Raw genomic sequence first — 57,671 nt, 5'->3', positions numbered from 1 at the left:
AATTATAAAGATGTACCGACAGCAAAAATGATTTCTCAGATTGCTATGAAAAGTTATTTAAAAAGCATAAGTAAGAGAAAGTTTGAAATTGCATTATATGATAACATGTACGAAAATTTTGTGCTCCCATATGAAGTTTATAAAGAAAAACAGAAAATAAATGATTTAGATTTAAAGGAATATATTGAAGATTTTAATAGGGCAAAGAAGATAGATAAAAAAGGGTGGAATAATGAGTATTACTTAATTTATCATCAAAAACTAGATTATGTTGTTCCAATGGCTTTTCAAAGTAATGTTGCATTACTGACAGACATTGAAGGGGGTATTATTAATAATATATATAATGATTCTCCCGATTATAGAATTAAATCTATTCATATATGTGTGTTTCCACTAGAGTCTTCAAGTGTTATTATGATTTTTATTGATTCAAGAGATAGCAAGAGATACAGAGCATTTTATAAGCAATTTAGAAAATTGTCTGATAAAGATAAATTAGCTGCAATAAATTTTATTATATTTAACTATTCCGAAGATGTATTTATTAACAAAGAGGTTAATGATGATATATTGAAACATAATGGATTAATCGATGCAAGTAGAAAATCATTTGATATATTAACAAATAATCCTAATGTTGATACTGCATTAGTTGGAAGCGATGTGGATTTTTCAAAGATGAATGAAATTCCCAATTTACTCTTGGAAGAGTTTAAAATTCGTTAAAAATACCTTTGTAGCTGTATTTCTAAAGTTATTAAGCTGAAAGATGTATTGACACAACATATTGCAAGTTTATGATTTGTGAACAATTGCACTTAAACTATAGGGTGCGTTTCTGGAACAAGTAGAAACGCTTATTTCACTATTGGAGCAGTTTAGTTGAACAAGGGATTTTCTTCTACAAAAATAAACCAAGAGGAACATTGCCTCTTGGTTAAAATGGGAATGTTTCAAACTTTGGAACTTCCATAGTTTCTCCACCGTAAAGTGTATCCTTCGTTTTAGCATCCAGTACAACAAATTTAGTGTAGTGCTTTTTTCCTTTAGTATGTGCATACCCTAAGAAATAAACCTGCCGGTCAGGATGAATTGCTGGAGAGTAAAGAGACATTTCTTCTTTTTCTCGCCCAACATTCTTATAAAAATTATGTTCTTCATTAATTACATTTTTAAAGGTCGTTTTTTTTCGGATTTCATATGTGGCATTTTTAGGTTCTTGATACACTTTAGAATTCAGGGTTTTATAAAACTCATTAGCATTAGGAAATTCATCGTTTGTATTTACTTGATATTCAATTGGGATTTTTTCAGCTGCCAAAATAACTTGTCCGAAAGATAAGCAATATAGAATAGTTATTAATATACCTAAAAAAGATTGCTTTTTCATTATTTTTACCTCCTGAAACTAGTTCAATTTTAGTTTTTAAAATTCCCTTAGAGGTCTTTTCCTATTCTATTTACAAAAAATTACTTGTTGAACTAACGGGCAGTATAGTGGAACAACGGTTGTTAATTATCCTATTATTTGAAATAATAATAACAGGATAATTAACAGGTATGTAAAATTTAATTGATTGTTAATATGATGCTTTTAAATACATGGAAAAAGTGGGATATTATATGAATATTCGTTATTTGATTTACATTGTTATTGCAATTTTATTTGGTATATTTGATTTTTATTTCGAGAGCTATCTAACAGGTGCACTTGGGTTTAGCGGGTTTCGTAGATACTTAACTTATGGAGTATGGTTAGTGCTACTTATTCCAATTTCCCTATTTGAAGTAAAAAATTCTAAGTCTAAAATAAAAACCGCTATTGTGTGTAGTATTACTTGGATTTTCTCCATTGTTTCATACTACCTATGGATGGCTGTACACCGAGCTTTTATATCAATTACACATTTACACATTTCTAATATAGATTCAGACACTTATTTCTGGGAAAATTGGAAAAGTTTCCTTCAGCATAATGTTTTTAAGCGTGGCATAGTTGAGTGGGGTGGAGTTGCAATAATAGGTGGATTTATTATTGGATTATTAATTAGCTATATTTATCTTCGCCTTGACAATTTAAGAAAGTCAAAAAAAGAAAATGGGAATTTTTAGAATAAAGTGGATAAATTGCATTTCGCTTCATATAGCTAACGGTGAGCTAAACTTCAAGAAGGAGATTAGCTTTTTCTTGTTGAAGTAATTGGCAGCAGAATGGAAGAAGCATAGTGAATTTTAAGTTATGAATAAGTATTTAAGGAGGAGAACAATGAAAAAACGAATTCATATAATGGGAGCTTCAGGGTCTGGAACTTCAACACTTGGCTCTTCATTATCAATAGTTTTACCTCATATATACCTTGATACCGATGATTATTTTTGGACAACTAAATTCACTAAGCAAAGTGAAGTACCTGAACGAAGAAGTATGCTTGAAAAAGATTTATCACTTTATGAGAATTATATTCTTTCTGGTGCAGTGTGTGGTTGGGGTGATAACTTTAAAAGTTATTTTGACCTTGTAATATTCTTATGGATTCCGCAAGATATAAGGCTTGAAAGGTTACAACAGAGGGAATTTCAACGTTATGGAAATGAAATATTAGCTGGTGGTAGTAAATATGAACAATCGAAAACATTTTTAGAGTGGGCATCTTTATATGATAGTGCGGGATTAGAAGTTAGAAGTAAATCTTTACACGAACATTGGATGGCAGACTTACCTTGTCCAATATTAAAAATTGAAGGTGATTATACAGTCAATGAAAGAGTTGATATTGTCTTAGATTATCTAAATGCTAATTGAACTAAAGTGGATTTTCCTTGAATAAGGAATTGCTGTCCTTGTTCAACTAACGGGTGCCTATCTTGAAGAAGGATAAGTCCCTTTTTTGTTGAAGTTATTAAGCTAACGAAGCAGGATTGTAGAACAGTTAATATTAGCCTTTATTCCGCAATCGAATCATATTGTGGAATAATATATGTTAACCTCAACCAAATTTGTGAGGAGTTTTTGTGAAAGGGGCGACATTTTGCAGAACAAAAAATTAAGGATTGCTTGGATAATACCTAATGTATTCTTTTATCTAATGTTTATAGGTGCATTGATTTTTGTCGCTGTTAATGCAAAAGATATTAATGAAATTGGCATGATGTCACTTTGGATTTTTATTTTATTTCTGCTTTTTGTAGGGTCTGTATTAGGAAGTATCCGAATCTGGTATTGGATTGAGAATGGAAAAATGTAATAATTCTTGTTAAATTTACTTTGTGAACTAATGTACTTAAAGTATCGGGTGCGCTCCTGCAATAAGACAGGGGCATTCTTTCTATGCTAATAAAAAGGAAATTAATGTTAAACTATAGGAGCATTATAGTGGAGAAGAGATTTTTTAAGATAAAATTTGAGATTGAAAAAATTATACAAAAAAGGGATGGGAGAAATGATAAAGGGTTTATATGAATCACATTTACCTGTGAAAAATTTAGAAATTTCAATTGGATTTTACCGAAAATTAGGTTTAGAATTCGCTTGGCGTGACGAAGACACCGTATTCTTATGGATAGGGGAAGGAAAAAGTTGGTTAGGATTGTGGGAAGGGAAGGAGTACCAAACTACATACCACCCTTCTTTGAGGCATACTGCTTTTCGAGTTACATATGAGGATTTACAAGATTCCTTAGAATGGCTTGAGTCCATCCAAGTTGAACCTGTTCCTTTTGGAAGAAGAACATCGATAGAGCCTTTTGTAAGACCAAATCAAGGAAATGCTTCGGTTTACTTTAATGACCCAGATGGAAATAGTTTAGAATTGATGTGTTATATTGAAGTTCCTAATGAATTAAAACATATTACGGAAAAGTTGTCATTTAAGGACTGGGAAAATTTAGTTGGAATAACTTGAGATTGTGAAGAAATGAACTTAAACTAAAGGGTAGTGATTGCTGAACAAGAGGCAGTCGCTTTTTCGCTAACGTGGCAGTTTAGTGCAACAAAATAATTGAGGGAGAAATGTTTTTATGGAGGATAATCAAGAAGAAGTAAATAGTGGATTTGAAATAGAAGTAAACGCACCTTACTCATTAAATTATTTAATATATGTTCAAAACATATTTCTGAACAGTAGAAATCAAGATAGAGAAACCCCTTTATTTCCATATGTTGATAGTTCAAAGTGGGGGCTTTTAAATGGAGAATTTGAACAGACATATAGAGAAGTTTGGGAAGAAACATTAAATAACAACTATCTTAGTGGTATGTATGTCCATAATGGAATATTAGATTTTGATAAAGCTTTATTTCAAAAATTGTTTGAGAATAATGAAATAGGTGTATTCGGATATTTAGAAAGTGTTAAGTCCTTTTTAGCTTGGTGGGATGGGATTTATGGAAAGATAGCTATTGAAGGTATATTTGATGAAGATAGAATGAATAAGATTTATAAGGAATTATCGAAATCAATCAATGCAGATAAAAGACTAAAAATTGGTTTGATTTATGATAGACCTATTTTAACTGGACAATCTGAAAGTTCTTGGTATGCAATTCTAACTATTCAAGATGTTTTTGCTTTTAGGTATAAAAAAAGACCAGAGTTAATATCAAAGTTATTAAATTGTTGTAAGGTTAATTAGAGCTAATTGTTATTTAAGTAACGGGTGCGTTAGTTTAACAAGCAAATATTACAAAAATGGAATCTCCACAAATTTGGAAGTTCCATTTTTATAAGTCAATGAATATTCATTAATTATCAATCTTCTCTATTCCTATTTCCTCTAACTTTTTCCATAAACTTTCGAGTGACTTAGTTTTGTTGTAATAAAACTCTCTGCCTCTAACTCTCCAGAACTTCCAACCTGCCCGTTCTAAGTCATATTGACGTTGCATATCCTCTTCCCATTTTTCAGGACCGTGCCACTTCTCACCATCACATTCTACAGCAAGACGGTCTCTGATTCCTTCAATAACTAAATCAATACGGTAATTTCCTACTTTAACTTGAGGTTGAACTTTATATCCTTTTGCTACAATCATACGTAATACTTCAATCTCAAATGGAGAGTCACATTTTTCTTCCAAGTTTTCAACTATTTCATTTACTCTTGCTGGATTTTTACAATAGCTTAATAACTGGTATCGATAACAGTCTTTCTTCAATTCATCTAACTCTACTGAATGATACAGTCTCATTTGATTTTTTGCTCTACTTGCAGCTACATTAAAGGATTGTTGTTGGTCTTTCTTTGTCATAGCAACAAATCTTCTGTTCCCAGAAACCACCATTGATAAGAATATAATATCTCTTTCGTCTCCTTGGAGGCTGTATGCATTTCCGCAAATTATTTTTCTTTTCACAAATTCACTTTCGGATATTCTCTCACGTATTTTATTCTCAATAAGAGCTGCTTGTTTATTTCCTTGTAATGCTATCACACCTATTGATTGTTTTTCATACAATGGGTCTGCAATTATCATTTCAATGTCTTCAACGATTTTATCAGCTTCTGGAACATTTACAATAGAACTTCCTTCCGTGGCATAACCATCTTCAACTTTAATCGCAACTACTGGAGGCTCTATTTTTTCATCTTCAAATGGAAGTCTTAAAGGAACCATTTGCCCTCCATAGCTAAGGTCATTCGAAAACTGTATGATTTCAGGTACACATCTAAAATGTTCTTTTAACATTAATCTACCACTTTTAGGGAAGATTTGGTCTGCGATTTCGTAAAGAGATATTTTATGGTCAAACAACCGCTTGTTTGGTACTCCTTCTAGATAACGTTGTATCAATTCTTCAATTTCAGAGTCTTTTGTTCCAATTCCATAAGGACTTATTTGTTCATCATCACCTACAACTACAATCTTTTCACCTCGTAATAGCACAGGAACTGACATAATATCGCATTGACTACTTTCATCAAAAATAATGACATCAAACTTATCGTTATAAATCGGGAAGTTCTCAATCACTTGATTGACTGGCATAATCCAAACAGGAATTGCTGATTGAGCATTTTCCATTTCTTTACGCGCATCTGCTAAATATCGCTTGTTATTACCTGTCCCTTTACCATAACGCTTTATAAAGTTTTTCCAAGCTACAAGGGCTCTCTTTTGTGATTCAGTTATTCGGTTAATTTGATTTAACCAAGTAGAATTTGACACTATTGAAATAATTAATTTTTTTTGATAATCTTGTTCAGCTTTGATGTTGTTTTCTATTCGTTCTGCTTCAACATCTTGATTTTCTGTCATCCAATCATATAAAGATTTTAGTTCCCAAGACTTATGAACTTCTTGAGGAATCGGTACTTCTTTAGAGAGTAAATCAACCACCATAGCTGCTGATTTAGGAGCAGTTCCCTCAAGTTGTGTTAACAAATCAAAGTATTTTGTTACTTTTTCTTTCTTATTCATTAAATAAGTCAATTCTTCAAGTACGGATGCCCATCTAGATTCATCTTTCTCATTTAATATATTAAGAAATGATTGTACAATAGGGTGTATTTCTTTTTCTTTTAATAGTTGCATTAATGTGTCTCTATATAAATTGTACTCTCTTTCCCACTCTTGGTAGTTAAGAACATCATATAGGTAATTAGTTGTTGATTTAAGCTCTACATAAAAATTGTAACTTAGCCAGTTTGAATTGTTCAGTAATAGACGTTTTGAGGTTTGGATGAAACCTTCTACTAAAGCTCCTAAGCGCATTGTTTTCTCATAGGACTCAATTGCTTTGTCAAGCGTACTAAAAAGACGTTTATCCTCGATATCGATTGGACTTCCACTAATTTCATCAACATTAGCGTTCCAAGTGCGAACTGCTTCCGCTTTTTTCTTTTTTAAAAGAAGATGTTGTTGCAGTATTTCAATTTCTTCATACGTTCTAATTGGCTGACCATTTATAATTGGTGCTTCCCATAAATATTTCGCATTCTTTCCCTTGGTTAAGGCAAATATAGCATTTGGTTTCTTGTTGGCTCTTAGGCGTTCCCCATAAATATAAATATCTGATTCTAATTCAAAGTCTGGTTTGTTGGGGAGCGTAATGTCGTGATTAATAATGGTTTTGTGAATAGATACCATTTCTTTATTCTTTTCTTTAATTCCACTAAAGAAAGAGGTCCATCGTTCTTTTCGAGAATCACCAGCTAGGTAGTCATCAAGTATTTTCTGTAGCGCAGTTCCTTCTTTAAAGCAATCCTTGTATTCCAAGATTCTTGAAAGCTCTATGTTTATCTTTTCAGCATATGCCTTATCATGAGGAAATTGAATTTTATTAGTATGAAAAATAGCTTTATCATATTTATGTTTTAAATCTTTACCGTTTGAAAGCCACTTTTTCATTTCTTCCGGGCTTTTTAATAAATGGATATCTGGAAGAACTGTACCCTTTAAATAAAGGTCCTTTTCTTCTAATGAGCCTCTAAGTTCCCAAAGAGTCTTAAATTCTTCTTCTGATAAAGGGAATTCAGAATTCAATCCCACTTTATCTAAAATCCAATGATAATCTAGTGATTCATCAGTCAACATTTGGGCAGTATTTGCTTTGTTGATGGAATTACCTTTGTACTCAATTTCTGTTTTTTCACTTTTGCTATATTCCAATAACTGATGTTTAAATTTCGCCTCTTTTCTTCGACTACTATCTAATTCGTCTTTATTTCTTGCAATCTCTGCTTCTAACTTTTCAATAGATGTATTTCCAAGTTTATCTGAAATTGTACGTATAGATTTTTCAATTTCTCTTAGAGAATCTCTTCCTCCACCTAGGACGGGTACACATAAATCACGTATTTCTTCAGGAATTTTTTCTTTAAGAACTTTTAAAGGATTTTCCTTTTGGCTTGTAATAAGAATTTTCTTTCCGTGCGCTAGTAAATGAGAAACAATATTGGCAATCGTATGAGTTTTACCTGTCCCTGGAGGTCCTTGTACTGTCAAACCAAAGTTACTTGACAGCCTTCTGGCAATTTCCTTTTGTTCTTCATTAGCAGCAAGAGGGAAATATAAGTCTGTAGCTACTTTATCCCATTTATTGTTATTCACACTTTCATCTATTTGCACTTCATTTCCAACAATAGACTCAACTGTTGCTGGTGCCTCATATCCCTCTTCTTGCATAGACTCAATGATTTGTTCTAAATCTTTTTGTAAAACCTGATTGTCTTTTCGTCTTAGAATAATTACATATTCATTTAAGTGACCTATAGCATCCTTTGAAGGATGAATAGGTTCACCTTTTATAGCGGCACGACCACTTGCATCAATTACTTGCATAAATTGGGTAGATAAGTCATGCACATCTTCTTCAAATACATCTCTATATCGTGCTATTCTGCCTATATTCTGAATCTCTTCCATATTTGGAAGTGGGATGCCACTAAGTATATTCAGTTCAAGTTTGTATCCTTGATTAGTTGGTTTAACAACTATAATACCTTTATCAGTATCAAGTTCAATATCCATTTTTGTCGTAAATAGAGGGTGTAATATAGAATCAACTTCTTGCTTCCACGTAAAGATTGTTTTTCCTAGTAGTAATTCAAGTCCTTCACCTTCAACTTGAAAATCTTGATTAATTCTGAAAAATAGTTCATACAAAGTTTGGACCTTTTTCATCCGAGAAATTTCCGCTGCCCAGTCACTCCACGCTACTTTCCAATTATTAAATAACTTTAACCTACTTGAATCTTCATCAAAACGTATTTCTACCTCATCGGTCCCTTGTATCACCACTTTCGGAGCAGGGATTTTTGGAGGTTGAGTTTCTTTATTATACGAATATGTAATCCATTCCCTAATGGATTTGTCAGGATGTGGAGGAGTCAGAATTGCTTCAGTGAACTTTTGTCTATGAATCTCAATAATTGCTTCCTCATCTTCTCCTGTTCCCATTAAATATACTCCATCACCATATTCTTCTAGAGCAGATTTAGTCCAATTTTTATCATATTCCTTAAAATCACGGATAACTTTAAATCGTAAGTTATTGACCGCTAACAAATATTCAAACAGTTGCCTAGCTTTGTCACTCAATTAAAAGCACCTCTTTATTATTTCATATAGTCAATATATCACATTGTATGTATGGGAATAAAAGTTAATTCTTGTTAGGTTAGTTAATAAACAATACATACTCGTTCAAACAAAGGGTTTTACAAATGAGCCTTTTATCTCATTTATTAATTTGTATCGTTTTAACCAATAAACATATAACGCGATAAAAGCTTAGAGAATTTATCTCTAAGCTTTGTACACTAACTGTTACATTCCTATTAAGCTATATACTGGTTACTGGGTGCATGAAAAATTATAATAAATCCTAGGTGTTCCAAACTTTTCAATTTCTATCCAAAAATAAATCTATGAATTATTTCAGTTAGGATATCAGGTGAAAAAAGATACTGTAAGAAATCAGTATTAATATAGTTCAGGTCGATTTCACTATAACAAATTCAAGACAGTTTTTTTGAGCCTGTAACTCTTCTAATTCCTTAATATTAATGCTCTAACTTTTTGATAAAATTTCTAGATTTACTGCCCTTAGAAATTCGCCAAAATCATCAATAATTTTAGTTGTCAGTTTTTCTTCCTTTGTTGCATGAGATGAACATATTTCTGTACCATATCTTCCATATGACCCACGTATGTATCCTTTTCTGCCAGAATGGTACCACGTTCCTTTACCACAATCAGCGCAGTAAGCACATTTGTAAATAGGTTACGATTTATACGTAGTATCTCCAATTAAAAGGGAATGCGCTTCCCAGATGTTGACCTTGCTCATAGTGAAATCTAGTCAAAATAAATTGACTATACTTGTAGTAGGGTGCTTGGTAAAATGATACCCTGGTGAGTCGAAATGGAATATACTAACTCAGGGGGCAGATGGCTAGCCACCAGAAAGATTTTACGTTATATTACAAAAGTACATTTTCCTTTTAATGTGCTATGGAGCGCTTCGCTAAATCTTTATTTAATTAAATCAAGATAAATGATTGAAATTAAATAAAAGACTAAACTAATATTTAATCTTTTATTATCATTAAAAATCTTATTATGTAATTATTTTATAAATAGTGAATCATTCAACATAAAGTATATTAATCCACCAAACAGTATTCCTAGTACAATACTTAGTAAAGTACCAATTAAATAGTTCTCCGCAAAAGATTTATCTTCAAGTTGCTTAAACCTTGTCAACGTTTTAAAAGCACCTAAAACTACTAATCCTGGATAGGCTTGTAGTATAATAAATACTGCTATTAAGAACCTCTCTAAAATCCCGATGTATTTACCAACTGCATTATCATCAATTTCATTAAAGCTATTTAACTGAATTTTAATACTTTTCTTACTGTTCTTCTCATCACTTATTTCCCAACTTCTTTCTAATACTACATTCTTTTTCATTTGTTCTATCTCTACTAATATTCCATCTAACTCATTTTTTTCAATTGTTGCAGCAGCCTCTTCCTCCATTGAAAGTACCTTTTTCGAGTTTAACCTCTTTATATCTTTTAAAACCTCACCGATAAAATAACCACTTCCATAAGTTAACAGGATTATTAAAGCTAATATAACTATTATCCTATTTAAGTCAGAAACGATTAAATTATTATATATGAAGTCATTGAACTTACTAAACATTATAGTGGGTGAATATACTTTACCGAATATTAACAAAACTAGATAAATAGTTAGAATATGAATTGCTTGGTCAAGTATGAAATGAAAAGAGCTTCTTTCCAATAAATACTTGTGAAAACCTTTTTTCTCCGGTTTGACTGATTCCATTTTCTCAATCAGTTTCTCTGAGTATTTTACCTTAAGGAAGTCAACAAAATAGTGGATTACTCCAATTAGTAATACTGGCAAGGTTAAGTAAAAATCGACCCCCGTTATCAAGAATGTTAATAACAAAGTAACAACCATATGTTGACCTACATGTTCAGTTAGACCAATATTAATTCTTCTGAAAAATTTTCTTTTGAAATATAACTCTTTTTTCTTTATTGTATAATTTGTTTGTGTTATAAAGTCACACATAAAATGTGCTAGGATAAAAATTAGAAATAATTTAATCATTGTAATCCTTCCCTAAAGTTATAAATAGTATTTATTAAATTAATTAGCTCCTGTTCACCTTCTTTTACTATAGTGTGTTCTGCTCTTGATAGTAATTTACTTACGTTTGATTTTGAATTGTCTCGCTCATATCCTAATTTCTCTCCAATGTCCTCATAAGTTAAATCGGAATTTTTCTCTATTAGTTCTATGGCCTTTGATTGCAATTCTGTTCTTTTTTTTATTTTTTCTAATATAAAATATAATAAATAATTAATGGCTGTATCATTAATTCTATTATCGCCAACAATAAACATAAATTTAAAATTTTCATCTAAAGATTGAAGTGCCCTTGTTTTAAACTTTTTATCCTTTAATATCTTTAGAGCGTCAGCCGCATTCCAAATAGCCCTACCATTAACTCCATCTGGATTATCTAACTTCTCATTACCTACTTCTCCAAATCCTCCCCCAACATAGAGGGGAACCTGGAATTTTTTTGATAGATAAAAAAGTTCCTTAAATGCCCAATACCCATCATTAAAATTATTAACTACTCCAAAAAGCTCATCTCCAGCTCTTACAGTAAATTCGGTTAATAAACTATTGCTAAACTTCTCATTTAACTCCTTTGCAATTAATTCTAATTGTTCTTCTTTTTTGTTTTTTCTAGAATTTATTACATCTGCCGTTATACACGTTGCACGCAATCTGTCCATTATTCCCCTCCAGTTCATCCTATAAAAACTCAATATTTGATTTAATATGTATTTAAAGGATTAAGCAGACTTTTTTCTTACTTAGTTTACCCAGTAAAATAGCTCAACCATCAAGGTAACGGTTTTTCCAGTAACCCCGGAAAGTTACCGGATTCTCCAGTAACCTCGGAAAGTTACCGGATTCTCCAGTAACCCCGGAAAGTTACCGGATTCTCCAGTAACCCCGGAAAGTTACCGGATTCTCCAGTAACCCCGGAAAGTTACCGGATTCTCCAGTAACCCCGGAAAGTTACCGGATTCCCCAGTAATCATAGAGAGTCATTGGCTTTACCAACAACTTTTTAGAATTACTTATTTGCCGGTGATTCTTAAAGTTATCTGATTAAATATCAGAATAACCTTCAATTTAATATACTATGTATTTAGGAAGTTCCAAACAAAATCTATTATCTTATTATTCAATATGCTATAAAGCTAAGCTACTATTTTTCACCTTCTCAAATAGAGTCAAAGAATGGAATAAATATAGTTCCTAGATTTACCTTATTCTCCTAACTTTATCCTCTATCTACCAATTTTTTAAAAATGATAGATTATTGCTTAATAGTATGACATACGAACCGGATTTCAAGTTAACTACTTCACCACTCTATAATCATTTAAAAAAACACAATCTTATCCTAAAACCCAAAATAATATGTTTATATATACAATGTAAATGCGTCCTGGTCCGAATAGATTGGATATAACGGGGAATGTCTTCAAAAAAACTGCACAATCATTGATTCCTGCAAGGGTGGCAATTCAGCTCATGTTGCAAGTCGTGTAGCGCCTAAGCGACTTGCAAAAAAACCCACTAGTAGCCCTTGGAGGAAATCTTTAATTTCTCTAGTTAGATTAGCATTCTTCTATAACTATGGTAGCTATAAATTTGAAAGTGAATAATAAGTCATTAGCTTGTTAAATGTGTCTTCTATTAAGTTTTATCCCTTATTGTAACATTAGTAAGAGTTTGGTGTTAAAGCTTTTAAGATAATTTTTGCGACGGCTTAGACCTGTATTGATAGTAGGTCGCAGAAACTTTTAAGATGTAGTAGTATTTACTATAATAAACCTACTCCAATTGTATTTCGAGAGTAGGTTTATCTTGTATTAATCAATTCATTTTAGGACCTCTTTTAAAAGCTCAATTGCACTATCTTCTTCGGGATGATTTGTTGCTAGTTCACCTTTAAAGGCTTTACTAAGAATAGCTTGTTTAAACTGTACTATTTTATTTTCTAAGTCAATTGATTGAGATATTATATGTTCTTTATCAAGGATTTTATCTAGAATCTTTACAATTTGTTGTTGTTCTTCATATGGTGGAAGCGGAAATAAAAACTCTGATATTACTGTCGCGCTAAGATTTTCTTGATTTCCACCTTTAGCAATTTGTCTAAATCTCTTGTAACCTTCCATAAAATAATAGAAAATAAATTCTGGTAGAATATTTCCATTAGGGAGTATTGCACAAACCGCTTGATTACATGCAGCTTCAACCTTTAATATGGCAGCTCTTCCTCTAGTTAAGCCTTGCCCATACATAGCAACTAATACAGAATTTATTGGTAGAAGTTTCACTGAACTATTCTTAATAGCATCTTCAGAAATATTCTCCGCTGAATTGTATACGTTGTTCCATTTGACCTCACCTGTTTTTATCCAAGGAATATGTCCTTCATAAAATTCCGGAACATTTCTTTTGGGTGTTCCTCCTGAAGTTAGGTCTAAAACATCACCTAGCCTTACCCATTTCCAATTCTCTGGAATAGAATATTCACACTCGTTTTCAATAACGTCTTTTACTTTTTTTCTTTTTCTCATTTGCGAAGTCTTAATTATTTTATATAGCTCTTGTCCACTTATGTTATCAGGGTTACCCCTCCGCCAATCCCTTGTCAACTCACCACTAATAGCCTTTTTTAAAATAGCCGCTCGCCGAAGTTCAAACGTCTCCTTCGCTTCCTCAACCAACTGCTTTGCTTCTTCAATTTTTCCTAAAAGACGCTCTACCTTCTTAGCAATTCGCATCTGTTCATTTTCTGGAGGAAGTGGAAAAGGCATATTATCCATTGCTTTCGGAGATACTCTCGGCAAATTTATACCATTACTATTTTCATTAGCATATTTTAAAACATGTGGTAATCCCAGATACATGTCCAATATTTTATTAGTTGTTTTATTTTTATTACGATATACTAATATATCAGTTGAAGCCACACCATCAAATTCAACATAGGCATGCTTATTTAGATATGGTCGTAACTTACCATAAAGTACATCATTTTTCTTAAAAACTACCTTTTTACTTTTTACTCCTTCTGCAACCCTAACTACTGATACACCTCCTCCTTTATTCATATGCTCTAAACCAACATACTTTTCATTACCTGTAGGTTGAATTTGCTCTTTAACTTGTTCATAAACATATCCCAGCTTTGCCCAAACCCAATTTTTTGGTACTTCATATGGCTGTTCTTCTTCAGGAACTACTGCTTCATTAAACAATTCCTCCACGGATTTCTTTTTCTTACTCATTTCTTGACCACCTCATCTACTTCCACTGCTTTCAACTCTTCAACAACTTCATTTAATAAATCCATCGCTTGTTGGAGTTTAGCAATTGCCTCTTCAGCGGAATCAATCGGGTCTGGTAAGTTTTCATAAGCTGATAAGGACTCATCTGCAATCAGTCCAATATCTAAGTTGTCTCCCTTTTTCGCAATTTCATCTCGTGAGAACATGTTCCAACGCTCGTCTTCCACTTTTAAACGGTCCTCGACTTGATACGCAGTAATAAAGTTTTCAAAGTGAGCTTTTGTTAAGGTATTACGTTTACCAAAAGTCTGCATGTTTGTACGAAGGTCATATACCCATGTCTCCTTTGTACTGTTTTTATCCGTTCTCTCTTTAGTAAAGAATAAAACATTCGTTTTAACACCTTGAGCATAGAAGATTCCTGTTGGCAATCGTAAAATGGTGTGTAAATTGCACTTATCCATTAAGTCACGACGAATTTGAGCACCGATACCACCTTCGAATAATACATTGTCTGGTAATACGACGGCAGCACGAGCATTGCCATCGTCTTTTAAAGCATTATAAATTAACTGTAAAAAGTTCAGCTGTTTGTTAGATGTTTCAAAAGTTAAATCATCTCGTGTTACACGTTCTCCACCTTTTTTCGTTCCAAATGGAGGATTTGTTAAAATAACATCGAAGTTTTTCATCCATTTCCCATTACTAGATAAAGAGTCACCTTGTTCTAATCTTCCTTCAATGTCATGAAGAAGTGCATTCATTAATGCTAGACGATGAGTTCCTTTTACAAGTTCCATCCCAGTAAATGCTTCTTTCTTTTGAAACTCCGCTACTTGAGGGTCGAGGTCAAAATAATCATCTGTCTTATTCTTTAAATATTGGTCAGCTGCAATCATAAAACCAAATGTTCCCGCAGCTGGGTCATTACATCTTTCACCTGGCTCTGGGTCAATTAACTCAACCATTAAGTCAATTAACACACGCGGAGTAAAATATTGACCAGCACCAGACTTAGTTTCACTTGCGTTTTTTTCTAATAAACCTTCATATAAGTTCCCAAGTCCTTCTTCCTTAGCGTTATACCAATCAAGAGCATCAATAGACTTAATAATTTTTTCTAAGTTTTTAGGTTCTGTAATACTCGAAGATGCATCTGTATAGATTTGACGTAAACGTTCGTTGTCACTGCTACCGAATTCTAATAGTAACCTTTGGTAAAAAGCTTTTAATTCCAACCCTTCTTTTTCTAATAGGTTGTCCCATCTATATCCTTCTGGAATTACTTCCTTTTCCGCTTCTTGCTCTTTCATCATCTTTAAAAATAGTAAGTATGTTAATTCTGTTACATATTCCTGATATGTAATTCCGTCATCACGGAGTACATTGCATAAGTTCCAAAGCTTTTGAACGATTTCTTGGTTATTCATAGTGTTCCTCCTGAAATTCATATAAAGATAATATTTATTATAACTTAAAAAGTAGTGGATTTTCTTTTAGTAAAATCTACATTTATCCTATGAAAAAGAGAGCCATTAAGACTCCCTTTAAAATGGTATTAACTTACATATAAACTATCATTAATAGTAGTAACTACATCTTCTATTAAGTCACCGAACTCTCGTTTTAGCAGATTGTATCCACCATTGCTTTTAAATGGTTCTTCAGAAAATGCATCTTCTGGAGTAGGGGCGAGAACCGGTACTTGTAGAAGTTGTTTCTCGATTCGTTCTAACCATTTTTTCTGCCTTGGTGTCCAATCATGCAAAGCATATACTTTTTGCATTGCTTGCCTAATACGAGTTTCATGGTCTACAAGCGCTTCCCCTAAAGCTGCTTGGCGTATGAAGCTAATAATGTCAGCTGCAATGTCTTCATTTTTCGTTTGTTTCCATGCCGTTTGTAAGTGGGATTGCTTATAGCCTTTTGTTTCTAAAATCGTTATAAGTTCTCTTAAATCTTGCCTTGTTAAATCTTTTGGTCGTGTACACACAAGATGTAAGGCAGGGATTTCATTTATGTTTTCCTTTATAAAGCGAACAAAGCCATCTAAATAATCTTCCGGACGATTATTACCTTCTCCATAACCACGTTCCACAGGAAGAATTTTATCTTCCTTATTAGAAATATACCTCTTTTCACCTTTAACACGGTATGTTCCCATATATTCGAATAGCATGTTGTTTTCTTTTGCTTTTTTTGGAGTGTAAGTTTGAACTTCTTTCGCCCATTCATCTACCGTTTTTCCTTTTGAAAGTTCTTCAAACCTTTGCTTTCCTTCATCATCTAAACGTTGCTTACGCCTTTGAATTTTTGCTACTAATTGGTCACGGTAAAAGTTTGCTTCATCTTCAGTAGATGCATTAGTAAGAGATTCATATAGCTCCCCAATGCTATAGCTTTGTTGCTTTACGACTGGTTTCATTTCGGTGTAACTTTTCAACTTGTCATAAATACCTACAGCATCATATATATTGAAGTGAGTTTTCCCGATTTCTGAACAAAGTCGTGTCGCTCGCCCAAGCATTTGGTCATATAATATACGAGATTGTACTCGGCGTAGAAACACTAAGTTTGTAATAGCAGGTACATCAATTCCAGTTGTTAAAAGGTCAACTGTTACAACGATGTTAGGAAGCCTTTCATTTTTCAATCGCTTAATTGCATCTAATGGTTGATAAATCGAACCGGTTATTTTTACAATTGAATCATCTTCAACTTCGTCGCCACGTTCTTTAAATGCTTCTTTTAATAATCTTACTACCATATCAGCATGCTGGTCAGTCGCTGCAAAGATTAGTGTTTTTTCTTTACTAGTCGGGTCTATATAGTCTGTTAATTTATTTAATACAGCACGATTGAACGGTTCCGTGATAACCCGCTTATTAAATTGCTCGACATCAAAACTTATGGTGTCCTCAACCTTCTCTAGCTGGATTTGACTTTTATCAACATCATACACTTCTACTTCTTCGTCTTTTTCAAACTTTATCCCAGCTTGCGCTAACTCCGTTTTAAATAAGTATGGCGGTTCGTGGTCCACTAAATATCCATCTAAAACAGCTTCACTGTAAGAATACTTAAAGATTGGCATGCCGAAAATTTCCGTTGTATGAAGAGCAGGCGTTGCAGTTAGCCCTAAACATGCCGCGTCAAAGTAATCGATTACTCTTCGGTACTGGCTAACGTAATCGTTTTGGTCATTGAATAGCAATTCCTCTTCCGACATTTCGCGGTCACTCGTGTACCCTCTATGCGCTTCGTCCACGATAATAAAGTCATACTGTCCAACTGTTGGCAGCTTCTCATTATCACTGTAGAATAGCCTCTTTACCATTCCTTGGACTGTTGCAATATGTACCTTAGTATCGAGTTCAGGTGAAACATCCTCTAGCGACTTTACATCAAATATACTAGCAAAAGATAAACCTTCAACTTTCGTATCCTTTAATGAATCTTCCGTTTGTCTCCCTAACGAATTTCTATCTACTAAAAACAAGATGCGACGACACTTTTTGGTAGCGATTAATCTATACATTAAAGCAATGGCTGTTCTAGTTTTACCCGTACCAGTTGCTTTGGCTACAAGCATTCTTCGCTTACCTTCTTTAAGTGCCTGTTCCACAGCAAGAACTGCATTTTGTTGATAATGTCGTAAGCCAAACCTTGTTATATCTTCCGCTTCTAATCGTTTATCAGCTTCAAAACCATCCTGTTCTAGAAGAAGTCTTATGTCCTCTGGAGAATGCCAACCTTCAAGTGGTCGTGCGTATTCCTTTGGCTTTCTTGAATCCCAAAACCAAATTCCTGATTCTTCTTGTAGCTGTCGCAAATAAGGTCTTCCGTTCGTTGCATATAAAAATGGTACTTTATAATCTGAAGTAGAAGGGATGATTTCTTCATCATCAACCTGTATTACATTCTTTGCGTATGTCTTAGTTTGGCTTTCTAGTACACCAGGAATGTTTTTCCTTTCCGCTTTTGCTTCGATAAGTCCCACTAACTTCTTACCTAAGAAAAGGGCATAATCGACTCTTCCACCTTTTACTTTCCACTCTGCAATTACCAAGTTCCGATTCTTCTCTGGTAAAGTTCCATATTTTTGGTTGTTGAGTTTTTCAGTATCGACTTCCCAACCTGCCGAACGTAACTTTTCATCAATAATTGCTCTTGTCTCAGCTTCCGTTAACTTGTTTCGTTGAACAAACTGCTTAGACTTTTTGCGGCGTTCTTTTTTCTCTTTACCAGTTTCCTTTTCCGCCTTTTCACGAGCTCTTGTTAACTCTTCTTCCAATTTACGCTTTTCATCATATTCTTGAACAAGTTTTTTAGCTTGAACCATACTCATTTCGATTGGTTCTGTATATATAGGAGCTTCGAAATCCCAATCCCCGTAAACTTCCATAAACCATGTGGCTAGACGAAAAGAAAAACGCAATAGCACCTTTGCGTCATCCGTATCCCCGTAATCCGCTTCGTGAGAAGCACGATTACCTTTTCGACGAAGTGTTTCAAGTAGTTCAAGTAGTTCCGGCTCTAATATTCCTTCCCGACGTATCGCATTAATACGGTGCACTTGTTTCGTATCATAGGTCTCTTTAATATTCTCAGATGCAAGAATAAGCTTCGTTAATGTCTCACCAAACAAACGAAGCTTCATTATTGTAGTATGTGGGTCATGATAAACGTTGTTCTCAGCTGATTCTCCTAAGTTGGCAAGTACATCCCATTTACCTTGAAAAAAAGAAAAGTTGCTACTCATCGACATCACCGTTTTCAGATTATTATTTATCTTAATTGTATCATAATTACTATTTTTAAGGGAAAATATGTATTTCCCTTGAGAATAAGGAATCCGTTAGTCTTATGTCTGTTTTTCATCTTCACATCGTATTAATAGAATGATGCATATGGTAGAATTTAACTAGTAAATATTAGGGAGGAAGATTTTATGAGATTAATAGAGTTTAGTGTGACGAACTACAAAGTTTTCAAAGACACCTTTTCCATTAACTTTTCAAAAGATTCGATTGCTATTTTAACTGGAAGAAACAACACCGGAAAATCAACTATATTAGAGGCAATTAACTGTTTCTTCCAAAAAGAGACTAAGGCAAAAACTATACCTACCGATTGCTTCTCTACACGAAATACGAAAATAGTTTTAAAAGCAGTATTCGAATCTGCTGACGATAAAATCACTATTGTAAAGAAGTACAAAGAGGAGTTAGCACCTAGTTTTTATGATGAAAATGATATTGAAATTAAAGCAAGTCACGAACTGAAAGAAAAACTAGATGAAGTTTTAAACAATAAACCCTTTTACATAACCCCATCTATGCTACCAGATGATATTAACAGTTTAATTCAAAATATATACACTGAAATACTCAAGAATAATTTAGAAAAACTTGAGAGCGAAGATGGTAGTTCAGAAGAAAATGAACTAGCTGAAGAGTATGCTCAACTCAAAAAGGCTTACCCTGAGTTTCTAAGAAAACTTAAACTAAATACGGATAAGCTATTAGAAGAAGTAAGTGGTGACGTTTCGGATAATTTGCAAAATCTATTTTCTAACGAACATTTATCTTTAAATGTAGTAGGTGGAGAAAGTGAGGGCTTCTCATCATCAGACATATTAAAGTCTACAAGCTCCAGCGTCCATATTGATAGTAATAAGCAATCTAAAATGCCTTTAGCAAATCAAGGAACTGGATTACAACGTATGAGTTTGATATACCTTATTCAAAATATGATAGAGAAAAAACTTATGGGTGAAAGTGACAATAAATTGTTATTGATTGACGAACCAGAAGCTTTCTTGCATCCAGAAGCGGTTAGAGCACTAAGTCGTTCTCTATATAAGATTGGTGAAAAAATGCCACTTATGATTTCTACTCACTCACCAATACTTATAGACTTATCTGAAAGACACACCTCGATTCAAGTTTTTCGAGTCGGTGAAAAAGCTGCAATTCAACTATATAAATCTATTGGTGAACAATTTGATGAAGATGATATTAAAAATATGAAGATTTTAAACTATATAGATTCTTATGTTAATGAGTTTTTCTTTGCTGACAAAGTTGTAATTGTGGAAGGTGATACTGAGTATATTGCATTTAAACACTTCGCTAAATCAATGAATGAGAACTTGCACATAATTCGTGCAAGAGGTAAAGCTACTATATGTACCTTAATGAAAATCCTCAATCAGTTTAACTCAAGTTATGATGTGTTACACGATGTGGATAACCATATAAAACACAGTGCTTCTACATTAAAAGGTCAACTAACTAATTGTAAAAAAATTCTAGAGCTAAAAGAAAATGATAACATAAGAATTTTCTGCTCAATCTCAAACTTTGAACAAGCAATTAGCATCGGAGATATACCCAATATTAAGAAGACACAAACAATTTATGATATATTACACGGAGTCTCTGATACAGATGAATTTGCTAAACCTAGAATGATTGTACAGAATTTGTTTAAACAAATAATAAACCGAAATGAAGAAAAAGCTTTGGAGTTTGGCTTTCAAAGAATAAAGCATGAACAGGATTATGAGGATTTATTTATTGGATTAATACAACAGAAAGAAATGGAGGAGGAAAAGGCAAAAGAAGAAGAAATAGGGGCTTCCAACTAACTTAGATTAATATTAATTAATTCAGCTCTTAGATTAGATTGGCTTTTTAAAATTGCAAGGAAGAAGAGGACAAATTAGTATAAGGAAGTTCTCAAAATTAAGGCTTTTGCACTCTTCCAAAGCAGCAGCAACTACTGTGGAACTAGGACAATAATTAGTATGGCATTAATCTCAAATTCTACAGGGAAGATTACCTTAATTTAATAGAGTAAAAAATGCTCAGCTATGGATGTACTGAGCATTTTTGCTATAGTTACACTTGTTAAGCTATATTCATTTTCTGCGGTTCTTGGAAACTATAAAATACCTTCGCCGTTCCATCCTCTTCAATTTCAATCCTTGAAATAAAACGATGTATAACTTCTACAAATGCCTCTTCAGAAAATAAAAACTCTAGAAATTCTTCTTTAATCTTCTCAATGTTGCTGTAATTTTTATCAGCAGAACTTTCTTCAAACCCTTTTAGCTGCTCACTTAGTTTAATTATTTCCTCTTCATTTTGACCTTTTACGAAGGTAAATGTATCTACATCCATTTGACCATCAGCCAACATTTGAATGTATTTTACTTTTCTATTATTAAGCACTTCAATTTTACTTTTAACCTTTTCTATTTCTTTAATACTATTATTCAATGCAGTTTCAAACTTTGACTCGAACTTTTTGAAAAGCAAATCAATATTCAACACTTCTAGGAACATCTCAAAGTCGTTAACTAATGCAGCAGTTAATTTCTCTTCCTTGATTGAATGAGAGGAACATTTTGATTTGCCATATCTTCCATATGTTCCACAAATATAACCTTTCCTACCAGCTCGGTACCACATTCCCCGACCACAATCTGCACAGAAAGTAACATTCGTAAACAAATGGAGTTTAGGTGCTGTAATATTCTTCTTTCTTCTTATCATTTCTGCTTGAACAGCATCAAAATCAGCTTTTAGAATAATTGCTTCATGTGTACTTCTTACAATAGTTAGTTCTTCCTTACTCCTTGTTTTTCTACCTGTACTAACTACACTTATCGTTTCAGTTCTCCCTTGAACTAAATTACCAACATAATGCGGATTCTCTAATATGACCTTTATTGTAGACCCTCCCCACACTAAGCCGGCATTTCTTTTATTTATTATTTGAGCTGGAGTTGCTACATTTTCGAGGGTTAGGTTTTTTGCAATTGTATCTACACCAGTACCTTCTAAATATTCTTTGTAGATTCTTCTTACAATACTAGGTGTTTCATCTTCTCTAATATATAAAGTTCCATCTTCTAAACGGTATCCATATGGAGGAACTGAGCCTTGGTACTTTCCCTTTATGGCTCTTGCTTTTTTAGAGCTTTTAATTCTTCTACTTTGGTTTTCAGATTCTTTTTCATACATCCACGCTAGTATCCCTAACATGTCTACATTATTTTCCATTGTGTTTACCATTCCATCAAGTGAAATAATATGTACACCTTTTTCCTTCGATAGATTCGCTATCTTATATGAAAGCTCTCCGTTTCTTGCTAACCTTGATAAATCTTTAACAATTACTACATCGATTCTTTTATTTTTAATATCTTCGAGTAATCGTAGTAGTTCTGGTCTTTTTCCCTTGGTACCTGTTTTTCTGTCAATATATAATTCTGCTAACTCCCAACCCTTACTATTAACAAATTGATTAAACATCAATTGCTGATTTTCTAATGAGGAATCTTGTTCTTTTCTTCCTGTAGAAACTCGACCATAGGCACCTACTCTATACATGATTAATTCCTCCTCTTTCTCCAATGACAATTCTATTCTCTTTTCTTGCTGCAAAATCATTTAACTTTGAATTCATTAGCTCCTTAAACATCTGTTCAAAGGAGTTCCCATCGTTATTAAACTTTCTCTTTATATTCATGTTGTTTTTCCCCCGTATTCTTGTGTTGTTATGTATGTAATTTCGATTTTTTGTCCAAAATGGTTATTAGAAGTTCGATATTGTAACCAGAATGGTATACCATCTCGGAAGTAAAACCGAACCAGTTAAATTAGAAAGCCGTAGTAGTACCGGCTTTTGCCCATTAAGGTTTTTTCCTATTTTTAAAATATGGTCGTAGGTTCGGTTTTCAATCCATTGAATTATGTAAAAGTTCGATTTTCCATCTACTATCATCTGGTTATAAAAGAAACCGGATTGACTTTAAATTGAATATCAAATTCAATTTTGTTCTCACTTTTAAAGTGTATTCCGATTTCGTTAACAAAGTTCAACAAGATTAATCGTTGCTCTGCCATTGATAACTTGCTCATATCAATATTTTGAAAACTATTCAGAAACACTTCTAGTTCTGAAGGAATTAGAAGAATTTCGATTTCTTTAATTGACTGTTCAATTTGAAGAATTTCATCTTTCAATTTGCTTTTAACATTTCTAAAGACACTGTTTAACTGATTTTGCTGATGAATTTCAGCTACCTTTTCATTAGCTAATACAAGTTGTTCCTTTGCCTTAAGTAATTCCATTTGCTTCTGAAGTGACTCGATATATTCTTTAAGAGCATTAATTACAGTCTCAGAATTTATTTTTACAGACATGGATAACTGTTGATGAATATAGCCCAATAGTCTTTCATTTAATACATCTATATCCATTTCATAAAAGCAAGTAGTGCAAAAATACTTAAGATAACTGTATTTAGTTCCTTTTTTCTTTGTAGAGCTGTTTCGATGCATTAGATGGTTTCCACAGTTTTTACAAACTAGCAAACCACCAAATAAAAACGGAGTTTCTAATTTGTTATACTTTTTCTTCAGCTCTCGATTTACATCAATTAGTTTATAGAAAATACCTGGAACAATCGCATCGTGACTATATTCAATTAAATGGTCATTTTGATTGATGTGTTTATGGCGAAAAGTCCAACTGAGATGCCCCATGTATACTGGATTCTTAAGGATATTTTCTATACTGCTTGTCCGCCAGTGCTTCTTTGTTGGAGACGGAATACCTGCTTCATTTAAGATATCTGTTATCTTTTGTATTGAATGTCCCCAGGATGCTAAGTAATAAATAAAAAGAACAAACGGAGCATTTTCATTTGGAACCAACTTCTTATCAATTTGGTTATAACCAAACGGAACAGTAGAACCAGGACGTTTCTCAGAATCTAAATCTGTCTTTTGAGAGTCAATTGTTCTTCTTGATTTATCATTGGATTCACCGTTGGCTATGATTAGTTGAAGTTTCACATCTAAATCAGATGGCGTCCATTCATCCTCTTTTGTAGTTGTATAGAATTTAAGGTGCGGCTTTTTAGCAATAACGTCGGTATAAAATTCCGATACAAAAGAGTAAATTTTTCTGTCAATGCGGGAAAAATCATAAAACATGATAGCACTGACATCTTGGGATAGGACAATTTCTTTCATCATATTTAAACCTTTACGTCGACTAGCAGATTTCCGGTATGCACTTTGAGCATCATCGTAAAAGATAAATTCATCCGGCAAATAGTAACCCTTTTTCTCGGCATACTCCTTAATTGCTAATATTTGAATTTCAAACGACTGATTCCCTTCTTGTTTATGTGAAGAACGTCGTATAGAAGCAACTGCCAGTTCTCTTTTTTCATAAGGTGTTATTTGGTTATGTGCATCCTGTTTACTCACATGCTAACTTCCTTTCTAATTGTTCATTGTCTAGGAACTCGTTAAAGAAAAGATTAAGACCTAATGTCGATTCGTGAACATAGCAGTCCTTAATAATTAATCCAACTAAATTTATTAATTCATCTCTTTTTAGGCAGTCACTTATTTTGACATTGCTTATCAGGTATTTCACTTTGTTTTTATAGTTTTCACAAAGCAATTGGTTTTCTCGAAATTCTTTTCTTTTTTGCTTACTTTCTACTAAAAGTTTCAATTCATCTTTTTCATATTGTTTGGAAAGAAATCTTTCATAAGACATTGTCGCAATTTGAGCCTCAATATACTCAATTTTTTTATTTGCAGCCTCTATTTCATTTCCCAAGTTATCGAGTATGTGATTTATCATTTTTATAGCTTTCTTTTCGATTTCTTCCTCATTCAAGTTTTCAAAGACCATTGAGGAGCAATTTATTAACATATCATTGTAATCCTCAACGTTTATACTTATTTTTTTATGTTTATTCGAACAAGTATAAATGCCTGATTCACCCATTTTGCTTTTTCGGTACATCATACTCTTTTCACAAATACCACACTTAGGAGGTAGGATATTTTCTTCACTTCTTCCACTTAGGTTTTGCTGCAATTTTTTGACGAATGGTTCAATTACTTCTTGTATCTCAAGGAAAGTCTCCTTAGAAACACCGGGTTCAACATAAGGGAGCGAATTTAAATATGTGCTAATTTGTTCACAACCGGCATAGAACGGGTCTGTTAATATTCGCACGATATCAGTTGGTTGTTTTTTCATTAGACTTGAAAAAGTTGATACTAGCTGAATAAATTCAGTAGTATTGGCAATTCGCCTAGACTTCTCAAATAATTGAAAAATTTTATTTTTATGCTCCATTTTAAGAGTGTAAGATTTCTTGCCTTGGTCGTCTTTGTACGTATCATAACCAAATTTCCTTGGCGGAAGCTTTCGGTGGGCATCTGCAACTCGACGAGCAATTGATTTCCCCTCTTCTTCAATTAATATTCCATTAAAGCCTTCGATTAGATAATTGGAATTGAAAGTCGGATAACTTGAATCTGTGGAAGTAAATACTACTTCAATGTCATGTAAAATGAACAAATCCACCATTTCAAGGTATTCATAAAAATTTCTTGTTAGTCGGCTTCGGTCATAAACATAAAGGGTATCAACCTTGCCTTGACTAATAATCGACATAACTTCCAGTATTCTCTCCCGGTTCTTCAGCTTCATCTTATTTGCGGACACACCAAGCTCATTTACCTCAATATACTCATCTTCATCTAGAGCATCCCGATACTTTTTATCAGCAGCAACTTGCATCTCAAGGCTTTGGTTTTCTGTACTGACTCGTCTTAAAAAGACCTTTAGTTTTTGCTTTAAAGAATCAAACTTTTTTGCCAATTTTAATGCCCTCCCAGAAACCAAATAGACTATTAGACATATCTTCTGCAGACGAACCAGTAGAAACAAGTCTAACATTGTACTTATTGTGCAAATACTGGAGCTCATTATTGTCTACTATACTTCGAGCCAGGCGACTTGCATCGTAGACATAAAGAGTATCCACTCTAACTAGCTCATTTAGATTAATTAACCGAAGACTGCACTTTCTTCCGTGAAATTCAACAACTGAAACATCTCCTTCATTTAATTCAATGAATTCGTGCTGAATTAAGCATTTTCGAAATTGATAATCAGTCTTCAGTTGATTTTCCAAATTACTTTCTTCTCTTCCTCTTCTATAGAAGACCTTTTGCTTCATTTCCTTATTTGTCACATTATTTGCTAACATTGTTATCATCCTTTTCTCTATAATGTTTACTTAAGATAATGGTTTGAAGAGTAGTAGGAAAACCTAGTTCTTTTAATAGCATTCTTTCGATAAGCCTTTCTATTAAAATGGTTCCAAGTTCATTTGACTCTTCAATAATCTCAATTTTCCTTACTTTGTATTTCATACAACCACCTCCAGTCATAATCACAGAATTGACTGAAAATGGTTGTTGTATACTTACTTCCTATCTTCTAGGTATAAATCAAACTCCATTTGGAAAGAGGCAACTTCATTTCTCACATCTTTCCTTGGTACGACCAACTTATACGTTTTGGTTCCAGGAAGCTTTAATTGTTCCAATCTATTATTCATGACGTTTATCACCATCCAAATGGGAACTAATATCCCAAAACCTTTTTAATAAATCAGTTGATACATTATGTTTTATACATACTTTTTCGATTTCACTCTTTCGATTATTAAAGAAGCTGGTGCAGCTACTCATTATTTTTCTCTCCTTGTAATTACATTTTTAATAACGACTTGATTTTTCTGTTGTTACTATTTCTAATCCTTCGAACAGGACCTTTGATTTGCATTTTCATGGTTGTTCACTCCAATCTAGTTGTTTTTTGTCTAGTCAATCTGTTTTCCAAACTTGGTATTGTCATAATACAAAATTCAAAATTAAAATGGATGAAAAATCGAAATTATTTTTCAAAAAAAAAATAAAGTTTCTTTGAGCAAAAGTTTCTCCGATAATCCCACAAAGTTTAATTAAAATTTGCTATAATTGTTGTTTTTCTTTTATTGGAGGCTTGACTTACATCTCGCAAAATATGTTTCTTGTAAAATCTTTTTTAACTCGTTAGCAATATGTTATCTAGTTACTGAACCAAATAAACAACTGCCTAGAACAGCCTACAGCGAGGTGAGTTTGTGAAAGAACGTATTTAAATTAACGGAACCGTTTAGTTGAATGGGAAATCAGTAACGGGTTTTGAGGATTATGAAAGATTCTTGTTGGAAGTGTCGAATATCTATTTTATAGGTTATATAAAGGAGACAGTTAAATGAGTAATGATTATGCTAAGGCAGCAAAAATTGCTGGGGTTGCTGCCTCATTTTCAATTCCTGGATTTGGATATCTAGTCGAATTGCAGAGTCTGCAAAAAATGCCATTAAAAAATTAATAATGCTGTTGAAGCTGGGGAAATCAACAAATTATGAGAAGAAGCAGCTATACAAGAGATTAAAAATAGAATTTTTGACTTCTAATCAAGGGTGGTTCAAGAATTAGCGATTGCAAGGAAATTTGAAAATGCATATGAAGTTGCAAAAAAAATATATTCAGAAAAAATAACAAGAAGCGAAGGGAAAATTGAAATTAATAGGACTACAGGCATGAGCGAAGGTTCTGCACAGGCTTATATTACTATTTTTCTTGCTATGATGAGTGGAGAAGAATATAAAAGAGCCTTTAATAATGAAACAAATAGGTTATTTCTTGAATATATTAGAAAATATTTTGGTCTAGAATATTCTCTGAACGCTCTAAACGCAGCGCAGAAATACATAAATTATTATTCTACTTTTAAAAAGGGCACTTCAGGACTTCAAAACATTGTTAATGAAATGAAATCAACTTATATAATTAAAGATGGCTCTTTTCGCATAGATTGTGGATATTTTGACCATCGTTATAAGAGGTAATAAAATAATCTTTCAGGAGGCGGTTTCTCTATGATTAAAGACATCTATACTACGTTCTCAGACTTAACTAAGGACGAGCAAATTCAATTATTAAACCTTTTAAAAGAAGACTTTATCGATAATGAAGATGCTGATTGAAAGATGCATCACACAATTAGAGAAACCCGTTTTAAAGAGGGTTTAGGCTGCTTTCATTGCGGAAGTGTGAAGGTAAAGCGAAATGGTAAATACAGAGAGAGACAAAGATATCTTTGTCGTGACTGCGGAAAGTCATTTAACGACCTTTCAAATACTCCGATTGGAAGCTATATTGACCCGTCTTCTTTGTTATGCACAGATACAGCCACAAATTACAAGAAATTTGCCCAAATCAAGGCACTTAAACACGAGCCAATAAACCTAAGCAAAGAGGGGTATGTCAAAAAGGGCATCTACCATCTGCAAAATGTGAATAACTACCATAAACGTTTAAAGGGTTGGATGGACAGGTTCCAAGTAGTGGCTAAAAAGTATCTTGACAATTACCTATACTGGTTCAGCTTCCTTCAGCAAAGTAAGAAGTTGGCTGAAAAAGAGCAGATAAACCAAATGCTTCTAAGTTCTTGTCAAAATCCAAATAACATTACCGTCAATTTCCTGCGTGAGGTATAAAAAAAAGCCATTCCTGTTTGGACGACTGTATTAGTTATACCGTTAAAGCCCTCATTACTTTCATATCAATCATTTATTAGTTACTTGATTTTGCAAAAGTTCTCCTGACAAGAGCTAAAGCAGTTAAAATCAATACTTGCAATGAAAAATCCAAGTGCATAGTTCTGGATACTGGCTTCGGGAACATTATCATTTATCTCTAAGCCAAGAAAATGTATCCCCACGCCATCACCATCAACTTTTGTTCCAAATGACCATAAATCAATACCTTTAACAACCATTAGAATCGAAATTGACGCGACAAATACACAAAGAATCCATCTACCCGTTGAATTCATAAGTTTCCCTCCTTGTTTAAACATAGTGTTTTCCTGTTTTTTACTGAATCCTTGTTCCATAAAAAACTGCCAGTCAGCTGAATAAGCCTCTGTCTATATAATTCCATAAAAAGTAAATTATTCCTCTTTAATTAAAGCAACAATCTTTACGAAAAGAGCCTTAAAGATAGAATAGGCTAGGAAATAAAAACACTGTTGTTATTGAATACAACAGTGTTTTTATTTCTAACTATTTATTTTTGATATCCTCGCCTAATTCTTGTATTAATATCAAACGAACTAACCTTACAAATTTAAAGTTATGATGAAATATATGACTGTAGGTAAAAAAGACAATATCCCTAAAATAACTAATTTTCCACCTTTGATATTAGTAAAAGAATTATTAAATAAATTAATGCCCATTAAAATCAATACTATAGGAATATAGAAACTATTAATACTAGCAGGGATTACCAATAGAATAACCCCAATAAAAGTTAAATAATGTATTATTCTGTTATATCTGTTCTTTTTACCTTCCATTTTAAAACAACCCTTCCTTTTTAAGTAACTATTGACATATTTTTCTATTAATCTATACTATATATTAAATTGATGAAAGGTGGTATAGGTTTTTGAAAAAAATAGTGATTTTATTTAGCGTTCTTTTGTTATTAGTACCAGGACCAGTAACTTCTTTTGCAGCTACACAAACACCAGTAGAAAATAGTAGATTAAAAGATTCAAATCATTCTGAAGACCAGGCTGAGTTCGAAATTGATGGGGTTACATATACTTTAACTTTACACAAAGATGGTAATTATCAAGAAGCTGTTATAAGTGATGGAAAAACAGAAGAAACTGTTTCCTATGATAGTTCAAAAGATGAACTTAAATTTGGTGATGAACTAGTTAGTGATGAAGATATAGAGCTTATGAAAGAGAGTGTTGCTAACTCAACTGTCGAAGACAACTCCACAAACTTAGATGGAAAACTTCAAATGATGGCTGTGAGCCAAAACATTCCTTACAGACTAGTAAAAACATATAAAAATGCTATCAATGTACCAGTTGCAACTGCATTAGTAGTAACAGGTCTTATTCTAATCCTTCCTACTGGCACAGGCGCAGTAGCTGGTGCTGTTTTGACAGCAAAAATAATAGCTGTTTTAGTAACTGCTATCGTTTCTTCGTTAAAAGATACAGGTAATAAATATGTGTATTTCACTTTTAAAACCTACTACAAAGGTCAAGGTGGTTATTGGTGGAACAAATTTGTCCTCTCGGCATATAAGGATAGTAATCGGACAAAATTAATCAAATCTGTATCACATGAAACTAAATATGGTAAAAAATATTCATATGATTATTTAGAAGAGAAAAATTCTCCACTTGTTTCACTTTACGCTTAGGAAAAATTTTACTACAAATATATTATTCAACAAAAGAGACCATTTACTCAAAATTAATGGTCTCTTAAGTCTATTTATAAGGATATTGGTTGTGGAAATAGAAATAAATTATCTGAGTTTTAAAAACTAGCGGAGGAGATACTTAGTATTAGAAATGATTTTTTCACAGTGTAGTAATTTTATTTCAATGAGACTAACTAATCCAGAGGACCAGAATTATGTGAAAAGATTACTCCCAGACCTTATAGGACCCGTAACAGATTCTTTATCAACTTTAAAAGAAGGAGAAGCCATTATTATTGGTGATTCAATAATAATGGCTTCACTTGTTACAACAGACAGATTTAACCCACAACCATCTTCCAACGACATCGCATATTTATCAGAATGGAAATAAGAATGGTTTAATACAGATTTTTAAGCATTTTTAGAAAGATGGGTTAAGTAAACCTTTTGAGCTTGGAAACATTTCCAAGCTCCATTATTCTTCTATCGTTTACAAAGCTTAAATCAACTATCCATCACCTTTTATACATTAGTTCCAAAGGAATTTTAATTATTGGTAATCTAACATATTTCAATTGGATGGTGAAAACAATCATAAGTATATTTCACTACAATCAACTACAAAATCCTTATATACCTTCATATAATCCAACTGGTCATAATAATCTATAAATTCAAGTATCTGCTCATCATAATCTCCATCTGTTGGATTAGGTGTAAATGATATATCTACAATGTATTCCTTTTCAATTTCACTGTAGACTGCTGAAATGAAGTCTTCATAATGCTCTTCATAAATCTCCTCATGTGTTCCCGAAATATCATGCTCGTTAAAGTATTTTGCTAGTCCTCGTTTAAAATATGAGATTGACTCAAGCTGGTATTCTTTGTGTGTAAGAATATCAAAGAAAAAGACGGATTCTAGGAATTCAATTAAATCCCATTGTGAAAAGTTCACTTCAATATCATCCTCGTTATACTCTGTTATGAGGTGGGATATTGCCTTTATCTTAAATTCATCCCATTCAGCAAAATCAATATCCTCAAGTATATTTACGACTTCCTTACAAATTGAGGTTAATTGATTATTTTTTTTATATAGGGCATTTACTATCTCTTCTGGCACTTGCAGTTTTACTAGTATGGATAGTTTTTGCTCTTCAAAATATTCTTCATCAATAGTTCTTATTAATTCATCTATCTTCATTAAAAACACTCCCAATCACCTTATAAAAGACTCAACAGTAAAAAAACAAAATAAATCTGTCAATTAGGTTGAGTATAAAGTGTTGTATTCTCGAAAGTCAAACTCTTAAATCATATATGTTTCTATCCGATATTCCTGAGAATTTTTTATCTGAAAATTGTCAATATTACTTATAGGTAAACACTACTACATCTCAACAATAATGATAGGAGTTGAGATGATTTGAAATGCGCTGTATACATTCGTGTATCTACAGATAAGGAGGAACAGAAGACTTCTTTAGAGAATCAGCAACGTTTCTTTTACAATGTTATTGCAGATAAGGGGTGGGATTTATTTCGCTTCTATATTGATGTAGAATCAGGCACGAAGGATAAGAAGAGAGAAAACCTTCGCCAGTTAATTGAAGATGCTAAGGAGCAAAAGTTTGATGTAATACTCTCAAAAGAATTATCTAGATTAGCTAGGAATGGAAAACTTTCATATGAAATAAAGGATATTGCCGAAAAGCATAACATTCACATCATAACATTTGATAATGCAATAAACTCCCTAGAGGGCAATATCCATATGTTCGGCTTATATGCTTGGGTTTATGAACAAGAATCCCAACGTACTTCTGAACGTATCAAGGCAGCCTTGACTACTAATGCAAAAAGAGGAGATTTCCAGGGTTCAAATGCTCCTTATGGATACAAGCTAGTTGATAAGAAACTATTTCTTGCGGAAGACAATACTCCCGATATAACTAAAAGCATCTTTGAACTTTATATTAGTGGGTTAGGTTTTGATTCAATCGCACGTCACCTTTCTGACAAAGGATACCCTACACCTGCAAAGGTAGCTGGAAAAAGTAATGCTGGACGTTTTTGGCATGGTTCAACCATTAAAAAAATTTTAAGTAACCCTCATTATACTGGTGATTTGGTACAAGGAAGAGAAACAACAAGAAGTGTTACTTCCCAATCACGACATAACCAACCTATCGAAAAACATATTATTGTTAGGAATACACATTCTGCAATTATTTCTCATGATGTTTTTGATGCTGTTCAAAAATTAATGAACACACGAAAAAAAAATTTTACGAAAGTCAAAAGACATCTTTTTACGAATGTTTTATTTTGCTTAGATTGTGGGACAGGAATGTGGTACCGGCAAAACCGATGTGGTTATATCTGCGGGAGATATGCAAGACATGGAAAATCTGCTTGTACTCAAAGGAATGTCAAAGAAAAGTATATTGAAGAACACATTCTTAATGACATAAAAGAAGCAGCATCAAAAGTAAACCAAGAACAATTGTTAGAAAAAATGGAATCTAGTATCGCTAAGAAAAACCATCAAGTTTCAATAACAATTAAGCAACTTGATTCAAAGATATCAGATATTGAATCAAAGAAGAAACGATATCTAGAAATGCTTGCAGAAAATTTAATTACTCACAAAGAATACAGAGATGCAGCTAACGATTCAGATGAACAGATTAAGATATTGAAAATTAAGAGGAGTGAGTTACAAGCCTCACTCCAATTTAAGAATCTTGCTGAAGACGTTCAGCTATTAAAAACTACCTTAAATCGCTTTCTACTGAAGGAAGAGGTGACTGAAGAAATGGTCCATCACCTTGTTGAACGAATTGACGTTGACAAGTATGGAACTCCTAAAATCACCTACCACTTCTCATTAATGAACAATAGCTAGTAACTATTCTTCTCTCAAAACTATCTGCGACACACATTCAATATGCGTCGTATGCGGAAACATATCAACAGGCTGAACCTCAACCGTCTCATATCCACCCCGCTCCAACACCTGTAAATCCCTCGCCAATGTCCCTGGATTACATGAAACATACACAACACGCCTTGGCTTCATATCCAAAATTGTCTTTAGCAGTGCCTCATCACAGCCCTTACGCGGTGGATCAACAACAATCACATCTGCCTTATTGCCTTGCTTGTACCATTCTGGAATAACTACCTCTGCTTCACCAACAGCAAATTCAGCGTTCTCAATTCCATTTAGCTCTGTATTTCGTTTCGCATCCTCAATTGCTTCTGGAATAATTTCAACACCAAATACCTTTTTCGCTTTTTGTGCTAGAAATAGCGAGATCGTTCCGATACCACAATAGGCGTCAATCACTGATTCTTCGCCTGTAAGCTTTGCATATTCTAGCGCTTTGTCGTAAAGCACCTTTGTTTGCTCAGGGTTCACTTGGTAGAAGGAACGTGCTGAAATGGCGAATTTGATGTCACCGATTTTGTCGTAAATATATTCTTCGCCCCACAGGACCTTTGTTTCGTCACCGAAAATGACATTTGTTCGTTTGTTGTTAATGTTTTGGACAACTGATTTAATCTGTGGAAATTGCTCTGTTATTTTTGCAAGAATTTCATTTTTGTGTGGAAAGTCAGCTGTTTTAGTCACGAAAACGACCATTAATTCTTTTGTCACTAATCCATAACGAACCATAATGTGACGCAGCCAGCCTTTGTGCTTTTCTTCGTTATAAGCACGTATTTCGTATTCTTCACATATTGTTTTGACGTATTGAACGATTTCGTCATTTTCAGCTTGCTGAATCAGACAACGTTCCATATCTATGATGTCATGACTTCGTTTTTGATAGAAGCCTGCAACAAGTCCACCTTCACGTTCACCAACAGGCACCTGTGCTTTATTTCTATAATTCCACGGGTCCTGCATTCCTAGAGTTTGATGAACCTTTACCTTTGTTAAATCTAGCTTTCCGATACGAGCTAGAACTTGCTCTACTTGTTTTCGTTTAAAATCAAGCTGTCCCTCGTAGCTCACATGCTGTAATTGACATCCCCCACATTGTGAGTAAATCGGGCAGGGAGCTTCAATACGATTTTTACTTTCTTCATAAAGCTCAATCAATTTACCAAAAGCAAAACCTTTCTTGATACCGATCACTTTTATTTTCGCTTTTTCATCCGGCAATGCATTCTCTACAAAAATGGGAAAGCCCTCTATTTTAGCAACTCCAGCACCTTCATGTGTTAGGTCCTCAAAAGTCACATCATAATATTCATTCTTCATAACTGGTGCTTGTAATTTTGGCATCATGTTCTTCCTTTTCTACCTTACTTCTTTCATCTATATTAACATACTCATTCTCTATAAAAAAATCTTCAAATAAGGTATATTCGCTCTATTGTGTATAATTTTTGTTTGGTAACTATGATCCTTAAGTGTTAAGTCGACCCTTCTACTTATCAATTAGTCACGTAGATAGATATATTTCTCTAAAAATAATTACTTTAGGATTTAGTATTATAAGACTCGATATCACACCAAGGGTTTATTGTGCGGAAGGTGCGAGACTCCTGCGGGCGCAGCGGGACAGGTGAGATCCCACAGGCGCCGTGCGCCGAAGAAGCTCACCCGCCCGCCCCTAGGAAAAATCGATCTTTAAAAAAGCCGGCAGTTGGGCTTTTTTATTATTTTTCCGCGGAAAGCGAGCAACCTGTAGCACAATCAACCCTTCCCTTTACCAAAGCTATAATGATTTATAACTATAAAAAAACTTGGCAATATCACTAAGCCAAGTTTCCTACTCTTCCATTTGTCTCGCCTTATCAGATGACACAACAATATCAATATGCTGATACATATTAACAAATTCACCCGGAAGCATCCCGCCATATTCACCATCTAAATTAAGCTGCATTTTATCCTTATTCGAAACCTTCACTCTATTGGCCTTCGTATAAATCACATGCTCATCATTAATATGCTCGCCTCTTAGTGCTAGACTTGCCACGCGAATGAATTCCGCTAGATTTGCTTTTTTCAAAATTAACAAATCAAACATCCCATCATTTAACTTCGAATCAGGTGCAAGCTTTTCAAAGCCACCAACTGAGTTTGTAAGCGACACGAGGAATAACATGATTTCTCCTTGAAAAAGCTTACCATCATATTCAATCTCTACCTCGGCAGGACGAATCGAAGGAAGCATTTCCATACCTTTTAAATAATAAGCAAGTTGTCCAACAACTGTTTTTAGCTTACTTGGTACTTCATACGTTAATTCTGTTAAGCGACCTCCACCGGCAATATTAATGAAATAATGATCATTCACTTTACCGATATCAATTTTCTTCGTTTCTCCACTTAAAATCACTTCAACAGCTTGAAGAACATTATTTAATGGTATGCCAATCGCTCTGGCAAAATCATTTGTCGTCCCAACTGGAATAACGGCAATTTGTGGTCGATGATCTAAATTAGCGATCCCGTTAATCACTTCATTTATCGTTCCATCTCCACCAGCTGCAACAATCAAATCAAAGTTGCGTTCAGCAGCGAGCTTTGCTGCTTCAATTGCATCTCCCTCACATGTTGTCGCATGGCAAGACGTTTCGTAGCCTGCTTGCTCGAATTTTTGTAAAACCTCTGGTAGGTTCTTCTTAAAAAGCTCCCGACCTGAAGTTGGATTATAAATGATTCTAGCTCTTTTCATTCCCCATCATCCTATTATCTAAGAATGTATTTCTAACACTGAACAAGCAATAATTATACCTCTATGTAAAAAAATCGCAAGTATTCTCATCTCTTACTTTGTCCTATTTTAACAACAATGAAACATTTATTTTTACTTGGTGTTATTGATTGTTCAAATCGATATCCACGTCTAATTGAAATTTCTTATTATTCCCAATCTATATTATCACCATGTTTTCAAATAAATGTAAAGCTTTAAACTCAAATAGTTAAACTTTTTGTTAAAATAAAAGTAGTTACTTTTGGACGGAGGATTGAAAATGGACAGAGAATATAATACCCAATATATTAGAAGCATTTATTTAAAAAGAGACGAAGTTCCATCATATCAAACATATCCATTTCATTTACCAAGCATCAAATCTCTTACAGAATTAACTCTACATCCTGATGTAACATTCATTATTGGTGAAAATGGGATGGGAAAATCCACTTTGTTAGAAGCAATCGCATTATCTATTGGCTTTAATCCAGAAGGTGGTTCTCTCAACTTTAACTTTTCTACCTATGACTCCCACTCAACCCTTGAAAATTACCTTAAAATCGTCAGAGGTATCGCTAGACCGAAAGATGGTTTCTTCCTCCGTGCGGAGAGCTTTTATAATGTTGCCTCAAGTATTGAAGCAATGGATAGTGAGCCTGGCCGAGGACCACGTGTAATCGATTCATTTGGTGGAGTCTCTCTTCATGAACAATCACATGGTGAAGCCTTCTTCGCCACCTTTAATAACCGCTTCCGTGGAAATGGCATTTATATTTTAGATGAACCAGAAGCAGCACTTTCTCCACTAAGACAATTATCCATGTTAACAAGAATACAAGATTTAGTGAAGGAAAAATCACAATTCATTATCGCCACACATTCACCTATTATTATGGCCTTTCCGTCTGCAAAAATTATTGAATTAACAGAAACAGGTCTTCGTGAAACAAAGCTCGAAGACACTAACCACTACACAATTATGAAGCAATTTTTTGATGACAAAGATCGCATTCTTCATCATTTGCTAAGGAAATGAAATGGTAGATAGATTGATGAATTTAAAAATAAATTGACAAAAAAAGTTCTCAATTCAATAATGAATTATAACCAATTTTTAACATCAAAGGATGGTAGAACTGAGAAAAACGTTTAAATACTCAACAATATTCATATGGGCACTAGCATTTCTTTATTACCTTGATATTTTTATGCCAAAAAACATTTGGTACTTTGTCTTAGGATTTCTAGGTCTATTTTTAAGTTACCTACTAATTAACAAGATTTTCGATAGTATACCTTATAAACAAATAAGATAACTTTTTAAGGAGCTACCCAAAAATGGTCAGAAATAAAGCTGTCCTCATTGTTTCAGCTGTGATTTTCAGTGTATGTATGTGTTTATACTTCCCGTTTCCTAACAACCAAACAATAGACGCACGTGAAATATTCATGTCCTTTCCAATAAGAAATCAAGACGGCTACCTACCCCTTGGTATAGTTGGGTCTCTATTATTTTTAATCGCCTTGATTTTACTCATTGTTGGTATGAAAAAATATCATTTCCGCACAATTGTTATTGTTATGATTGTTTACTCACTTTTACCTATTTTCCTCATATCGATTTATCAAGAAACGTTGGCTAGTGGTATTTCAGCCGACTCATATGATGGCAATGGAACGTGCAATTTTGAATCTTTGAAAGATGACGTATTAAATGGAGAATGTGAACTGGTGCTACATAACCGTAGCAATGAAGAGATATCCTTTAAATTGGAATTTTTAGATTCCTATCATTTTGAAGATGATCTGCGAATGGAATCACTAATGAATGTAAATGGGCCACATATGATTACGATCGGAGCCAATCAGAAAGAGACACTTCAAATGAAAGAATACCTCGAATTATATGATGTTCCCAATCATATCCAAAGTGGATCATCGAATTATATCAATATAAAACTAATTGATGGAGAATCTTCCCGCATTTTATAACCCTCTATTAGCTCTATGATCATTATAGAAAATAACAAACACAAGCTCAGAGCCATGAACTCTGAGTTTTTTCATTGAAGCAATTTACTTTTATGTAACATAACCCTATTGTATAATCATATTATGTAACATAAGGGAGTTTTCATTATGAAAAACGTTGAAGCCATAAAAAGTGAAGAACAACTTGCTTCTATGCAAGCTTATTTAAAAACTCGTTCTCATCGTGATTATTGTTTACTTTTGTTAGGTATTAATACTGGAATAAGAATTTATGATCTCTTACACCTACGTGTTGGTGAATTTCTAAACGAAGATCATAAAATCAATGAATTTTTACATTTTTCGATATACAAAAGCCCTCCTATTTATCTAAACGAAAGAGTACGTGACTCAGTTGTTGCTTGTATATCACATGGATCTCTACGTCCGGAAGACTATTTATTTAAATCAAAGAAAACATCAGAGCCGATTACACGACAGCAGGCCTACCGAATTATTAATGATTCTGCTAAACAAGCGGGCATTACTGAAGCAATTGGTACACATACATTAAGAAAAACATTTGGTTATCACGCATATAAAAAGGGAATTGCTATTTCATTAATACAAAAGCGACTTCAGCAATCATCTCCCTCCGAAACAAAACAATACATTGGGATCATGAACGATTCTTCTATTGAAATCAGACTTGATGTAAATTTATAAAAAGTGAGTTGTTGTAAATGTTTGAAGAAATCATTCACACAGACACATTTGTATTATTAACAAGTATCCTCTTAATCGCAGGAGTTGTAACAACTAAATTTTCTGCTAGACTCGGTGTTCCAGCACTTGTTCTCTTTATCGTAATTGGAATGGTCATGGGAAGTGATGGGTTAGGATTTATTCATTTTGATAATGCGAGCACTGCACAAATGATTGGTGTGTTTGCTCTTGTGATCATCTTGTTCGAAGGTGGTTTGCAAACAAAGTGGAAAACATTACGCCCTGTTATTTTACCTTCACTTTCTTTAGCAACATTTGGCGTTCTGTTAACCTCAGGAATCGTTGCTAGTGCTGCTTGGTTTATTTTAGATTTAGGCTTGCTCGAATCCTTACTATTTGGTGCGATCGTAGGATCAACAGATGCTGCTGCTGTATTTGCGGTGTTAAAAGACCAAAACATTAATGAACGAATTGGTACAACATTAGAAGCAGAATCGGGCTCAAATGACCCGATGGCTGTATTTCTAACCGTTGCTATGATCGAGCTCATCACAATGCCTAATACTAGTATCATTTCGTTAATTGGGACGTTTATTTTACAAATGGGACTTGGTGTGATTATTGGTTTTCTTGCTGGGAAATTAGTCGTAAAAGCATTGAACCGAATCAATCTGGATTCAAGTGGACTTTATCCAATTTTCGCGATTGCCTTTGCTCTACTCACTTATGGAGTAACTGCATTTATGAATGGTAGTGGATTACTTGCTGTATATATTTTAGCGATCGTGATTGGTAATTCAGAAATTGCCTACAGACATTCGATTTTTCGTTTTTCCGAAGGTTTTGCATGGATGATGCAAATTTCAATGTTTGTGATACTAGGATTACTCGTTTTCCCTTCTGATCTATTTACATGGGATGTTATTTTAAAAGGCTTATTACTTTCATTTATTCTTATATTCGTCGCAAGACCAATCGCGGTATTTGCTTCAACAATCAATTTGAACTATACAAACAAAGAGCTCATTTTCCTATCATGGGCAGGGCTAAAAGGTGCGGTACCAATCGTACTTGCCACATTCCCATTACTGGCAGGAATTGAGGGTAGTCAATTAATCTTCAACGTTGTGTTCTTCGTTGTTTTAACAAGCTGTCTTATCCAAGGTGCAACAATCACAAATCTAGCTGAAAAATTAGGCTTAACAGGTCCTAAAAAAACAACACCGATGCATTCACTCGAACTTGTGTCATTAGGAAAAGTGAACACAGAAATGATCGAATACGAAATCGAAGAAGACTCAGTCATCGCCGGGCAAACATTGCTCGACATTAAGTTTCCTGAAGGGGCACTAGTTAATGCGGTCATCCGCTATGATCAGCTCATCACTCCAACAGGTAATACGAAAATTAAGCCTGGTGATTTCCTGTATATTCTGACGTCGAAGAAAAGTAAGCAGTCGTTGAAAAAGCTTCTTGAGGAGAAGAAGGAGCAGGAAATTGAGTCAGTTGAGGAAAAAGATACAGATTGATTATTAAGAGCTTGGATTAGTCCGAGCTCTTTTTTAATTTTTTAAAGCCCAATAACATCCTCCGCTCCCCAAACCGCAAGCTCATTCCCCGGACATGCAACGACTAGCCAAGTCTCGTCATCTAATTCATCATGCGTGCTCCCAACCTGCCAGCTCTCATATTCTTGATGATGTCCCCATATAAACAGGACTTCACCAGAGTCGAATGTTAAAAAAAGATGTGGACAATCATCATGTAAGGAAACCTTGATAATTTCTTTTAAACTTAATTCACATAGTAGTTTTGCTGATTCAACCAGATCTAGCTTTGGTAACTCATTATGATGGGGGGTATATTTCGGCATTGTTTGATAAAGGCAAAATTCACTCTCAATATTCAGATACACCTGACCATGTACTCGCTCTGAGTTGGTTTTTGTTTCTGAAAGTAGTAATTTCGGGCCGTAAAAATTTACACCTTCAATTGTAGCTCCTTTACATAGGAAGTTTAGTATGTTTAAAGCATCTTTTTTGTCCTTTGGATTCATTTTGTCCTCCTTATGCTCATACTTAGGCGTGTTTTTTGTTCCTAGCTGTAGTCTTGATTCTACTTATTTGCTCTTTTCACCTGTTTATTTGCTGATTTGATTCGTTTATTTGCTGCTTTTCCCTTTTTATTTGCTATTCTGGCTCATTTATTTGCTCTTTTCCGGAATATATTAGTTTTTCGACAAAAGCCGACACGCACACACATCAACATCCCACCACGCCAATTCCACGTGCCCACCACCAAACCAAAAAGGATGAAATCACTAAGATTTCATCCTCTCCAACTTATCTTTTTTGAATTTCTTCCATCAACAGCTTATTCACTAATGGTGGGTTTGCTTGTCCTTTAGTTGCTTTCATAATTTGGCCAACAAGGAAGCCGATTGCTTTTTGTTTACCATTTTTGAAATCATCAACAGATTGAGGATTTGCGTCTAGTGCGTCATTTACAAATTTACGTAGAGTTTCATCATCAGAAATTTGGACTAAGCCTTTTTCTTTGACGATTTTCTCGGCATCTCCACCGTTTTCGATTAGTTCTTTGAAAACTTGTTTCGCGATTTTAGATGAGATTGTACCGTTTTCGATTAATTTGATCATGCCTGCTAATCCTTCTGCTGTTAACGCAACATCTTTAAGCTCTTTGCCTTCAGCATTTAAATAAGCTGACACTTCACCCATGATCCAGTTAGATGCTTGCTTTGCTTCAGCACCTGCTGCTAACGTTTGTTCAAAGAAATCAGACATTTCTTTCGTCATTGTTAATACTTGTGCATCATATTCTGGTAAGCCAAGGTCGCTCATATAGCGCTTGCGGCGTGCATCTGGCAGCTCAGGAATCGAAGCACGGATACGTTCCTTCCACTCGTCATCAATGTATAACTCAAGAAGATCTGGTTCTGGGAAATAACGATAATCATCTGATCCTTCTTTTACACGCATTAGAATTGTCTTTTTCGTAGCTTCATCATATCGACGTGTTTCTTGATCAATCACTCCACCAGAGCGAAGTACTTTTTCTTGACGCTTTTCTTCATACTCAAGGCCTTTTTGTACAAAAGCAAATGAGTTTAGATTTTTAAGCTCTGTTTTTGTTCCGAATTCTTCTTGTCCTACTGGACGTAATGAAATATTTGCATCACAACGAAGTGAGCCTTCTTCCATTTTACAATCCGAAACCTCTGTGTATTGAATGATCGCTTTTAATTTTTCTAAATAAGCATATGCTTCTTCAGGTGTGCGAATATCTGGCTCAGATACGATTTCCACAAGTGGTGTACCTTGACGGTTTAAGTCAACTAATGAGTAACCATCACCAGAGTGAACAAGCTTTCCTGCATCTTCTTCCATATGAATGCGGGTAATTCCGATACGCTTTGTTTCACCATTTACTTCAATATCAATCCAGCCATTTTCTCCGATTGGTTTGTCAAACTGAGAAATTTGATATGCTTTCGGATTATCTGGATAAAAGTAATTTTTACGATCAAACTTTGTTTCTGTTGCGACTTCACAATTCAAAGCCATACAAGCCTTCATGGCAAAATCAACAACCTTTTTATTTAAAACAGGTAACACACCAGGATAACCTAGCTCAACAACTGTTGTGTTTGTGTTAGGCTCAGCACCGAAGTGGTTTGGTGCACTTGAAAATATTTTAGATTCTGTTTTTAACTCAACATGGACCTCAAGTCCGATGACCGTTTCATATTCCATTGTTTTTCACCCCTTTTACAGTTCAGGTTTAGCTTTATGATGATCTGTTGCTTGCTCAAATGCATGTGCAACGCGGTAAATTGTGCTTTCGTCAAAATGCTTTCCGATAATTTGTAAGCCTAGTGGTAATCCGTTTGATAAACCACATGGTACTGAAATTCCTGGTACACCCGCTAAGTTTACTGGAATGGTTAAAATATCGTTTGCATACATTGTTAATGGATCCTTTACATTTTCACCTATTTTAAATGCAGGTGTTGGTGTTGTAGGTCCGATGATCACATCATATTTTTCAAACACATCTTCGAAATCTTTTTTAATTAATGTACGTACTTTTTGTGCTTTTTTATAGTAAGCATCATAATAACCAGAGCTTAATGCAAATGTTCCTAGCATAATACGACGCTTAACTTCGTTACCAAAGCCTTCTGCACGACTTTGCTTGTACAACTCTATTAAGTTTTCAGCATTATCTGAGCGATGTCCATAACGAACACCATCAAAGCGAGAAAGGTTTGCTGAAGCTTCTGATGAAGAAAGTAAGTAGTAGGTAGCTAGAGCATATTTCGAGTGTGGTAATGATACCTCTTCCCATGTTGCACCAAGTCCTTCTAACACTTTTAACGAATCTAAAACAGATTGCTTTACCTCTTCTTGAACACCTTCACCTAAATATTCTTTAGGTACAGCAATTTTCAAGCCCTTCACATCACCTGTTAATGAAGAAAGAAAGTCTGGTACATCAACATTTGCAGACGTGGAATCCATCTCATCTACACCTGAAATAGCTTGAAGAAGAAAGGCATTGTCTTCTACATTACGTGTTATTGGTCCAATTTGATCTAAAGAAGATGCAAAAGCAACTAAACCAAAGCGTGATACACGACCATATGTAGGTTTTAGACCAACAACTCCACAAAATGATGCAGGCTGACGAATCGAACCACCAGTATCAGATCCTAAAGAAAATAGGACTTCTCCTGCTGCGACAGCTGCTGCTGAACCACCACTAGATCCACCAGGAACTGTTTCAAGATTCCAAGGATTTTTCGTAGGCTTAAATCCTGAGTTTTCATTAGAAGAGCCCATCGCAAACTCGTCCATATTTAATTTACCGATTGTCACGGTTTCTGCTTTTTGCAGATGTTTCACAACAGTAGCATCATAAATAGGATCAAAGTTTTCTAGAATTTTACTCGCACAAGTGGTACGAAGGTTTTTTGTTACGATATTATCTTTCACACCAATTGGCATTCCAAATAAAAGTCCGAATTCACTACGACTATCTAATGCCTCATCTAATTCTTTCGCATATGTACGTGCATTTTCTTCATTTAATGTTAAAAATGCTCCAACCTTGTCATCTACCTCTTGAATACGTTTATAAGAAGTATCAACTAAATCAGAAACTGTAATTTCTTTTTTATGTAAAAGTTCTTTTAATTCAGATATTTTACGATCAAAAAGCTCCATGCTTGTCCCTCCCTTATTCTAAAATTGATGGTACGCGAATATAACCATCAGCATGATCTGGCGCGTTTTTCACAACCTCTTCATTATCTAATCCCTTTTTCGGAATATCTTCTCGCATAATGTTCTTCATATCTAATACATGAGATGTTGGTTTCACATTTTCTGTATCCACTTCATTTAACTGTTCAGCAAATGTAATGATCGCATCTAATTGTTGTGTTAAAAGCGATGCTTCATCATCAGTAATCGCTAAACGAGCCAAATTTGCTACGTGTTTTACTTGATCTGTTGAAATTCTAGACATTTCCTCTCACCTCCAAAAAATCGTACAATCACAATACTCTGATGATACCAAAATAGTGCATAGTTAATCAACAATTCGTATAAAAAGCCTACATTTAATGAGTTGCTGCTTTAGAGAGTAAATTGTGGTTTTTGACTTATTTGCTGATTTGCCTGTTTTATTTGCTATTTCGGCATATATATTTGCTATCTTCGTTACTATATTTGCGGTTTTTAACGATATATTTGCTAAAATCCACAATATATTAGTTTTTCGACAAAATCCGACACCGAGCATCCAGACTGGCACCTGACATCCGCACTCGCCAGCCCTCACAAAAAAACCGCTAGCTCATCAACCAAACTAGCGGCAAAATCTCTGATCACACCAACTATTCAATCTCAATCTTCGTCGGTTTCTTCTTATCAAGTGTAATCTCAAGCAACCCATGTCGGTAAACAGCCTTCATATTCCGCTTAATCACATAGTCTGGTAAATGAACTTTGCGTACACCACCAATTTTTCGTGTATGATCTGCCTGCTCTTTCACTTTAATAACTAATTCTTCGCCGCGAATTTCTACATCAATACTTTCTTTCGCTACACCAGGTAATTCAGCGATTACCTTAAAATGACGATCTGTATCAACTACTTCCACGTCAAAACTAGCAAACTCAGGCTTTCGAAAAGCACCATCTATCGTATCTAAAAGCGTACGCTTAGGCCGCTTTTGAAAAAAATCATTCATCATTTTCATCGGATCTGACATCGTACACATCCTCCTCATCTTAGTACTTCCTATATAATATGAAGAAAGAGGGATTTTGCCTCAAAAAAGAGAGGGGTCAGACCCCCATATTAGGTGTCTGACCCCTCTTACTTTACTATTATGCTTTGGCTTGCTCGAATTCTTCTTCGATTTCTTTTGATGGAGCTTCTGTTACTAAGCTTACAACCATTACGGCAATCCATGCGAAGATAAACCCTGGTACGATTTCATAAAGGCTAAATGGAATGACAGCTTCCGTGATAACCTCGCCTGCTTCGTTCAATTCAGGTGTTGATAACATCTTCCATACTACAACTGTAACTGCTCCTACGATCATTCCTGCCAGTGCTCCCCAACGATTCATACGTTTCCAGAAAAGAGAGAGAATGATTACAGGACCAAATGCAGCGCCGAATCCTGCCCACGCATAACTTACTAAATCTAATACTGAGCTATCTGGATTTGAAGCTAGTAAAATAGCAATTAATGCGATTGCCGCAACTGAAATACGACCAACCCATACTAGTTCTTTTTCAGAAGCATCTTTTCTTAAAATAGCTTTATAGAAATCCTCTGCTACAGCACTTGAAGAAACCAATAGCTGAGAATCAATTGTACTCATAATAGCAGCTAAGATGGCAGCTAATAGAATACCAGATACCCAAGGATCAAATAAAACTTGTGTAAAGAGAATAAATACTTGCTCTCCATCTGCAACTGGATTTTCTGCGAAGTATGAAATACCTGCAAATCCAGTGAAAATTGCTCCGAATAATGCAAATACCATCCAGATTGTACCGATCATACGTGCTTTAGGTACATCTTTTACAGAACGTAATGCCATAAAACGAGTTAAGATATGTGGTTGACCAAAGTAACCTAATCCCCATGCAAGTAAAGAGATAATCGCTAATGCTGACATTCCTGAAAATGCATCAAGATAAATTGGGTCAAGTTCACCTACTTGATTAACTGTTTCACTCCAACCACCAATTTTATTAATTGCTACAATTGGAACAATAATTAATGCTAAGAACATTAGTATTCCTTGAATAAAGTCAGTCCAACTAACTGCTAAGAAACCACCAAGGAATGTGTACGAAATAATAACAATTGCACCAATCCAAAGTGCTTGTGTGTAAGATAGGCCAAATGAAGCTTCAAATAATTTCGCTCCCCCAACCATACCTGATGACGTGTAGAACGTAAAGAATAGTAAAATAACTAAAGCTGAGATAACACGTAAAAGCTTTGATCCATCTTTAAATCGATTTTCAAAGAAATCTGGGATTGTAATAGAGTCATTAGCAACCTCAGTATAACTACGTAAGCGTTTAGCCACAAATTGCCAGTTTAGATAAGCACCGACAGCTAAACCTACTGCAATCCAAATTTGATTCATACCACCAGATGCGTAAACTGCACCAGGTAAACCTAATAATAACCAACTACTCATATCTGATGCACCAGCACTTAGTGCGGCAACACCTGGACCTAATCTTCTTCCACCTAATACATAGTCTGAAAGATTACTAGTCATTTTGTAGGCAGCGATACCGATACCTAACATACCCACTAAATAAATTATAAACGTAATTAATACACCTGTTTCCACTAATTAGTCACTCCTCTCTGTAAAGTTTGTAATGATTGATAATACAACTAAGGCTAACATTGGTACAAATAACCAAAACCAAGTTGCTCCTGTAAGTGCGTAATCCATTAAATACTCACCTCCTAAAATTGCTGTCAACAAATCTCTATGCAAGCTTATGCAATTTAATGATGGATGAAAGAAAATAGATTAGTAGTACCACATTGGCATAACCCTTAATAATGTTAACACAATATGACAACCCTAACAAATCAAACGCTTGTCCGATTTTATTAAAATGTATAATTATACATAAAAACGCATCAATTAGGCATTATATCCTACATTTGGTTATATCTATTCATAAAAATTAATAAAATTAAATTTACAAATTCCGTTATTTTTCATTCATTTTTTGAAGATTCTTGTCTTATCCATCATAAAAAACAAACTGAATTTCTTTATTATTTTTTTCAAATGATTCCCAAAATCACATGTAAGTTTATTGAATTTATAGAAGATAAAACAAATACATGATAAAATTTGTACAAGATTATATTAATCAGGAGTGGATGATGTGAAGAAATTTTTAATCGGATTTGGTAGTTTTTTAATTTTACTTGGAGCTGGTGGAATTGTTAATCATATTTCCATGACCTTCAAGGCTATACAAGAAGAACAAGAAATGTACGGTGGAAGCATTCAATTTATGATCCTGCAGTCCATTGGTTCAATGGGTCCATATTTAACTTTACTAATTGGTGGAGGGATCATCATTGCTTTTGCTGCCTTTTTAAATGAATATCAAAAACGCAGTGATCTTAATTCACAGCTGATACAAGTACTTTCACAGCAGCTCAGCACAAAAGAAATACCTGAAAAAGACGAGACACACACAAAGCAAATGAATCATCAGCAAAACAATACTTCAGTTTTTGAAGAAACACCACCTGAACAAGAACAGGACGAGCGTATTTTTTGGAATGGGTGAGACCTGTCATTCACTTCTTTCTTTCCTATTCTCACCTTAAAAAGTGCCTATGACCGGTTAGGCGCTGAACCACAAAATAGAGGCTGGCCATAATTAAAGAATTCATACAAAAAGACGAATAAAAAAATTCAGTTAAGTAAAAGAAACAAGTTCGTTCCATTTCGCTGCAGACACTCGCTTTCCACGGGGAGGAAGCTAAGCCTCCTCGGCATGCCTGCGGGGTCTCAGCCTTTCTTCAATTCCCGTAGGAGTCGATTGTCTTCCGCTCCATTCCACAAGTTTTTAAAATAGGATGCAAAATCAAAACATATTGAAGACGGCAAATAAAAACCCGAACTATTAGGCGAATGTTTACTTGACATATCACCTAATAATTCGGGTTTATCATTAGCTTAAATACTTATGTTCCAACATCTTTTGCTTCTATTTTTAATTTACCTTATAGCATTTCAGAAGTTGTTTTTGCTTGCATATGAAGCAGTAGATAGTCCGGTCCACCTGCTTTGGAATCTGTTCCAGACATGTTAAAACCACCAAATGGTTGATATCCAACGATCGCTCCTGTACAGCCTCGATTAAAATATAAATTTCCGACATGAAAATCTTCTCGAGCTTTTTCAATATGTTCACGATTGTTCGTTAAAACAGCACCTGTTAGCCCATAATCCGTATTGTTTGCAATATCAATGGCATGATCAAAATCTTTCGCTTTGCAAAAAGCAACAACTGGGCCAAAAATCTCTTCCTTCATTAACCGTGCATTTTCATCAACATCTGCAAAAATGGTCGGTTCGATAAAAAATCCTTGTGAATTGTCACCATGACCCCCAGCAACTAACTCACCTTCCTTTTTCCCAATCTCAATATAACTCATCACTTTGTCAAATGCGGCTTGATCGATTACAGGTCCCATATAAACAGACGCGTCCTTTGTTTCCCCCAATGATAAATTATTAGTTAGTTGGATCGCACGATTTAAAACCTGATCATATACGTCCTCAAGAATAACAGCTCGTGAACAAGCTGAACATTTTTGACCTGAAAAGCCAAATGCTGAAGCAACAATTGATTGTGCTGCTAATTCTAAATCAGCCGATGAATCGACAACAATCGTATCTTTTCCTCCCATTTCAGCGATGACTCGCTTTAGCCAAATTTGCCCTTCATGTACTTTAGCCGCTCTTTCATAAATTCTAACTCCAACATCTCGAGATCCTGTAAAGCTGATAAAGCGTGTTCTTGGATGATCAACTAAATAATCCCCCACTTCTGAACCGCTTCCAGGCACATAATTCACCACACCTGCAGGAAGCCCAGCTTCTTCAAGAACCTCAATAAATTTAGCTGCAACAACAGGTGTTGTACTTGCTGGCTTTAATAAAACTGTGTTCCCAGAAACCACCGCTGCAGCTGTCATTCCAGCCATAATCGCAAACGCAAAATTCCATGGCGAAATAATAATACCGACGCCTAACGGTATGTAATTGAACCGATTATATTCAATAGGACGACTTTCAATTTTGACTCCATCTTTCATCGATAACATTTGTCGTCCATAATATTCCATAAAGTCGATCGCCTCAGCTGTATCAGCATCAGCCTCATTCCATGGTTTACCGGCTTCTTTTACTAAAAGTGCCGAAAATTCATGCTTTCGTCGACGAACAATAGCAGATGCGCGAAATAAAATATCTGCTCTCAATTCAGGCTTTGATTTTCGCCACACATCAAACGTTTCATCAGCAATATTCATTGCTTTTTCCGCATGCTCTTGTGTTGCTTTAGAAACGGTTCCAACTACTTCTTGTTTATTAGCAGGATTCACCGATACAATTTTATCCTTCGTTGGTATCCGCTCTCCTCCAATCACTAAATCATAATCTTTATTTAAATAAGATTGGACAACCATTAATCCTTTCTCAAACTCTAGTTTATTTTCTTCAACAGAAAAATCAGTAAACGGTTCATGTTTGTAGGGTACTACCATTTTCTTCGCCTCCCTGTAAATAATGAAAAAAACTTCCCAACTCCTTCTCAGACACTCATCCTATGAAGAAAGAACTTGAAGCAAAATAATAAGAACTCAAAAAAGGCCTACAAATCAACTTCAACTAACAAAAAGCGATACGTATGGCTATTTATCATTCTTGGTTCATTCGTATGCATATTGTTATTTAGAAATGATTAACTTTTATAATCAATGGAAATCTATCATTGTAAAGGAGGTATTAGGAAAGATGTTTTTTCCTACTAGTATTAAAAAAGGATGACTCAAAGTGTATAAAATACCTTTACGTCATCCTTTTGCATATAGTTTATTTATAAATATGAACAGTCGGCTCTTCTTGATTTGGTTCTTTTAAGATAAGCGCTTCTTGATTATCTGTTGACATGATATTCACTTCTAAATCAACATAATCTGGAAAGTATTCCATGACCTTTCCTGTAACAAACTGAGTGAAGGCAATCACTTCTGCTTTGCTGTAAAATTGCATTGGTATTTCAATATCCAAATGATTTAGCTCACCATTTTTATAAAAGGCTTTCCCGATTACACCTGTATAATTAGGGAAAAATTCTTCTATATCCGATTTAAAGCGATTAAACATTTGTGCATCATCTCGATAAGCTTTTGTTGCCTCTGGTGAAGGAAAGAAGAAATACTCTTCATCAATATCAACCCACTTACCCAAATCATTACTTCCTTCTTTTACTACAGCTTTTGCTACAAAATTACCTGGAACAATCGAAGATCTTTTTTCTTGTTCAAAGATAGCAATAGTAATTGGAACTTTTTCTAAACCCTTGGTGCTTCTCACGCGATTAATGACCTCTTGAGCGATTTCTTTTCCTTTTGCTAATAGCTCAGAACGATTAATGTTATATTCGCGTGCATACCCATCTTCCTGTTTAAAATAATGAACAGAATTCATTGCTAATCCAATAACAACGCCACCTAATTCAGCTGTTTCTTCTTTTCGAATTAAGTAATTATGCTCTAGCATATGAGCTAAATAAATTGGATTTTCAGAATTGAGCTTCTCTAAGCCAGCATCACCAGAAGGTTTCGGTAGAGCTGGATTTAAACCAAGCTCTTTATATTCCTTACCAGCCTTTTTCGCTTCTTCTTGAGCACTCTTCAGATCATCACCCGTTTTCTTTCGGCTGACCCAGCTTCTTATCACATCACTCTTAATATATTGACCTTCTTGGTAGACATAATTGTCTGGTGAAAATGTATCTTGAGCAACTCTCATTAAGCCTGTTTCAAATTCATCAATATCTAACCTTGTATTTAATTGCTTTGAAACAAGTCCTCTTGCTTCCCCTGGCTTAAAAGGCAAAATCATTTTATAGTACGAATCAGAAATATTGTACTTTGGAATGATCGCTTTTTCCTTTGACTCATCTTCCGTTTCCTGCACGATTTCATCTTGCTCTCCAAAATTAGGTGCACAAGCTGATAATAAAAGAAAACTAGCGAGCACCATAAATGATATTTTTTTCAAGTGATTACACACCTCTTATCTGTTTAGTTCCTCAACAAGCCTAGATTCATCCCACACTTCAATTTTTAGCTCTTCTGCTTTTTTTAACTTACTTCCAGCAGCTTCCCCTGCAACAACTAAATCTGTGCTTTTGCTAACACTTCCAGTCACTTTTCCACCAAAAGCTTCTATTCTATCTTTTGCTTCATTTCTAGAAAGTTGTTCAAGTTTGCCTGTTAATACAACTGTTTTACCTGCAAAATAAGAATCACTATCTTCTACTCTCACTAATTTTGGACCTTTATAAGTTGTATTAACACCAAGTGCCTGAAGCTCAGAAATAAGTTCTTGAACATCTGGATTAACAAAATATGTATGGACACTATCTGCCATTTTATCACCAATTTCATTAATCGCAATAAGATCTTCTACTGATGCTTGTTGAAGCTGTTCTATAGTTTCAAAATGTTGTGCTAATGTTTTTGCTGCTTTTGCACCAACATGACGAATACCTAACCCAAACAACATTCTTTCAAGTGAATTATCCTTAGATTGCTCAATAGCTTTTAATAAATTATCTGTGGATTTCTCACCCATACGTTCAAGCTGCAAAAGCTGATCTTTTGTTAATCGATATAAATCGGCAACATCCTTAATTAAGCCTTCTTGAAATAACTGAATCACAACACGTTCACCAAGACCATCAATGTTCATTGCATTTCTTGAAACAAAGTGTATCAAACCTTCTGTGATCTGTGCTGGACATTGTGGATTGATGCAGCGAAGAGCTACCTCACCTTCAATGCGAACAAGCTCACTTTCACAAGCAGGACAATGTGTTGGCATTACAAAGGCTTCTTCATCACCTGTTCGTTGCTCAACAAGTACATTTACTACCTCAGGAATAATATCACCGGCTTTTTTTACAACAACCGTATCACCAATTTTAATGTCTTTTTCCCTAATCAAATCTTCATTATGAAGTGAAGCACGCTGAACTGTTGTGCCAGCCACTCGGACAGGCTCTAAAATTGCCGTTGGAGTAATAACCCCTGTTCGACCTACACTTAACTCGATATTGAGTAGCTTGGTTGTCACTTCTTCAGCAGGAAACTTATAAGCAATGGCCCATCTAGGACTTTTCGCTGTAAAACCAAGCTCCTCCTGTTGTGCTAGTGAATCTACTTTAATTACTATACCATCTATATCATATGACAGCTTGGATCTTTTTTCTAAAAATCCTTCAATAAAAGTGATTACTTCTTCAATAGAAGCAAATTTTTTTCGTTCAGGATTCGTCTTAAACCCTTCTTTTTCGAGCAAGTCTAGTGCTTCACTATGTCGTTCAATACCTGTACCACCAAGATCAGCTATACTATAAACAAAAATATCCAAATTTCGTTTTGCTGCAATTTTTGGATCAAGCTGTCTAACTGAACCTGCTGCAGCATTACGTGGATTAGCAAATGGTTCTTCTTCAAGCTTTTCACGTTGTTCATTTAACTTCTCGAAAGACTTCTTTGGCATAAATACTTCACCACGAACTTCAAATGAAAGCTCATCTTTTAGTCTTAAAGGAATAGAACGCACGGTTTTTAAGTTCTCTGTTATATCCTCACCTGTTGATCCATCACCACGCGTTGCACCTTGAACAAACAACCCACTTTCATAACGTAGAGATACAGCAAGTCCATCAATTTTCAATTCAACAACATATTGAACATCTTCACCTACAGCTTGGATAACTCGTTTGTCAAAATCTCGTAAGTCTTGTTCATTGAATGCATTTCCCAAGCTTAACATCGGTGTTTTATGAACTACCTTCGAAAATGCATCCAGAATCACTCCACCAACCCTTTGAGTTGGAGAATCTATCGTTTTTAGTTCTGGAAAATCAGATTCAAGTGAGATAAGCTCTTGCATAAGACGATCATATTCAGCATCAGGAACACTTGGCTTATCTAGTACATGATATTCATAGTTGTATGTATTTAAGAGCTCATGAAGCTCTTCTGCTCTTTTTGTTGCTGATTGTTTATCCATTAAAGATGTCCAACCCTTTCTACTGAGCTTAGTTTTGCTTATACTTAGGTTCAATTTAACCACCATTCATATATACGAATGATGGTTAAATTAAGTTTCCTATTAAACTTTAGTAATTGGAGCAAATTTGGCAAGCAGTCGCTTTATTCCTACAGGACTTGGAAAGGCAATATCTAATTCTTTACCTTCACCAGTTCCTTTCACACTTACAACTGTTCCAGTACCCCACTTTTTGTGTGCAGCTTTATCACCAACTGCCCAACCAATTTCATCTCCACCTGTTGAAGCAGCAATTGGTCTTGATACAGGTGGACGTTTCTCAGTCGTTCGTGATGAACTAAAAGGAGAAGAAGTAGACTGCCTAGATTGCTTAGCAGCTGCTTTTACTTTTTCATTTAAGTTCTCAATTAATTCACTAGGAATTTCTGATATAAAGCGTGATTCTGGATTCATGCTTGTCCGACCGAATAATGTACGCATTTGGGCATTTGTAATAAACAGTTCTTTTTCAGCTCTAGTAATTCCAACATAAGCTAGACGGCGTTCTTCCTCCATTTCGTCTTCTTCCATTAATGAACGACTATGTGGGAAAACACCTTCCTCAAGTCCTATCAAGAAGACAACAGGAAACTCTAATCCTTTAGCAGAGTGAAGAGTCATTAAAACCAATGAGTCTTTTTGCTCTTGATCATCTTCCTCTAGCTTATCTATATCTGCCACAAGTGCTAAATCAGTTAAAAAGGCGATCAGACTTTTATCTTCATTTGTTTTTTCAAATGATTGTGTGACAGATAAGAACTCATCGATATTTTCTAATCTACTTTGAGCTTCGAGTGTTTTTTCCTGCTTTAGCATTTCTCGATAGCCTGACTTTTCGATAATTTCTTCCGCTAGCTCTGTTACAGATAAATAATCCTGCATATTTACTAGGTTACTGATCATTTCTCGGAATTCAATGATTGCGTTCGTCACTCTGGCACTTACACCAATTTGCTCGATTTCATATAATGCACCAAACAGAGATAAATCATTATTAACAGCGTAGTTCGCAATTTTATCAAAAGAAGTTGAACCAACTCCACGTTTTGGCACATTGATCACTCTAGTTAAACTAATGTCATCATCTGGATTTGATATCAATCTTAAATAAGCAAGCAAGTCCTTAATCTCTTTACGATCATAGAACTTAATACCGCCGACAATTGTATAATTCAAATTAGACTTTAGCAGAACTTCCTCTATAATACGTGATTGTGCATTAGTACGATAAAGAATCGCAATCTCTGAAAGCTTTTTTTCACCGGAATCAACAAGCTGTTTGATTTTACCTGCGACAAATTGACCTTCAGCTGATTCACTATCTGCACGATAATAGGTGATTTTTGCACCTTGCTGATTTTCTGTCCAAAGCTTTTTAGGCTTTCGATTTGAGTTGTTTTTAATTACTTCATTTGCTGCTTGTAAAATTAATTTAGTTGATCGATAGTTTTGTTCAAGTAAAATCACATTAGCCTGTGGATAATCCTTCTCAAACGAAAGAATATTTGCGATATCGGCACCACGCCAGCGATATATGGATTGATCAGAGTCACCAACTACACATAGATTTTTAAAACGTGCAGCTAATAGTTTGACAAGCATATATTGTGCTCTATTCGTATCCTGATACTCATCAACATGAATATACTGAAACTTTCGTTGATAAGATTCAAGTACTTCAGGAACAGTTTGGAACAATTGAATTGTCTTCATAATCAGATCATCGAAATCTAATGATTGATTTTTACGAAGCTTTTTTTGGTATTCTCTATAAACATCACTCACCATTTGCTCATGATGACTACTAGCCGATTTATCATATTCTTCTGGTGTAATTAGTTCGTTTTTTGCACTACTAATAGAACCTAGCATACCTCTAGGATCATATTTTTTCGGATCAAGATTTTTCTCTTTGAGTACTGTTTTTATGACAGACAATTGATCTGTCGTATCAAGAATGGAAAAGTTACGATTAATACCCATTCTGTCACTATCTCGACGCAATATTCTTACACACATCGAGTGAAATGTTGAAATCCATATATCATCAGCACCAGGTCCAAGGATAGCCTGAATTCTTTCTTTCATTTCTCTTGCCGCTTTATTTGTAAAAGTAATCGCAAGGATATTCCAAGGAGCTACTTGTTTTTCTGTCATTAAATAGGCAATACGATGTGTTAAAACACGGGTTTTACCACTTCCGGCCCCCGCCATTAATAGTAATGGCCCATCGGTTGCTTTTACTGCTTGTTGTTGCATGTCATTCAAACCTGATAATAATTGATTTGATAGGAATTGCAACTTCTCCACCACCTTAATCAAACGTATGTTCTGTATTTGATTTTACATTTTTTATTACATTTGTTCAATAGTTTTCCATAAAATACTATTTTACAGCTGCCACAGTTTGTAGTGCTGCTTTTAAATCTGTGTAAATCACATTTCCAACAACCACTACATCAGCATGCTCTGAAAATTCTTTGGCTTCCTCAGCAGATGCTATTCCACCACCATAAAATAGCTTAGTATTTGATAATACCTTTTTTGTTTCCTTAACAACAGCTAGATCTCCTAATTTTCCACTATATTCTAAATAGAAGATTGGTAAATGGAACATGTTTTCTGCCACACGTGCGTATGCTTTTACATCTTCTATTGAAAGGCCTGTTGATGCTTCTGTTAGCTTTGCAGCTTTACAGTCTGGATTTAATATACAATATCCTTCAACAATAATTTCATCCCAATTCATAATATCGCCATATTCTTTTACAGCTTCTTGGTGTAAATTGATTAGCCATTTTGTTGTTTTGCTATTCATGACAGATGGAATGAAATATAGGTCAAAGCCTGGAATAATCGATTCTACTGTTGAAACTTCTAAAACACAAGGAATTAAATAGCGTCTGATTCTGGCCATCAAGTTTAACACATTGTCTTCGGTAATATTGTCACTTCCACCGACAAGGATGGCGTCTGTGCCGGATTCACATATTTTCTCTAAGTCTTCGTCACTAATTTCTTTATCAGGATCGAGTTTAAAGACATGCTTCCACTCGTTAATATCATACATTTTTGGACTCCTCCATTCAAAAACATCCAATCTTTATTATAGCAAATTACTAGGGGGCACAAAAACTTAAATAGAGATGTATTAAATGGATAATTTGCTAAGTTTGGTCAATATAGTAGAAGAAAAAGTATTATAAACCCAAAAGATAGAAACAAATCCGTTTCATTTCGCTCCAGACACTTGCTTTCCGCGGGGAGGAAGTCAAGCCTCCTCGGCTTTGCCTGCGGGGTCTCGACCATTCCTCTGCTCCCGCAGGAGTCAAGTGTCTTCCGCTCCATTCCACTATAGTGTATTCACAAAGATACAACCTTTGAAAAACAACTCCCATTTATTAGCTATTTAGATAGCAGTTTATTGCTATTGTTATATTAGAAATAAACAACACAAGACGGTTTATAAATGAAATATTGTTAAATTGCTTCTTTTATAGTTATTTCCTTAATAATATTTTCACCGAATAATATCAAAGCGGAGCATGATGAATATATGTTTCATGTTGTATTTCTTACTTCTTACTTCACTATCACCAAACATAAGGAATGCTGTAGTTAAGTACTTTGGAAAACTTAATCAATTCACCCTTGATACAGAAAAAATAAACATGTAAAAAAGACAAACTGGGAAATCCTTTTGGTCTTATTGTTGTATTAATTTTTGAAAGCACACAATTACACTGGAGAGGATACACATTAACTAAAGAAATAATGTTTCTATTTACTTATTACAAATAAACAAGAAGATGATAAGTAGAATTTATAATTACTGGTGTGTTTTCTATAGAAATTTTTAGTACAGTTGTTTCCATATACAACTACTAACTATAGCAATAGTAATTCTATTTTGGTTAAGCATGGGTCACTTTACGTTTGTGTCTTATTAATCTTTTGTAATGAAGTATTATAACCTAATATTTGTGAAAAATAGGGTGGTTTTCAATTATTTAAAGTTTAAAACTTTGTATTAACGCTATGTTGATTGTAGTGGAAGGCGTGAGACTCCTGCGGGAATGCGAGTGAGGCCACTGAAAAAGTCTCCAATTATAATTTTTAAAGGTATTCGATGAATTTCTCATTGAATACCTTTTTCTTGTTATATAATTAATGTATTAATTATAGGTGGTGTGGTATACATGCTTGATAAACAAGGAGAATTTATTCTTAGTCCTTAT

46 protein-coding genes and 1 pseudogene (1 of these 47 running past the window's edge) are annotated in these 57,671 nt (G+C 34.4%); 17 read left to right on the top strand and 30 right to left on the bottom strand.

What is annotated here, in order from left to right:
• Positions 1 to 729, top strand: the 3' portion of a protein-coding gene (locus tag LC076_RS19515; RefSeq protein ID WP_226670764.1) for a hypothetical protein. It extends 375 nt beyond the left edge of the window; 729 of the gene's 1,104 nt are visible here — the last part of the coding sequence; its start codon lies beyond the left edge, outside the window; the stop codon is at positions 727 to 729.
• A gap of 211 nt (positions 730 to 940) precedes the next feature.
• On the opposite strand, the gene LC076_RS19510 is transcribed toward LC076_RS19515, so the two are convergent.
• Positions 941 to 1,393, bottom strand: coding sequence for a hypothetical protein (locus tag LC076_RS19510; protein WP_226670763.1), 453 nt, complete (start codon positions 1,391 to 1,393; stop codon positions 941 to 943).
• Positions 1,394 to 1,626: 233 nt separating this feature from the next.
• On the opposite strand from LC076_RS19510, the gene LC076_RS19505 reads away from it, so the two are divergent.
• The 5 genes from LC076_RS19505 (at position 1,627) to LC076_RS19485 (ending at position 4,635) form a co-directional block, all read left to right on the top strand.
• Positions 1,627 to 2,115, top strand: coding sequence for a phosphoethanolamine transferase CptA (locus LC076_RS19505; RefSeq protein ID WP_226670762.1), 489 nt, complete (start codon positions 1,627 to 1,629; stop codon positions 2,113 to 2,115).
• A 154-nt stretch (positions 2,116 to 2,269) separates the two neighbouring features.
• Positions 2,270 to 2,806 (top strand): hypothetical protein, encoded by a 537-nt coding sequence (locus LC076_RS19500; RefSeq protein WP_226670761.1) that lies wholly within the window; start codon positions 2,270 to 2,272, stop codon positions 2,804 to 2,806.
• A 226-nt stretch (positions 2,807 to 3,032) separates the two neighbouring features.
• Entirely contained in the window at positions 3,033 to 3,248 is a 216-nt protein-coding gene (locus LC076_RS19495; protein WP_226670760.1) for a hypothetical protein, read from the top strand.
• Between the two features lie 195 nt (positions 3,249 to 3,443).
• Complete coding sequence (locus LC076_RS19490; protein ID WP_226670759.1) at positions 3,444 to 3,905, top strand: VOC family protein; 462 nt, start codon at positions 3,444 to 3,446, stop codon at positions 3,903 to 3,905.
• Between the two features lie 115 nt (positions 3,906 to 4,020).
• Positions 4,021 to 4,635 carry a group-specific protein gene (locus tag LC076_RS19485; RefSeq protein WP_226670758.1) on the top strand — a complete coding sequence of 205 codons (615 nt, stop codon included), beginning with the start codon at positions 4,021 to 4,023 and terminating at the stop codon, positions 4,633 to 4,635.
• Positions 4,636 to 4,744: 109 nt separating this feature from the next.
• On the opposite strand, the gene LC076_RS19480 is transcribed toward LC076_RS19485, so the two are convergent.
• From LC076_RS19480 to hsdR, 6 genes are all read right to left on the bottom strand, one after another.
• Entirely contained in the window at positions 4,745 to 9,043 is a 4,299-nt protein-coding gene (locus tag LC076_RS19480) for an AAA domain-containing protein (RefSeq protein WP_226670757.1), read from the bottom strand.
• 1,029 nt (positions 9,044 to 10,072) lie between these two features.
• Positions 10,073 to 11,095 (bottom strand): DUF3307 domain-containing protein, encoded by a 1,023-nt coding sequence (locus LC076_RS19475; RefSeq protein WP_226670756.1) that lies wholly within the window; start codon positions 11,093 to 11,095, stop codon positions 10,073 to 10,075.
• Positions 11,092 to 11,793 carry a SatD family protein gene (locus LC076_RS19470; RefSeq protein ID WP_226670755.1) on the bottom strand — a complete coding sequence of 234 codons (702 nt, stop codon included), beginning with the start codon at positions 11,791 to 11,793 and terminating at the stop codon, positions 11,092 to 11,094. Before LC076_RS19470 ends, LC076_RS19475 begins: the two co-directional genes overlap by 4 nt.
• Before the next feature lie 1,161 nt (positions 11,794 to 12,954).
• Positions 12,955 to 14,373 carry a restriction endonuclease subunit S gene (locus LC076_RS19465; protein WP_226670754.1) on the bottom strand — a complete coding sequence of 473 codons (1,419 nt, stop codon included), beginning with the start codon at positions 14,371 to 14,373 and terminating at the stop codon, positions 12,955 to 12,957.
• Complete coding sequence (locus LC076_RS19460) at positions 14,370 to 15,803, bottom strand: N-6 DNA methylase (protein ID WP_226670753.1); 1,434 nt, start codon at positions 15,801 to 15,803, stop codon at positions 14,370 to 14,372. Before LC076_RS19460 ends, LC076_RS19465 begins: the two co-directional genes overlap by 4 nt.
• A 128-nt stretch (positions 15,804 to 15,931) precedes the next feature.
• Positions 15,932 to 19,135 carry a type I restriction-modification system endonuclease gene (gene hsdR, locus LC076_RS19455; protein WP_226670752.1) on the bottom strand — a complete coding sequence of 1,068 codons (3,204 nt, stop codon included), beginning with the start codon at positions 19,133 to 19,135 and terminating at the stop codon, positions 15,932 to 15,934.
• Positions 19,136 to 19,324: 189 nt separating this feature from the next.
• On the opposite strand from hsdR, the gene LC076_RS19450 reads away from it, so the two are divergent.
• Positions 19,325 to 21,025, top strand: coding sequence for an ATP-dependent nuclease (locus tag LC076_RS19450; RefSeq protein ID WP_226670751.1), 1,701 nt, complete (start codon positions 19,325 to 19,327; stop codon positions 21,023 to 21,025).
• Between the two features lie 262 nt (positions 21,026 to 21,287).
• Here the strand turns inward: LC076_RS19450 and LC076_RS19445 are convergent, their stop codons facing one another.
• The 8 genes from LC076_RS19445 to LC076_RS19415 all read right to left on the bottom strand — a co-directional run bounded on the left by LC076_RS19445 (position 21,288) and on the right by LC076_RS19415 (position 26,960).
• The gene (locus tag LC076_RS19445; RefSeq protein ID WP_226670750.1) at positions 21,288 to 22,775 is read right to left on the bottom strand and encodes a recombinase family protein; all 1,488 of its coding nucleotides are present in this window, start codon (positions 22,773 to 22,775) and stop codon (positions 21,288 to 21,290) included.
• Positions 22,768 to 22,914 carry a hypothetical protein gene (locus LC076_RS19440; RefSeq protein ID WP_226670749.1) on the bottom strand — a complete coding sequence of 49 codons (147 nt, stop codon included), beginning with the start codon at positions 22,912 to 22,914 and terminating at the stop codon, positions 22,768 to 22,770. The genes LC076_RS19445 and LC076_RS19440 overlap by 8 nt, the downstream gene beginning before the upstream one ends.
• A gap of 251 nt (positions 22,915 to 23,165) precedes the next feature.
• Positions 23,166 to 24,665: a recombinase family protein gene (locus tag LC076_RS19435; RefSeq protein WP_226670748.1), complete on the bottom strand. Its 1,500-nt coding sequence runs from the start codon at positions 24,663 to 24,665 to the stop codon at positions 23,166 to 23,168.
• Positions 24,658 to 26,082 (bottom strand): recombinase family protein, encoded by a 1,425-nt coding sequence (locus LC076_RS19430; protein ID WP_226670747.1) that lies wholly within the window; start codon positions 26,080 to 26,082, stop codon positions 24,658 to 24,660. Before LC076_RS19430 ends, LC076_RS19435 begins: the two co-directional genes overlap by 8 nt.
• The gene (locus LC076_RS19425) at positions 26,066 to 26,473 is read right to left on the bottom strand and encodes a recombinase family protein (RefSeq protein ID WP_226670746.1); all 408 of its coding nucleotides are present in this window, start codon (positions 26,471 to 26,473) and stop codon (positions 26,066 to 26,068) included. The genes LC076_RS19430 and LC076_RS19425 overlap by 17 nt, the downstream gene beginning before the upstream one ends.
• A complete protein-coding gene (locus LC076_RS19420; protein WP_226670745.1) occupies positions 26,460 to 26,639 on the bottom strand; it encodes a hypothetical protein in 180 nt (59 codons plus the stop codon). The genes LC076_RS19425 and LC076_RS19420 overlap by 14 nt, the downstream gene beginning before the upstream one ends.
• Positions 26,640 to 26,692: 53 nt before the next feature.
• Complete coding sequence (locus LC076_RS24265) at positions 26,693 to 26,827, bottom strand: hypothetical protein (RefSeq protein WP_264191616.1); 135 nt, start codon at positions 26,825 to 26,827, stop codon at positions 26,693 to 26,695.
• A complete protein-coding gene (locus LC076_RS19415; RefSeq protein WP_226670744.1) occupies positions 26,820 to 26,960 on the bottom strand; it encodes a hypothetical protein in 141 nt (46 codons plus the stop codon). Before LC076_RS19415 ends, LC076_RS24265 begins: the two co-directional genes overlap by 8 nt.
• 779 nt (positions 26,961 to 27,739) lie before the next feature.
• Here LC076_RS19415 and LC076_RS19410 point away from each other — a divergent pair.
• Together LC076_RS19410 and LC076_RS19405 are read left to right on the top strand one after the other, a co-directional pair.
• Entirely contained in the window at positions 27,740 to 28,168 is a 429-nt protein-coding gene (locus tag LC076_RS19410; protein ID WP_226670743.1) for a hypothetical protein, read from the top strand.
• A 30-nt stretch (positions 28,169 to 28,198) separates the two neighbouring features.
• Positions 28,199 to 28,819, top strand: a pseudogene (locus LC076_RS19405) (IS1595 family transposase).
• Positions 28,820 to 28,899: 80 nt separating this feature from the next.
• Here the strand turns inward: LC076_RS19405 and LC076_RS19400 are convergent.
• Complete coding sequence (locus tag LC076_RS19400; RefSeq protein WP_226670742.1) at positions 28,900 to 29,157, bottom strand: hypothetical protein; 258 nt, start codon at positions 29,155 to 29,157, stop codon at positions 28,900 to 28,902.
• Positions 29,158 to 29,774: 617 nt separating this feature from the next.
• Here LC076_RS19400 and LC076_RS19395 point away from each other — a divergent pair.
• Together LC076_RS19395 and LC076_RS19390 are read left to right on the top strand one after the other, a co-directional pair.
• The gene (locus LC076_RS19395) at positions 29,775 to 30,551 is read left to right on the top strand and encodes a hypothetical protein (protein ID WP_226670741.1); all 777 of its coding nucleotides are present in this window, start codon (positions 29,775 to 29,777) and stop codon (positions 30,549 to 30,551) included.
• Between the two features lie 220 nt (positions 30,552 to 30,771).
• Positions 30,772 to 30,948, top strand: a complete 177-nt coding sequence (locus tag LC076_RS19390; protein WP_226670740.1) for a hypothetical protein — start codon at positions 30,772 to 30,774, stop codon at positions 30,946 to 30,948.
• Between the two features lie 201 nt (positions 30,949 to 31,149).
• Here the strand turns inward: LC076_RS19390 and LC076_RS19385 are convergent, their stop codons facing one another.
• A complete protein-coding gene (locus LC076_RS19385; RefSeq protein WP_226670739.1) occupies positions 31,150 to 31,764 on the bottom strand; it encodes a hypothetical protein in 615 nt (204 codons plus the stop codon).
• Between the two features lie 222 nt (positions 31,765 to 31,986).
• Between LC076_RS19385 and LC076_RS19380 the strand changes: the two genes are divergently transcribed.
• Positions 31,987 to 33,468: a recombinase family protein gene (locus LC076_RS19380; RefSeq protein WP_226670738.1), complete on the top strand. Its 1,482-nt coding sequence runs from the start codon at positions 31,987 to 31,989 to the stop codon at positions 33,466 to 33,468.
• 3 nt (positions 33,469 to 33,471) lie between these two features.
• Here LC076_RS19380 and rlmD read toward each other — a convergent pair whose 3' ends face one another.
• On the bottom strand, positions 33,472 to 34,857 hold the full coding sequence (rlmD, locus tag LC076_RS19375) for a 23S rRNA (uracil(1939)-C(5))-methyltransferase RlmD (protein WP_226670737.1): 1,386 nt from the start codon (positions 34,855 to 34,857) through the stop codon (positions 33,472 to 33,474).
• Positions 34,858 to 35,347: 490 nt separating this feature from the next.
• The gene (locus tag LC076_RS19370) at positions 35,348 to 36,259 is read right to left on the bottom strand and encodes a diacylglycerol kinase (protein WP_226670736.1); all 912 of its coding nucleotides are present in this window, start codon (positions 36,257 to 36,259) and stop codon (positions 35,348 to 35,350) included.
• 301 nt (positions 36,260 to 36,560) lie between these two features.
• Here LC076_RS19370 and LC076_RS19365 point away from each other — a divergent pair, with 301 nt between their 5' ends.
• The 4 genes from LC076_RS19365 to LC076_RS19350 all read left to right on the top strand — a co-directional run bounded on the left by LC076_RS19365 (position 36,561) and on the right by LC076_RS19350 (position 40,509).
• Entirely contained in the window at positions 36,561 to 37,319 is a 759-nt protein-coding gene (locus LC076_RS19365) for an AAA family ATPase (protein WP_226670735.1), read from the top strand.
• 302 nt (positions 37,320 to 37,621) lie between these two features.
• Positions 37,622 to 38,275, top strand: coding sequence for a hypothetical protein (locus tag LC076_RS19360; protein ID WP_226670734.1), 654 nt, complete (start codon positions 37,622 to 37,624; stop codon positions 38,273 to 38,275).
• A 147-nt stretch (positions 38,276 to 38,422) separates the two neighbouring features.
• Positions 38,423 to 38,980: a tyrosine-type recombinase/integrase gene (locus LC076_RS19355; protein WP_226670733.1), complete on the top strand. Its 558-nt coding sequence runs from the start codon at positions 38,423 to 38,425 to the stop codon at positions 38,978 to 38,980.
• Between the two features lie 17 nt (positions 38,981 to 38,997).
• Entirely contained in the window at positions 38,998 to 40,509 is a 1,512-nt protein-coding gene (locus LC076_RS19350; RefSeq protein ID WP_226670732.1) for a potassium/proton antiporter, read from the top strand.
• Positions 40,510 to 40,550: 41 nt separating this feature from the next.
• Here LC076_RS19350 and LC076_RS19345 read toward each other — a convergent pair whose 3' ends face one another.
• The 6 genes from LC076_RS19345 to putP form a co-directional block, all read right to left on the bottom strand.
• Entirely contained in the window at positions 40,551 to 41,036 is a 486-nt protein-coding gene (locus tag LC076_RS19345; protein ID WP_226670731.1) for a hypothetical protein, read from the bottom strand.
• A gap of 286 nt (positions 41,037 to 41,322) precedes the next feature.
• Positions 41,323 to 42,753, bottom strand: coding sequence for an Asp-tRNA(Asn)/Glu-tRNA(Gln) amidotransferase subunit GatB (gene gatB / locus LC076_RS19340; protein WP_146950370.1), 1,431 nt, complete (start codon positions 42,751 to 42,753; stop codon positions 41,323 to 41,325).
• A gap of 15 nt (positions 42,754 to 42,768) precedes the next feature.
• The gene (gene gatA / locus LC076_RS19335; protein ID WP_226670730.1) at positions 42,769 to 44,226 is read right to left on the bottom strand and encodes an Asp-tRNA(Asn)/Glu-tRNA(Gln) amidotransferase subunit GatA; all 1,458 of its coding nucleotides are present in this window, start codon (positions 44,224 to 44,226) and stop codon (positions 42,769 to 42,771) included.
• A 13-nt stretch (positions 44,227 to 44,239) separates the two neighbouring features.
• Complete coding sequence (gatC, locus tag LC076_RS19330; RefSeq protein WP_226670729.1) at positions 44,240 to 44,530, bottom strand: Asp-tRNA(Asn)/Glu-tRNA(Gln) amidotransferase subunit GatC; 291 nt, start codon at positions 44,528 to 44,530, stop codon at positions 44,240 to 44,242.
• A gap of 370 nt (positions 44,531 to 44,900) precedes the next feature.
• Positions 44,901 to 45,278, bottom strand: a complete 378-nt coding sequence (locus LC076_RS19325; RefSeq protein WP_226670728.1) for an Hsp20/alpha crystallin family protein — start codon at positions 45,276 to 45,278, stop codon at positions 44,901 to 44,903.
• Between the two features lie 118 nt (positions 45,279 to 45,396).
• Positions 45,397 to 46,893 (bottom strand): sodium/proline symporter PutP, encoded by a 1,497-nt coding sequence (gene putP, locus LC076_RS19320; RefSeq protein ID WP_226670727.1) that lies wholly within the window; start codon positions 46,891 to 46,893, stop codon positions 45,397 to 45,399.
• Between the two features lie 556 nt (positions 46,894 to 47,449).
• Here putP and LC076_RS19315 point away from each other — a divergent pair.
• Complete coding sequence (locus LC076_RS19315) at positions 47,450 to 47,863, top strand: hypothetical protein (RefSeq protein WP_226670726.1); 414 nt, start codon at positions 47,450 to 47,452, stop codon at positions 47,861 to 47,863.
• A 439-nt stretch (positions 47,864 to 48,302) separates the two neighbouring features.
• Here LC076_RS19315 and pruA read toward each other — a convergent pair whose 3' ends face one another.
• The 5 genes from pruA to LC076_RS19290 all read right to left on the bottom strand — a co-directional run bounded on the left by pruA (position 48,303) and on the right by LC076_RS19290 (position 56,503).
• The gene (gene pruA, locus LC076_RS19310; protein WP_226670725.1) at positions 48,303 to 49,850 is read right to left on the bottom strand and encodes an L-glutamate gamma-semialdehyde dehydrogenase; all 1,548 of its coding nucleotides are present in this window, start codon (positions 49,848 to 49,850) and stop codon (positions 48,303 to 48,305) included.
• Positions 49,851 to 50,178: 328 nt separating this feature from the next.
• A complete protein-coding gene (locus LC076_RS19305; RefSeq protein ID WP_226670724.1) occupies positions 50,179 to 51,372 on the bottom strand; it encodes a CamS family sex pheromone protein in 1,194 nt (397 codons plus the stop codon).
• Positions 51,373 to 51,387: 15 nt separating this feature from the next.
• Complete coding sequence (ligA, locus tag LC076_RS19300) at positions 51,388 to 53,394, bottom strand: NAD-dependent DNA ligase LigA (protein WP_226670723.1); 2,007 nt, start codon at positions 53,392 to 53,394, stop codon at positions 51,388 to 51,390.
• A gap of 102 nt (positions 53,395 to 53,496) precedes the next feature.
• Entirely contained in the window at positions 53,497 to 55,734 is a 2,238-nt protein-coding gene (pcrA, locus tag LC076_RS19295; protein ID WP_226670722.1) for a DNA helicase PcrA, read from the bottom strand.
• 85 nt (positions 55,735 to 55,819) lie between these two features.
• Entirely contained in the window at positions 55,820 to 56,503 is a 684-nt protein-coding gene (locus LC076_RS19290; RefSeq protein ID WP_226670721.1) for a heptaprenylglyceryl phosphate synthase, read from the bottom strand.
• Between the last annotated feature and the right edge of the window lie 1,168 nt (positions 56,504 to 57,671).

It is taken from the genome of Metabacillus litoralis (genome assembly GCF_020524045.1).
Taxonomy (GTDB): Bacteria; Bacillota; Bacilli; order Bacillales; family Bacillaceae; genus Metabacillus; species Metabacillus litoralis_C.
The sequence above is the reverse complement of the archived record's forward strand: the minus strand, read 5'-3'. Positions and strand labels throughout refer to the sequence as shown.

Bases quoted from the DNA above. Each gene is read 5' to 3' on its own strand.
- LC076_RS19510 (WP_226670763.1), bottom strand. From the start codon at position 1,393: ATGAAAAAGCAATCTTTTTTAGGTATATTAATAACTATTCTATATTGC.
- LC076_RS19505 (WP_226670762.1), top strand. From the start codon at position 1,627: ATGAATATTCGTTATTTGATTTACATTGTTATTGCAATTTTATTTGGT.
- LC076_RS19500 (WP_226670761.1), top strand. From the start codon at position 2,270: ATGAAAAAACGAATTCATATAATGGGAGCTTCAGGGTCTGGAACTTCA.
- LC076_RS19490 (WP_226670759.1), top strand. From the start codon at position 3,444: ATGATAAAGGGTTTATATGAATCACATTTACCTGTGAAAAATTTAGAA.
- LC076_RS19485 (WP_226670758.1), top strand. From the start codon at position 4,021: ATGGAGGATAATCAAGAAGAAGTAAATAGTGGATTTGAAATAGAAGTA.
- LC076_RS19475 (WP_226670756.1), bottom strand. From the start codon at position 11,095: ATGATTAAATTATTTCTAATTTTTATCCTAGCACATTTTATGTGTGAC.
- LC076_RS19470 (WP_226670755.1), bottom strand. From the start codon at position 11,793: ATGGACAGATTGCGTGCAACGTGTATAACGGCAGATGTAATAAATTCT.
- LC076_RS19465 (WP_226670754.1), bottom strand. From the start codon at position 14,373: ATGAGTAAGAAAAAGAAATCCGTGGAGGAATTGTTTAATGAAGCAGTA.
- LC076_RS19460 (WP_226670753.1), bottom strand. From the start codon at position 15,803: ATGAATAACCAAGAAATCGTTCAAAAGCTTTGGAACTTATGCAATGTA.
- hsdR (WP_226670752.1), bottom strand. From the start codon at position 19,135: ATGAGTAGCAACTTTTCTTTTTTTCAAGGTAAATGGGATGTACTTGCC.
- LC076_RS19450 (WP_226670751.1), top strand. From the start codon at position 19,325: ATGAGATTAATAGAGTTTAGTGTGACGAACTACAAAGTTTTCAAAGAC.
- LC076_RS19445 (WP_226670750.1), bottom strand. From the start codon at position 22,775: ATGTATAGAGTAGGTGCCTATGGTCGAGTTTCTACAGGAAGAAAAGAA.
- LC076_RS19440 (WP_226670749.1), bottom strand. From the start codon at position 22,914: ATGAATATAAAGAGAAAGTTTAATAACGATGGGAACTCCTTTGAACAG.
- LC076_RS19425 (WP_226670746.1), bottom strand. From the start codon at position 26,473: ATGTTAGCAAATAATGTGACAAATAAGGAAATGAAGCAAAAGGTCTTC.
- LC076_RS19420 (WP_226670745.1), bottom strand. From the start codon at position 26,639: ATGAAATACAAAGTAAGGAAAATTGAGATTATTGAAGAGTCAAATGAA.
- LC076_RS24265 (WP_264191616.1), bottom strand. From the start codon at position 26,827: ATGAATAATAGATTGGAACAATTAAAGCTTCCTGGAACCAAAACGTAT.
- LC076_RS19415 (WP_226670744.1), bottom strand. From the start codon at position 26,960: ATGAGTAGCTGCACCAGCTTCTTTAATAATCGAAAGAGTGAAATCGAA.
- LC076_RS19400 (WP_226670742.1), bottom strand. From the start codon at position 29,157: ATGAATTCAACGGGTAGATGGATTCTTTGTGTATTTGTCGCGTCAATT.
- LC076_RS19385 (WP_226670739.1), bottom strand. From the start codon at position 31,764: ATGAAGATAGATGAATTAATAAGAACTATTGATGAAGAATATTTTGAA.
- rlmD (WP_226670737.1), bottom strand. From the start codon at position 34,857: ATGCCAAAATTACAAGCACCAGTTATGAAGAATGAATATTATGATGTG.
- LC076_RS19370 (WP_226670736.1), bottom strand. From the start codon at position 36,259: ATGAAAAGAGCTAGAATCATTTATAATCCAACTTCAGGTCGGGAGCTT.
- LC076_RS19365 (WP_226670735.1), top strand. From the start codon at position 36,561: ATGGACAGAGAATATAATACCCAATATATTAGAAGCATTTATTTAAAA.
- LC076_RS19360 (WP_226670734.1), top strand. From the start codon at position 37,622: ATGGTCAGAAATAAAGCTGTCCTCATTGTTTCAGCTGTGATTTTCAGT.
- LC076_RS19355 (WP_226670733.1), top strand. From the start codon at position 38,423: ATGAAAAACGTTGAAGCCATAAAAAGTGAAGAACAACTTGCTTCTATG.
- LC076_RS19350 (WP_226670732.1), top strand. From the start codon at position 38,998: ATGTTTGAAGAAATCATTCACACAGACACATTTGTATTATTAACAAGT.
- LC076_RS19345 (WP_226670731.1), bottom strand. From the start codon at position 41,036: ATGAATCCAAAGGACAAAAAAGATGCTTTAAACATACTAAACTTCCTA.
- gatB (WP_146950370.1), bottom strand. From the start codon at position 42,753: ATGGAATATGAAACGGTCATCGGACTTGAGGTCCATGTTGAGTTAAAA.
- gatA (WP_226670730.1), bottom strand. From the start codon at position 44,226: ATGGAGCTTTTTGATCGTAAAATATCTGAATTAAAAGAACTTTTACAT.
- gatC (WP_226670729.1), bottom strand. From the start codon at position 44,530: ATGTCTAGAATTTCAACAGATCAAGTAAAACACGTAGCAAATTTGGCT.
- LC076_RS19325 (WP_226670728.1), bottom strand. From the start codon at position 45,278: ATGTCAGATCCGATGAAAATGATGAATGATTTTTTTCAAAAGCGGCCT.
- pruA (WP_226670725.1), bottom strand. From the start codon at position 49,850: ATGGTAGTACCCTACAAACATGAACCGTTTACTGATTTTTCTGTTGAA.
- ligA (WP_226670723.1), bottom strand. From the start codon at position 53,394: ATGGATAAACAATCAGCAACAAAAAGAGCAGAAGAGCTTCATGAGCTC.
- LC076_RS19290 (WP_226670721.1), bottom strand. From the start codon at position 56,503: ATGTATGATATTAACGAGTGGAAGCATGTCTTTAAACTCGATCCTGAT.